The organism is Pseudomonas brenneri, assembly GCF_007858285.1.
Classification (GTDB): domain Bacteria; phylum Pseudomonadota; class Gammaproteobacteria; order Pseudomonadales; family Pseudomonadaceae; genus Aquipseudomonas; species Aquipseudomonas brenneri.
In genome coordinates, this window is the sequence record NZ_VFIL01000009.1 from 1 (window position 1) to 57,671 (window position 57,671).

Annotated in this window: 39 protein-coding genes, 2 tRNA genes and 4 rRNA genes (1 of these 45 running past the window's edge); 35 read left to right on the plus strand and 10 right to left on the minus strand. The window is 59.3% G+C overall.

Features of this window, described 5'->3' with window-relative positions; genetic code table 11:
• Positions 1-245: 245 nt before the first annotated feature.
• The 7 genes from FJD34_RS19550 (at position 246) to FJD34_RS19580 (ending at position 7,828) form a co-directional block, all read left to right on the plus strand.
• Positions 246-1,782: ribosomal RNA gene (locus FJD34_RS19550) — 16S ribosomal RNA — on the plus strand.
• Positions 1,783-1,863: 81 nt separating this feature from the next.
• Positions 1,864-1,940, plus strand: a tRNA-Ile gene (locus tag FJD34_RS19555).
• A gap of 30 nt (positions 1,941-1,970) precedes the next feature.
• Positions 1,971-2,046 (plus strand) — tRNA-Ala (locus tag FJD34_RS19560).
• Between the two features lie 249 nt (positions 2,047-2,295).
• Positions 2,296-5,189 (plus strand): 23S ribosomal RNA (locus tag FJD34_RS19565).
• 157 nt (positions 5,190-5,346) lie between these two features.
• Positions 5,347-5,462: ribosomal RNA gene (rrf, locus tag FJD34_RS19570) — 5S ribosomal RNA — on the plus strand.
• A 107-nt stretch (positions 5,463-5,569) separates the two neighbouring features.
• Positions 5,570-5,685 (plus strand): 5S ribosomal RNA (gene rrf, locus FJD34_RS19575).
• Together the 16S, 23S and 5S rRNA genes with 2 tRNA genes alongside form the textbook arrangement of a ribosomal RNA operon.
• A 262-nt stretch (positions 5,686-5,947) precedes the next feature.
• Positions 5,948-7,828 carry a methyl-accepting chemotaxis protein gene (locus FJD34_RS19580; RefSeq protein ID WP_090292616.1) on the plus strand — a complete coding sequence of 627 codons (1,881 nt, stop codon included), beginning with the start codon at positions 5,948-5,950 and terminating at the stop codon, positions 7,826-7,828.
• Positions 7,829-7,879: 51 nt separating this feature from the next.
• Here the strand turns inward: FJD34_RS19580 and FJD34_RS19585 are convergent, their stop codons facing one another.
• The 5 genes from FJD34_RS19585 to FJD34_RS19605 form a co-directional block, all read right to left on the minus strand.
• A complete protein-coding gene (locus tag FJD34_RS19585; protein ID WP_090292617.1) occupies positions 7,880-8,341 on the minus strand; it encodes an SRPBCC family protein in 462 nt (153 codons plus the stop codon).
• 22 nt (positions 8,342-8,363) lie between these two features.
• Positions 8,364-11,756, minus strand: coding sequence for an amino acid adenylation domain-containing protein (locus FJD34_RS19590; protein ID WP_090292619.1), 3,393 nt, complete (start codon positions 11,754-11,756; stop codon positions 8,364-8,366).
• Positions 11,753-12,700, minus strand: coding sequence for a diiron oxygenase (locus tag FJD34_RS19595; RefSeq protein ID WP_090292621.1), 948 nt, complete (start codon positions 12,698-12,700; stop codon positions 11,753-11,755). The genes FJD34_RS19590 and FJD34_RS19595 overlap by 4 nt, the downstream gene beginning before the upstream one ends.
• Entirely contained in the window at positions 12,697-13,452 is a 756-nt protein-coding gene (locus tag FJD34_RS19600; RefSeq protein ID WP_090292622.1) for a DUF3050 domain-containing protein, read from the minus strand. The genes FJD34_RS19595 and FJD34_RS19600 overlap by 4 nt, the downstream gene beginning before the upstream one ends.
• Positions 13,453-13,996: 544 nt before the next feature.
• The gene (locus FJD34_RS19605) at positions 13,997-14,707 is read right to left on the minus strand and encodes a GntR family transcriptional regulator (protein ID WP_032862691.1); all 711 of its coding nucleotides are present in this window, start codon (positions 14,705-14,707) and stop codon (positions 13,997-13,999) included.
• A gap of 276 nt (positions 14,708-14,983) precedes the next feature.
• On the opposite strand from FJD34_RS19605, the gene lapG reads away from it, so the two are divergent.
• Both lapG and lapD read left to right on the plus strand, forming a co-directional pair.
• Positions 14,984-15,682, plus strand: a complete 699-nt coding sequence (lapG, locus tag FJD34_RS19610) for a cysteine protease LapG (protein WP_032862692.1) — start codon at positions 14,984-14,986, stop codon at positions 15,680-15,682.
• Positions 15,683-15,690: 8 nt separating this feature from the next.
• On the plus strand, positions 15,691-17,637 hold the full coding sequence (gene lapD / locus FJD34_RS19615; RefSeq protein WP_032862693.1) for a cyclic di-GMP receptor LapD: 1,947 nt from the start codon (positions 15,691-15,693) through the stop codon (positions 17,635-17,637).
• A gap of 15 nt (positions 17,638-17,652) precedes the next feature.
• On the opposite strand, the gene FJD34_RS19620 is transcribed toward lapD, so the two are convergent.
• On the minus strand, positions 17,653-17,991 hold the full coding sequence (locus tag FJD34_RS19620) for a hypothetical protein (protein ID WP_032862694.1): 339 nt from the start codon (positions 17,989-17,991) through the stop codon (positions 17,653-17,655).
• A 159-nt stretch (positions 17,992-18,150) separates the two neighbouring features.
• A complete protein-coding gene (locus tag FJD34_RS19625) occupies positions 18,151-28,332 on the minus strand; it encodes a retention module-containing protein (RefSeq protein ID WP_146552256.1) in 10,182 nt (3,393 codons plus the stop codon).
• A 340-nt stretch (positions 28,333-28,672) separates the two neighbouring features.
• On the opposite strand from FJD34_RS19625, the gene FJD34_RS19630 reads away from it, so the two are divergent.
• The 17 genes from FJD34_RS19630 to FJD34_RS19715 all read left to right on the plus strand — a co-directional run bounded on the left by FJD34_RS19630 (position 28,673) and on the right by FJD34_RS19715 (position 48,126).
• Positions 28,673-30,019 (plus strand): TolC family outer membrane protein, encoded by a 1,347-nt coding sequence (locus FJD34_RS19630; RefSeq protein ID WP_032856471.1) that lies wholly within the window; start codon positions 28,673-28,675, stop codon positions 30,017-30,019.
• Between the two features lie 41 nt (positions 30,020-30,060).
• Positions 30,061-32,217, plus strand: coding sequence for a type I secretion system permease/ATPase (locus FJD34_RS19635; protein WP_032856472.1), 2,157 nt, complete (start codon positions 30,061-30,063; stop codon positions 32,215-32,217).
• Positions 32,207-33,568, plus strand: coding sequence for an HlyD family type I secretion periplasmic adaptor subunit (locus FJD34_RS19640; protein WP_065943930.1), 1,362 nt, complete (start codon positions 32,207-32,209; stop codon positions 33,566-33,568). The genes FJD34_RS19635 and FJD34_RS19640 overlap by 11 nt, the downstream gene beginning before the upstream one ends.
• 233 nt (positions 33,569-33,801) lie before the next feature.
• Positions 33,802-34,686: a TauD/TfdA dioxygenase family protein gene (locus FJD34_RS19650; RefSeq protein WP_090292626.1), complete on the plus strand. Its 885-nt coding sequence runs from the start codon at positions 33,802-33,804 to the stop codon at positions 34,684-34,686.
• Between the two features lie 14 nt (positions 34,687-34,700).
• Positions 34,701-35,726, plus strand: a complete 1,026-nt coding sequence (locus tag FJD34_RS19655) for an ABC transporter substrate-binding protein (RefSeq protein WP_065943932.1) — start codon at positions 34,701-34,703, stop codon at positions 35,724-35,726.
• Between the two features lies 1 nt (position 35,727).
• Positions 35,728-36,579: an ABC transporter ATP-binding protein gene (locus FJD34_RS19660; protein ID WP_065943933.1), complete on the plus strand. Its 852-nt coding sequence runs from the start codon at positions 35,728-35,730 to the stop codon at positions 36,577-36,579.
• Between the two features lie 12 nt (positions 36,580-36,591).
• Positions 36,592-37,440, plus strand: coding sequence for an ABC transporter permease (locus FJD34_RS19665; RefSeq protein ID WP_090292627.1), 849 nt, complete (start codon positions 36,592-36,594; stop codon positions 37,438-37,440).
• A gap of 99 nt (positions 37,441-37,539) precedes the next feature.
• On the plus strand, positions 37,540-38,166 hold the full coding sequence (locus FJD34_RS19670; RefSeq protein ID WP_032856478.1) for an energy transducer TonB: 627 nt from the start codon (positions 37,540-37,542) through the stop codon (positions 38,164-38,166).
• A 52-nt stretch (positions 38,167-38,218) separates the two neighbouring features.
• A complete protein-coding gene (locus FJD34_RS19675; RefSeq protein WP_032856479.1) occupies positions 38,219-39,139 on the plus strand; it encodes a LysR family transcriptional regulator in 921 nt (306 codons plus the stop codon).
• 169 nt (positions 39,140-39,308) lie between these two features.
• On the plus strand, positions 39,309-40,844 hold the full coding sequence (locus FJD34_RS19680; RefSeq protein ID WP_090292629.1) for an MFS transporter: 1,536 nt from the start codon (positions 39,309-39,311) through the stop codon (positions 40,842-40,844).
• A gap of 25 nt (positions 40,845-40,869) precedes the next feature.
• Entirely contained in the window at positions 40,870-41,928 is a 1,059-nt protein-coding gene (locus FJD34_RS19685; RefSeq protein ID WP_090292631.1) for an HlyD family secretion protein, read from the plus strand.
• The gene (locus tag FJD34_RS19690) at positions 41,925-43,370 is read left to right on the plus strand and encodes an efflux transporter outer membrane subunit (protein WP_090292633.1); all 1,446 of its coding nucleotides are present in this window, start codon (positions 41,925-41,927) and stop codon (positions 43,368-43,370) included. The genes FJD34_RS19685 and FJD34_RS19690 overlap by 4 nt, the downstream gene beginning before the upstream one ends.
• A gap of 73 nt (positions 43,371-43,443) precedes the next feature.
• Positions 43,444-43,953 (plus strand): sigma-70 family RNA polymerase sigma factor, encoded by a 510-nt coding sequence (locus FJD34_RS19695; RefSeq protein ID WP_032856483.1) that lies wholly within the window; start codon positions 43,444-43,446, stop codon positions 43,951-43,953.
• Positions 43,950-44,906, plus strand: a complete 957-nt coding sequence (locus FJD34_RS19700; protein WP_090292635.1) for a FecR domain-containing protein — start codon at positions 43,950-43,952, stop codon at positions 44,904-44,906. Before FJD34_RS19695 ends, FJD34_RS19700 begins: the two co-directional genes overlap by 4 nt.
• Before the next feature lie 130 nt (positions 44,907-45,036).
• On the plus strand, positions 45,037-47,490 hold the full coding sequence (locus tag FJD34_RS19705; RefSeq protein ID WP_090292638.1) for a TonB-dependent siderophore receptor: 2,454 nt from the start codon (positions 45,037-45,039) through the stop codon (positions 47,488-47,490).
• A 182-nt stretch (positions 47,491-47,672) separates the two neighbouring features.
• The gene (gene relB, locus FJD34_RS28455) at positions 47,673-47,873 is read left to right on the plus strand and encodes a type II toxin-antitoxin system RelB family antitoxin (protein ID WP_090292639.1); all 201 of its coding nucleotides are present in this window, start codon (positions 47,673-47,675) and stop codon (positions 47,871-47,873) included.
• Complete coding sequence (locus FJD34_RS19715) at positions 47,851-48,126, plus strand: type II toxin-antitoxin system RelE/ParE family toxin (RefSeq protein WP_082445496.1); 276 nt, start codon at positions 47,851-47,853, stop codon at positions 48,124-48,126. Before relB ends, FJD34_RS19715 begins: the two co-directional genes overlap by 23 nt.
• Before the next feature lie 33 nt (positions 48,127-48,159).
• Here FJD34_RS19715 and FJD34_RS19720 read toward each other — a convergent pair whose 3' ends face one another.
• The gene (locus FJD34_RS19720; RefSeq protein ID WP_032856487.1) at positions 48,160-48,864 is read right to left on the minus strand and encodes a DUF3142 domain-containing protein; all 705 of its coding nucleotides are present in this window, start codon (positions 48,862-48,864) and stop codon (positions 48,160-48,162) included.
• A complete protein-coding gene (locus FJD34_RS19725; protein ID WP_090292640.1) occupies positions 48,861-51,020 on the minus strand; it encodes an outer membrane assembly lipoprotein YfiO in 2,160 nt (719 codons plus the stop codon). Before FJD34_RS19725 ends, FJD34_RS19720 begins: the two co-directional genes overlap by 4 nt.
• 149 nt (positions 51,021-51,169) lie before the next feature.
• Here FJD34_RS19725 and FJD34_RS19730 point away from each other — a divergent pair, with 149 nt between their 5' ends.
• From FJD34_RS19730 to FJD34_RS19750, 5 genes are all read left to right on the plus strand, one after another.
• Positions 51,170-51,424, plus strand: a complete 255-nt coding sequence (locus FJD34_RS19730) for a DUF2789 domain-containing protein (protein ID WP_065943940.1) — start codon at positions 51,170-51,172, stop codon at positions 51,422-51,424.
• Positions 51,425-51,562: 138 nt separating this feature from the next.
• Positions 51,563-52,081 (plus strand): PAAR domain-containing protein, encoded by a 519-nt coding sequence (locus tag FJD34_RS19735; RefSeq protein WP_065943941.1) that lies wholly within the window; start codon positions 51,563-51,565, stop codon positions 52,079-52,081.
• Positions 52,078-52,779: a VRR-NUC domain-containing protein gene (locus FJD34_RS19740; protein WP_090292642.1), complete on the plus strand. Its 702-nt coding sequence runs from the start codon at positions 52,078-52,080 to the stop codon at positions 52,777-52,779. Before FJD34_RS19735 ends, FJD34_RS19740 begins: the two co-directional genes overlap by 4 nt.
• Before the next feature lie 15 nt (positions 52,780-52,794).
• Positions 52,795-53,883 carry a DUF3396 domain-containing protein gene (locus FJD34_RS19745; RefSeq protein ID WP_090292644.1) on the plus strand — a complete coding sequence of 363 codons (1,089 nt, stop codon included), beginning with the start codon at positions 52,795-52,797 and terminating at the stop codon, positions 53,881-53,883.
• A 41-nt stretch (positions 53,884-53,924) separates the two neighbouring features.
• Positions 53,925-54,341 (plus strand): hypothetical protein, encoded by a 417-nt coding sequence (locus tag FJD34_RS19750; RefSeq protein ID WP_065943944.1) that lies wholly within the window; start codon positions 53,925-53,927, stop codon positions 54,339-54,341.
• 40 nt (positions 54,342-54,381) lie between these two features.
• On the opposite strand, the gene FJD34_RS28100 is transcribed toward FJD34_RS19750, so the two are convergent.
• On the minus strand, positions 54,382-54,543 hold the full coding sequence (locus FJD34_RS28100) for a hypothetical protein (RefSeq protein WP_157695994.1): 162 nt from the start codon (positions 54,541-54,543) through the stop codon (positions 54,382-54,384).
• Positions 54,544-54,685: 142 nt separating this feature from the next.
• Here FJD34_RS28100 and FJD34_RS19755 point away from each other — a divergent pair, with 142 nt between their 5' ends.
• The 4 genes in view from FJD34_RS19755 to FJD34_RS19770 are tightly spaced (each overlapping or abutting the next) and all read left to right on the plus strand, a layout consistent with a single transcriptional unit that may run on beyond the window.
• Complete coding sequence (locus tag FJD34_RS19755) at positions 54,686-55,096, plus strand: MarR family winged helix-turn-helix transcriptional regulator (protein WP_090292646.1); 411 nt, start codon at positions 54,686-54,688, stop codon at positions 55,094-55,096.
• Positions 55,093-57,171, plus strand: a complete 2,079-nt coding sequence (locus tag FJD34_RS19760; protein WP_065943946.1) for an FUSC family protein — start codon at positions 55,093-55,095, stop codon at positions 57,169-57,171. Before FJD34_RS19755 ends, FJD34_RS19760 begins: the two co-directional genes overlap by 4 nt.
• A complete protein-coding gene (locus tag FJD34_RS19765) occupies positions 57,168-57,377 on the plus strand; it encodes a DUF1656 domain-containing protein (RefSeq protein ID WP_032856492.1) in 210 nt (69 codons plus the stop codon). Before FJD34_RS19760 ends, FJD34_RS19765 begins: the two co-directional genes overlap by 4 nt.
• Positions 57,374-57,671, plus strand: the 5' end (the start) of a protein-coding gene (locus FJD34_RS19770) for an efflux RND transporter periplasmic adaptor subunit (protein ID WP_090292647.1). Its footprint extends 593 nt past the window's final position; 298 of the gene's 891 nt are visible here — the first part of the coding sequence; it begins with the start codon at positions 57,374-57,376; its stop codon lies beyond the right edge, outside the window. Before FJD34_RS19765 ends, FJD34_RS19770 begins: the two co-directional genes overlap by 4 nt.

Below are 57,671 nucleotides of genomic sequence, written 5' to 3' on the forward strand. Positions count from 1 at the left end.
AAACTTCTGAAAATAATCACTTGACAGCAAATGAGGCTGCTGTAGAATGCGCGCCTCGGTTGAGACGAAAGATCTTAACCAACCGCTCTTTAACAACTGAATCAAGCAATTCGTGTGGGTGCTTGTGGAGTCAGACTGATAGTCAACAAGATTATCAGCATCACAAGTTACTCCGCGAGAAATCAAAGATGTAACCAACGATTGCTGAGCCAAGTTTAGGGTTTCTTAAAAACCCAAAGATGTTTGAACTGAAGAGTTTGATCATGGCTCAGATTGAACGCTGGCGGCAGGCCTAACACATGCAAGTCGAGCGGTAGAGAGAAGCTTGCTTCTCTTGAGAGCGGCGGACGGGTGAGTAATGCCTAGGAATCTGCCTGGTAGTGGGGGATAACGTTCGGAAACGGACGCTAATACCGCATACGTCCTACGGGAGAAAGCAGGGGACCTTCGGGCCTTGCGCTATCAGATGAGCCTAGGTCGGATTAGCTAGTTGGTGGGGTAATGGCTCACCAAGGCGACGATCCGTAACTGGTCTGAGAGGATGATCAGTCACACTGGAACTGAGACACGGTCCAGACTCCTACGGGAGGCAGCAGTGGGGAATATTGGACAATGGGCGAAAGCCTGATCCAGCCATGCCGCGTGTGTGAAGAAGGTCTTCGGATTGTAAAGCACTTTAAGTTGGGAGGAAGGGCAGTAAATTAATACTTTGCTGTTTTGACGTTACCGACAGAATAAGCACCGGCTAACTCTGTGCCAGCAGCCGCGGTAATACAGAGGGTGCAAGCGTTAATCGGAATTACTGGGCGTAAAGCGCGCGTAGGTGGTTAGTTAAGTTGGATGTGAAATCCCCGGGCTCAACCTGGGAACTGCATTCAAAACTGACTGACTAGAGTATGGTAGAGGGTGGTGGAATTTCCTGTGTAGCGGTGAAATGCGTAGATATAGGAAGGAACACCAGTGGCGAAGGCGACCACCTGGACTGATACTGACACTGAGGTGCGAAAGCGTGGGGAGCAAACAGGATTAGATACCCTGGTAGTCCACGCCGTAAACGATGTCAACTAGCCGTTGGGAGCCTTGAGCTCTTAGTGGCGCAGCTAACGCATTAAGTTGACCGCCTGGGGAGTACGGCCGCAAGGTTAAAACTCAAATGAATTGACGGGGGCCCGCACAAGCGGTGGAGCATGTGGTTTAATTCGAAGCAACGCGAAGAACCTTACCAGGCCTTGACATCCAATGAACTTTCTAGAGATAGATTGGTGCCTTCGGGAACATTGAGACAGGTGCTGCATGGCTGTCGTCAGCTCGTGTCGTGAGATGTTGGGTTAAGTCCCGTAACGAGCGCAACCCTTGTCCTTAGTTACCAGCACGTAATGGTGGGCACTCTAAGGAGACTGCCGGTGACAAACCGGAGGAAGGTGGGGATGACGTCAAGTCATCATGGCCCTTACGGCCTGGGCTACACACGTGCTACAATGGTCGGTACAGAGGGTTGCCAAGCCGCGAGGTGGAGCTAATCCCATAAAACCGATCGTAGTCCGGATCGCAGTCTGCAACTCGACTGCGTGAAGTCGGAATCGCTAGTAATCGCGAATCAGAATGTCGCGGTGAATACGTTCCCGGGCCTTGTACACACCGCCCGTCACACCATGGGAGTGGGTTGCACCAGAAGTAGCTAGTCTAACCTTCGGGAGGACGGTTACCACGGTGTGATTCATGACTGGGGTGAAGTCGTAACAAGGTAGCCGTAGGGGAACCTGCGGCTGGATCACCTCCTTAATCGACGACATCAGCTGCTCCATAAGTTCCCACACGAATTGCTTGATTCATTGAAGAAGACGAAAGAAGCAGCCCGAAATTGGGTCTGTAGCTCAGTTGGTTAGAGCGCACCCCTGATAAGGGTGAGGTCGGCAGTTCGAATCTGCCCAGACCCACCAATTTTGTGTGGGAAACGCCTGTAGAAATACGGGGCCATAGCTCAGCTGGGAGAGCGCCTGCCTTGCACGCAGGAGGTCAACGGTTCGATCCCGTTTGGCTCCACCACTACTGCTTCTGTTTGTATAAAGCTTAGAAATGAGCATTCCATCGTTGTGATGGTGAATGTTGATTTCTAGTCTTTGACTAGTTCGTTCTTTAAAAATTTGGGTATGTGATAGAAAGATAGACTGAACGTTACTTTCACTGGTAACGGATCAGGCTAAGGTAAAATTTGTGAGTTACTCAGTTTTGAGTATTATCGAATTTTCGGCGAATGTCGTCTTCACAGTATAACCAGATTGCTTGGGGTTATATGGTCAAGTGAAGAAGCGCATACGGTGGATGCCTTGGCAGTCAGAGGCGATGAAAGACGTGGTAGCCTGCGAAAAGCTTCGGGGAGTCGGCAAACAGACTTTGATCCGGAGATGTCTGAATGGGGGAACCCAGCCATCATAAGATGGTTATCTTACGCTGAATACATAGGCGTAAGAGGCGAACCAGGGGAACTGAAACATCTAAGTACCCTGAGGAAAAGAAATCAACCGAGATTCCCTTAGTAGTGGCGAGCGAACGGGGACTAGCCCTTAAGTGGCTTTGAGATTAGCGGAACGCTCTGGAAAGTGCGGCCATAGTGGGTGATAGCCCTGTACGCGAAAATCTCTTAGTCATGAAATCGAGTAGGACGGAGCACGAGAAACTTTGTCTGAATATGGGGGGACCATCCTCCAAGGCTAAATACTACTGACTGACCGATAGTGAACTAGTACCGTGAGGGAAAGGCGAAAAGAACCCCGGAGAGGGGAGTGAAATAGATCCTGAAACCGTATGCGTACAAGCAGTGGGAGCCCACTTTGTTGGGTGACTGCGTACCTTTTGTATAATGGGTCAGCGACTTATTTTCAGTGGCGAGCTTAACCGAATAGGGGAGGCGTAGCGAAAGCGAGTCTTAATAGGGCGTCTAGTCGCTGGGAATAGACCCGAAACCGGGCGATCTATCCATGGGCAGGTTGAAGGTTGGGTAACACTAACTGGAGGACCGAACCGACTACCGTTGAAAAGTTAGCGGATGACCTGTGGATCGGAGTGAAAGGCTAATCAAGCTCGGAGATAGCTGGTTCTCCTCGAAAGCTATTTAGGTAGCGCCTCATGTATCACTGTAGGGGGTAGAGCACTGTTTCGGCTAGGGGGTCATCCCGACTTACCAAACCGATGCAAACTCCGAATACCTACAAGTGCCGAGCATGGGAGACACACGGCGGGTGCTAACGTCCGTCGTGAAAAGGGAAACAACCCAGACCGTCAGCTAAGGTCCCAAAGTTATGGTTAAGTGGGAAACGATGTGGGAAGGCTTAGACAGCTAGGAGGTTGGCTTAGAAGCAGCCACCCTTTAAAGAAAGCGTAATAGCTCACTAGTCGAGTCGGCCTGCGCGGAAGATGTAACGGGGCTCAAACCATACACCGAAGCTACGGGTATCACCCTCGGGTGATGCGGTAGAGGAGCGTTCTGTAAGCCTGTGAAGGTGAGTTGAGAAGCTTGCTGGAGGTATCAGAAGTGCGAATGCTGACATGAGTAACGACAATGGGTGTGAAAAACACCCACGCCGAAAGACCAAGGTTTCCTGCGCAACGTTAATCGACGCAGGGTTAGTCGGTCCCTAAGGCGAGGCTGAAAAGCGTAGTCGATGGAAAACAGGTTAATATTCCTGTACTTCTGGTTATTGCGATGGAGGGACGGAGAAGGCTAGGCCAGCTTGGCGTTGGTTGTCCAAGTTTAAGGTGGTAGGCTGGAATCTTAGGTAAATCCGGGATTCTAAGGCCGAGAGCTGATGACGAGTTACTCTTTGAGTGACGAAGTGGTTGATGCCATGCTTCCAAGAAAAGCTTCTAAGCTTCAGGTAACCAGGAACCGTACCCCAAACCGACACAGGTGGTTGGGTAGAGAATACCAAGGCGCTTGAGAGAACTCGGGTGAAGGAACTAGGCAAAATGGCACCGTAACTTCGGGAGAAGGTGCGCCGGTGAGGGTGAAGGACTTGCTCCGTAAGCTCATGCCGGTCGAAGATACCAGGCCGCTGCGACTGTTTATTAAAAACACAGCACTCTGCAAACACGAAAGTGGACGTATAGGGTGTGACGCCTGCCCGGTGCCGGAAGGTTAATTGATGGGGTTAGCTAACGCGAAGCTCTTGATCGAAGCCCCGGTAAACGGCGGCCGTAACTATAACGGTCCTAAGGTAGCGAAATTCCTTGTCGGGTAAGTTCCGACCTGCACGAATGGCGTAACGATGGCGGCGCTGTCTCCACCCGAGACTCAGTGAAATTGAAATCGCTGTGAAGATGCAGTGTATCCGCGGCTAGACGGAAAGACCCCGTGAACCTTTACTATAGCTTTGCACTGGACTTTGAATTTGCTTGTGTAGGATAGGTGGGAGGCTTTGAAGCGTGGACGCCAGTTCGCGTGGAGCCAACCTTGAAATACCACCCTGGCAACTTTGAGGTTCTAACTCAGGTCCGTTATCCGGATCGAGGACAGTGTATGGTGGGTAGTTTGACTGGGGCGGTCTCCTCCTAAAGAGTAACGGAGGAGTACGAAGGTGCGCTCAGACCGGTCGGAAATCGGTCGTAGAGTATAAAGGCAAAAGCGCGCTTGACTGCGAGACAGACACGTCGAGCAGGTACGAAAGTAGGTCTTAGTGATCCGGTGGTTCTGTATGGAAGGGCCATCGCTCAACGGATAAAAGGTACTCCGGGGATAACAGGCTGATACCGCCCAAGAGTTCATATCGACGGCGGTGTTTGGCACCTCGATGTCGGCTCATCACATCCTGGGGCTGAAGCCGGTCCCAAGGGTATGGCTGTTCGCCATTTAAAGTGGTACGCGAGCTGGGTTTAGAACGTCGTGAGACAGTTCGGTCCCTATCTGCCGTGGACGTTTGAGATTTGAGAGGGGCTGCTCCTAGTACGAGAGGACCGGAGTGGACGAACCTCTGGTGTTCCGGTTGTCACGCCAGTGGCATTGCCGGGTAGCTATGTTCGGAATAGATAACCGCTGAAAGCATCTAAGCGGGAAACTAGCCTCAAGATGAGATCTCACTGGAACCTTGAGTTCCCTGAAGGGCCGTCGAAGACTACGACGTTGATAGGTTGGGTGTGTAAGCGCTGTGAGGCGTTGAGCTAACCAATACTAATTGCCCGTGAGGCTTGACCATATAACACCCAAGCAATTTGACTACTCGAAAGAGCATCAGATTGCGGTGTGTGAAGACGAAATGAACCGAAAGTTCGATTCTCACAAAACACCGAATTCTATTACATACCCAATTTGCTGAAGCGAGGCCAGCTGGCCACGACTCAGTACCCGAATTTCTTGACGACCATAGAGCATTGGAACCACCTGATCCCATCCCGAACTCAGTAGTGAAACGATGCATCGCCGATGGTAGTGTGGGGTTTCCCCATGTGAGAGTAGGTCATCGTCAAGATTAAATTCCGAAACCCCAATTGCGAAAGCAGTTGGGGTTTTGTTTATGTAGAAGTCCATGAATTTCACCGGGCCGTTGCTAGCGCAACGCTCTGGTACACAGAATTTCTTGACGACCATAGAGCATTGGAACCACCTGATCCCATCCCGAACTCAGCAGTGAAACGATGCATCGCCGATGGTAGTGTGGGGTTTCCCCATGTGAGAGTAGGTCATCGTCAAGATCAAATTCCGAAACCCCCGTCTGCTAACGCAGGCGGGGGTTTTGTCGTTTTGGGGCCTAAGTGTTCTAGCCTGACCGCCTGTCGATTTCATACATAAAAAGAAGATGTATCCCACAAATTTCTAAGATTTATCCAGTCTCGGCCGAAAGCCTGATGAGCCATGCGTGCACCGAAATAGAGCGGTCGTAGAGTCCGCCTATACCGTACATGGAAAGTTGCATTCGGCACGCTCACCCCCTTTTGGCAAAAAGAAGTCGATGAAATGAATCTCAAGTTCAGTCATAAAATTCTGTTGGCCGCGTCAGGCGTCGTGGTTTTGGCCTTCGCGCTCTTCACGTTGTACAACGACTACCTGCAGCGCAATACCATCAAGCAAAACCTGGAGTCATCCATCCAGCAGTCAGGTGACCTGACCGCCAGCAGCGTGCAGAACTGGCTCAGTGGTCGGGTGCTGGTCCTGGAAAACCTTGCGCAGAACGTTGCTCACCAAGGCAGCAATACCGACCTTCCCGGTCTGGTTGATCAGCCGGCATTCACCTCGAACTTTCAGTTCACCTATGTCGGTTCAACCAACGGCGTCTTCACTCAGCGCCCTGACGCGAAAATGCCTGACGGCTACGATCCACGTCAGCGCCCCTGGTACAAGCAGGCTGTGGCTGCCGACAAACCCATGCTGACGCCGCCTTATAAGGCCGCCGTCGGCGGTTTGATCGTCACCATCGCGATGCCGGTCAAGAAAAATGGTGAACTGCTCGGTGTGGTCGGTGGCGACTTGAGCCTACAAACCCTGGTGAAGATCATCAACTCGGTAGACTTCGGTGGCATTGGCCATGCATTCCTGGTCAGTGGCGACGGGCAGGTGATCGTCAGTCCCGACCAGGACCACGTGATGAAAAACCTCAAGGACATCTATCCAGGCAGCAACGTCCGTATTGAGAAGGTTAATCAGGACGTCGTCCTCAATGGCCAGGACCGTATTCTGTCCTTTACCCCGATCAGCGACTTGCCGGGCGCTGACTGGTACATAGGCCTGTCGATCGACAAAGACAAAGCCTACGCACCCCTGAGTAAATTCCGCACCTCCGCTTTGATCGCGATGTTCATTGCCGTCACAGCGATTGCCGTGTTGCTGAGCTTGTTGATTCAGGTGCTGATGCGTCCCCTGACAACTATGGGCCGTGCGATGCAGGACATTGCCCAGGGTGAGGGCGACCTGACCCGCCGCCTGGCTGTGGAAAGCAAAGATGAGTTTGGCGAGTTGGGTGGCGCGTTCAACCAGTTTGTCGAACGCATTCATGCCTCCATCAGTGAAGTGTCTTCAGCGACGAGGCATGTGCACGATCTTTCCCAGCGAGTGATGGCATCGTCCAACGCCTCGATTATCGGCTCTGACGAGCAGAGCGCCCGTACCAACAGCGTTGCTGCGGCCATTAACGAACTGGGTGCCGCCACCCAGGAAATCGCCCGTAACGCCGCTGACGCCTCGCAACACGCCAGTGGCGCCAGTGAGCAAGCCGATGACGGTCGTCAAGTGGTGGAGAAAACCATCCTGGCGATGTCCGAGCTGTCGCAGAAGATCAGCCTGTCCTGCACGCAGATCGAAACGCTGAATGCCAGTACCGATAACATCGGCCACATTCTTGATGTTATCAAGGGCATCTCCCAGCAAACCAACCTGCTGGCCCTCAACGCCGCGATTGAGGCTGCCCGTGCCGGTGAAGCCGGCCGTGGTTTTGCCGTAGTGGCCGACGAAGTCCGCAACCTGGCGCACCGTACCCAGGAGTCGGCGGAGGAGATTCACAAGATGATCACCTCGCTGCAGATCGGTTCACGCGAAGCGGTCACCACGATGAACGCCAGCCAGGTGTCCAGCGAAGAAAGTGTTGAGGTCGCCAACCAGGCGGGTGAACGCTTGATCAGCGTGACTCAGCGAATCGTCGAGATTGATGGCATGAACCAGTCGGTGGCGGCAGCCACTGAGGAACAGACTGCCGTGGTGGAGACGCTCAATGTTGATATCAACCAGATCAACCTGTTGAACCAGCAAGGTGTGGCCAATCTCAACGAGACCTTGAAAGACTGTGATGCGCTGTCACAACAAGCCAATCGCTTGAAGCAACTGGTCGACAGTTTCAAGATCTGATCAGCCTGCGGTAAACATGGCGTAGTGCAGCAATGCACTGCGCCATTTTTTTCAGCCAAGCAACCGACGCACGTTATCCAGTGCACTGTCGGCGAACCCCTGGATGAAATGTTCAAATCCCTCTTTATCGCCGGCATCAAGAGGCTCGGCGATGATGGTCCAGGTCGCACGCGCCAGGTTCTCCCCGAGCGACTCGACGCTCATCGCCGCCCACAGTCGGGCCACGCCCAAGGTGTTATAGATCGTGGTCCAGGTCATGTGCATCGCCAGCGCATCGTAACTGTTGAGCTGTTCCACGACGATATTGCCATCGTGGAAGCGTTTTTTACGTAGCGATCCCACACCGCTGCCCGTCATTGTGATGCGTGCCAGGGCAGGAATGAACGCGTCAAACCCCTCGAATCGACCTACGACCCGCCACAGGTTGGCGGCGCTGCAGGCAGTCACCACTGATGACACCAGCGGCTTGCCTTGGGGGTTTTTGATCAACGTATCGGGTTGTAGCTGTCTCATAAGTTTTTCCTGATGGAGGGGCTCACAGAAAGCCGATGGCGTTGAGGTACTGGCATCCTCTGCGTAACAACGCGGGTTCTTTTTCGGGATACTGCGCACCCATCTGCTCGACGCCATGGCGTGCGTTCTCATGGCGAATCATTGAAATGTCGCCAATATCCTCTCCCTGCCCATTGAGGTAGAACCCGAGCACTCCGAAAAGGGCATTCTCGCGACCCACTTCGCGCAGATGGTGTTGCCAATCCGCTACGCTCACCAACTCGAACGCATGACCTGCCTGGCGAAACGACTCCACGTAGGTTTCCCACCTCAAAGGCTGCGGATTGTGCAGGTTGAAGACGCTGCGTTCGGCAACGCAGTTGCCACTGTGGAAGGCAATGAAACGCGCCAGGAAATCCACCGGCATCAGATCGAAGTTCAATCCCAGGCGTGGCACCCGGCCCAACTGCAGCGAGCCCTTGAGCATCAGCATCAAGCGGTTTTTGTGCGGTTGGCAGACGCCGTTGCGGCTATTGAAACTGATGTTCCCGGGTCGATAGATATTGATCCAGGCGCCTTGCCCGGCGGCACGCCCCAAGAGTCGCTCAGCCACCCATTTGGACAGGTTGTAGCCGTTCTTGATGTAGAGCGGCGGCGTGCTTGCCGCAGGTGCTTCAAGCACTTGCCCGTCAGGCCCGACGCTGCTTGACGCGGATAATGTGGACACGAAATTGAGCACTTTCTTGCAATGGGTTTCACACAGGCGCAGGCATTCAAGCACCGGCTCCACGTTGTCCTGGGCCAGCGATGCATAGTCCATGACGTGATTGACGTGGGCCGCGCTATGTACCAGCACCCCATACTGGCGGGCGAGGTGCTCATAGACCTGTGCTTGCAGCCCCATGCGAGGTTGGCGCAGGTCGGCCGTGTACACACGCACGCGGCTCAGGTCCAGGTGTTCCAGGCGGTATTCGCGCAAGGCTTCGGTGAACCGTGCAATGGCCGATTGCCTAGGATTTTCGCGCACCAGGCAAGCCACTTCTGTCGCCCCGGCCACCAGCAGGGCTTCGACGATATGGATGCCCAGGAAGCTGTTGGCGCCCGTCACGATAGCCTTGTGGCGATCACCGGCATGCTCCCCCGACAACAGCGCAATATCCAGCGTACGTAGTGCATCGCTTAGCGCCCGATCGGTGGGCGCGGTACCTGGCGCGCTATCGCCCATCAACGCCGCAAGCGTCTGCACCGTTGGCGCTTCGATAAATCGATTGAGGGGCAGGCTGCGCCCGTACAGCTCACGAATCCGCAGGAGCATGGTTGACAGCAGGATAGAGTGGCCGCCGAGATGGAAAAAACTGTCATCAGTCGAGATCTCGTTGACTGGCAACCCCAGCAGCTCACTCCACAGGCCCAGCAATTGCACTTCCACTGGCGTATTGGGCCGCCGTTGAGGGCTGTCCGAGACGGCGGCTTGAACCGCCAGCGCCAGCAAGGCCTGGCGGTCAACCTTGCCATTGCTGCCATAGGGCAGGCTCGCCAGCTCCTTGCACACGGTCGGCTGCATATAGTCCGGCAGCATCTTCCTGGCATGTTGCTTGAGCGCTGCCACGGCGGTGCCTGAATAGTTTGGATCAGCGCTGGCCACGAACGCGAGGACTCTGCGATCGCAGTCAATCACCACCGCCACCTGGCGAAATAGCTGGCTGGCGCGCAGACACTGCTCGATTTCCCGGGGCTCGACCCGAAAGCCACGGATCTTCACCTGCTGGTCCTGGCGCCCGACCAGCTCGATGCCCTCTACAGTCCATTTCGCCAGGTCTCCCGTACGATAGGCGCGCAAGGCCTGGCCGTCAGGCAGCACAAGGTGCACAAAATACTTGGCCGTCTGTTGTGGCTGGTTCACATAACCAAGGCTTACCCCGGGGCCGACAATGTACAGCTCGCCGACCACCTGATCCTCGACCGGTCGGTGCTGCTCGTCGAGGATCAGCACCTGGCTGTTGGCGATTGGCTTACCGAGGTTGAGATTGCTGTCGTCAGCCCGCATCCGGCGGCTGCTGACCAGCACTGTGGCCTCCGTCGGGCCATACAGGTTGTGCAAGGCGCATTGCCCGGCCATCTGCTGGATAACATGGGGTTCACAGAGGTCGCCACCGGTCACCAAGTGCTTCAAGCCCAGCGGTCGATCCATCGGGAGCAGGCTTAACAGTACCGGCGGTAGGAATGCGTGAGAGACACGCTGTTGCCGGATCAACTCAACCAACTGATGAGGGTCGCGACGCTGTTCTTCACTGGGAACAATCAGAGTCGCGCCCTGGCTCAGGGCCGGAAAGAGATCGATCAGTGAAGAATCAAAACTCAACGATGAAAATTGCAGTACGCGGCTGCATTCACGCAGTTCCACATACTGGCTGTACCACGCAGAGAAATGAGCCAGGTTATGCTGGCTGAGCAACACTCCCTTTGGCTGGCCGGTGGTGCCCGAGGTGTACAACACCATGCTGGCGCTGTCAGCCGAGGGCGAAGTGAGCGTCAGGGGGGCGTTGTCGTCGATGTGCTGGCTGTCTATGTGGCTGACATCCACAGCCATGAAGTGCGCGCGCAAGGGATGTTGACCATCATCGAGCAACACCAGGGCGCCGGCATTCTCCAGCATGGCTCGCTGGCGCGGCAGTGGGTGGCCCGGTTCCAGCGGCAGATACACCGCGCCGCAGCCCAGGGTCGCCAGAATGCTGGCGTACAACCCGACAGACTTGCCCAGGCAGATACCGACCACAGGCGCCTGCCCAGCCCCGAGCAACGGCCGCAGCACCTGCGCAATGGCCAGGCTGTGCCGCAACAAGTGGCGATAGCTCAGGGTGTGGCCATCGATCTCCAGGGCCGGCCTGTCGGCAAAGACCCGCAAGCTTTGCTCCAGTTGCTTGATCAGCGGCGTGCGAGCTTTTTGCATCAGCAGCGGTTCATCAGTTCGGTTCAGGCGATGCAGGTATGCCAGTCCCTCCAGGCCTAGCAGGCTCTGCTCTGGATGTGTGGAAGCACTCGCGTGCTGTGTGAAATGGCCAGGGTTGCGCGAGAAACCACTGACTTGCAGCGCTACCCATTCGGCCAGGCGTGCCACGGCCTGGCGCCGAAGCTGTTGACCGTTGCCGCAGGAGGGCGGTGTCACGTCCAGCACGGCCAGCAGTTGCTGTGCACGGTCATAGCAGCGTATTTGCAGGACCGGCAGCCCCCTGTCACTCAAGGGCCCGATGGACAGGCGCAGGCTCATCACGGCCATGCCGGCCAGGTCCTGTGTGACGGGCTGGCTGCCGTCTTCAATCAACAGGTCGATTGCCGGTGCCTGCGCGGCGAGATCATGGCCAAAGGGCGCCAGTGCCAGCCCCAGTTCATGCAAGGCCGGGCTGGTTCCGACCAGCGTAATGCCGAGGCGTCTCATGACGGGCTCCCGGATGCAGGCAGATAGGCGTTTAACGCTTGGGCGACACACGGTGTTTGCAGCAGCCCACTGCGGCGCAGCAACCCCATGATGTTACTGATCAGCGGGTGCTGATGGGTGATGGGGAAGGCCAAGGCGTTGACCTCGACCCGCAGTGCTGCGCGGGCATGGGGACTGATATCCAGATGCTCGATCAATCGCAGGTCGAAGTCCCTTTGCAGGTCATTGGTCAAATAGTGTTGCAGGAAGATCGGCAGGACCCGGGCGATACAGCGGCGGTCTTCTTCGCTTGCCGTTTGCCAGTAGAGTCGCACCAGGCAGGTCCAAAAGTTGGCGTGGCGCCCCTCGTCAGCCAGATGGTCGGCCATCAACCCCCTTACCGATTGTTTGACGCTGTCATCCTTGGCAAACGCCGCCACGTCATGGGTGACCGTGTTCTCGGCAATCGCCACGCAAATCAGCTCTACGGCATCCTGTAGATGCGCCGGCGCTTGTGCCTGCGCGATGGGTATGGCGCGGCTCAATTCGATAGTCGCCGGCAGTTCCAGCGGTGCGATACCGGTCTGCTCCAGCGTTTGCTGCATGAAGTCCAGGGCGACGAGGGCGTGGTAGTCCTCATCGACCACCACGGTCATGGCGTCGTAGCGGCAGGCGGCAGGGAAGGGGATTGAACAGCGATTCTTGGCGATGCCCCGTGCGGTTTTATCAACGATCTCGGTTTCAAAGATCACCACGTCATGGATGAACTTGTAGAACGTCTGCACCAGGACAAAATCGCGCCACTGTGGGCAATGTTCGAGAAAACTCGCACTGAGTACCAACGGTTGGCGACACAGGGGATAGATCAGCTTGTCGTCATTTTCCAGCAGGCGTCGCGGACGCGTGCGGATGGTCGCTCGATGCTCCCAGTCGGTCGCGAACGGGCGGTAGTCGGCAGCGTTCACAGGCTCACCTCCTGGCGCAGGCCGTCCCACAAGGCAATGCGGCTCTCTACGGCGCTCAGGGCCGCGCTCCAGGCCTGTTCTTCGCGCAGGGGGTCCGACTGGGTCAACCGCCTAAGCAGGCGCTCTGCGGCCGGCTCGTGGCCCTGGGCGTCCAACTCGATGTGTCGCTGTAGGTAGTAGCACAAGCTGGGGGCTTGCCGGTGGGCAACGTTGCTGCCTTCCAGGATGCGTTTGAACATCGTCGGGATGACACTTTCGCGGCCATGCAGGAAGGTTGCGGCGACACAATGGGTCGGTGCGTTCAAGGCAACGTCCAGGGTGTGCCGGACAAAGCGCTCTACCGCAGGATCAATCGTGACCTGTGCCAAGGCGCTATCGACGCTTGCCCCCTCTCGCTGCAACGCAATGAAACGTTCGATGGGGAGGGTGCTGGCTCCCACCTCGCGCATGGCGTCCAGATACAGTTCGAAGTGGCTGCTGTGCCCAGTGTCCAGGCGCTGGTCTGATTCTTCGTCCAGGACAATTTCGTTGATTAATCGCGCGGCCTGCGGGTCTGTCGGCGGCAGCCAGGGCAGGCGCATGCAGGTCAGGTCCTGTTGTAGGCGTTTGGTCAGCGTCATGAAGTCCCAAACGGCGAAAACATGGTTTTGCATAAAGTGTTGTAACTGAGGGAAAGAATTGATCTCTAGAAAAATAGGATGTTCATGTAGTTGCAATTTTTTATGTCTAATTAGTTCTTGTAGTTGAAACATGGTTAATGCCCATAAGTCGTTGTGTCGACTCAAATGAAACGGTTGTTTAGAACCAAGTGCATGTTGCTGGCGAGGGCTTTGTTGCCCGATCGTGAGGCTCTTGCGTCTGGCTTGGTTACCTGGCAAGCAACAAATAGTGACAAAGCACGCTAGTCTTGTTGGCGCGCGCGTTGTCCACAGTTATGCCCAGGCCTGTGTCCACGCTTTCGACTGAAGTGCCAAGCCCCATTAAAGAGTAATCACTTGGTTAAGTGTTCAGATATTTTCTGAGTTATATAAGGTTTTTCTACGGGGAGGGAAATGCTGTAGTTGAACTTTCTGTTCGAAGTAGGAACTTTCCTTGTTGTTTGCGAGTTTAAATAAGTGGACTTAACGGGCAGGGTTTGATTCGCTGTTGTTTTGCAACGCTGGCGGTTTCCTGTCGGTCAATCTCGGGTCTGTTGGCGCAACCGTCCAGGAGGGGACGGCGGGTACGGAGCGGCTTTGGACATATGCGGCGCCTGGTGATCCAGGCCGCGCACGGGGCAGCCAAAGTCGGGAGAAGTCACCGCGGCCCTTTATCGTTGTCCTGTTCAATGCTGTTGAGGTAATGCGTGATCACTTCCATCCCGCGCATCAGGTGATTGCGCAGCGTCAGTACACTCTGCTCGACCTTTTTTTGTGCGACCAGGCTCAGCAGTTCGCGGTGGTCTTCCTGGGAGGTTTCGCCCAGCCCCATGGCTTCAAGGTTGAACCGCAGGAAACGTTCCTCCTCGTTCAGCCCATGTTCCACCAGGTTTAACAGCCGCTGGTTGGGTGCCTTGCCATACAGCGTCATATGAAACAGGCGGTTGAGCCGGCCGATTTCGGTGTAGTCGGTTTCGCGCTCAAGGGTGTCGATCAAGGCGCCCGCCTGTTCGATATCGTTCTCGCTGAGCAACGGGATCGCTAAACGCAGTGCCTCTGACTCCAGGAGAATGCGCAGGGCGTAGGTCTCCGCGGAGTTATCTTCAATCAGCGGGGCAACCACGGCACCCTTATGGGTTACAACATGCAGCAGCGACTGTGCCTCCAGTTGGCGCAGCGCCTCGCGCACCGGCATCCGGCTGACCCCGAACAGGCTGGCCAGCTCTTGCTGGCGCATGGCGGTGCCGCAAGGCAGACGGCCATCCAGTATGGCGTTGCGCAATGTTTCTTCGATAACGGAGCGAGCGAGGTGAGCGGGAATGGGCCCACTGATCTTGATGCTGCTCAAAGGGTTCGGCTTGTGCGTCACGACTACGCTATCCTCCTTTCTTGTTGGAATGGGTTATGGCTAATTGGATCCAAAGAACACTAGAGATTGCATGCAGGCTTGTCAAACAGGCAAGGTTTCCCTTTGTAAGCGACTCAACAGCGCGGTATTTCATCGCACATTATGGCTTGCGGGCGTCTTACAAGGCGCAATGGTTTAGCTGAGTGGGCGCTGAGTGATTGCACTGTGCCATTGTCTTTTGCCGATCGACCCTTCACCATCGATTGATTCTCCGTCTCTTTCTACGGACTGAAGCCATTGGCGGTACGTTTTACTCCCTCGCGGATCCTGTGCTGGCTGTTTTCAGCGCTGCTGCTGGCTGGCTTATTGCCCGGCGGGCTGCATGCCGATTGGGATTTTTCCCAGATCAGCCGGCGCGCCACGGGGCTCTATGGGCCGCTGGGTGCAGGACAGCAACGTATCGACGACTGGCAGCAGTTGCTGGCGACACAGAAACAAGGCAGTGAGCTGGAGCAGCTCAAGGTGGTCAACCTGTTCTTCAACAAGCGGGTGCGCTATGTCGAGGATATCGACTTGTGGAACCAGGTCGATTACTGGGAAACGCCCATCGAAGCCCTGTGGAAAGGCGCCGGCGATTGTGAAGACTATGCCATCGCCAAGTATTTCAGCCTACGCCGCCTGGGCGTCTCCAGCGACAAATTGCGCATTACCTACGTCAAGGCGTTGCGGCAGAATCGTGCCCACATGGTCTTGACTTATTATTCGACGCCAGAGGCCATGCCGCTGGTGCTCGACAGCCTGATCGACGAAATCCAGCCCGCCAGCCAACGGACCGACTTGCTGCCGGTCTACTCCTTCAACGCCGAAGGCTTGTACCTGCCGGGCGCCAAGGGCAACAAGAAGGTCGGCGACACCAAACGCCTGTCGCGCTGGCAGGATGTGCTGAAGAAAATGCGTGCGGAAGGCTTCCCCGCCGAGCCGGCCAACGAGGAGTAACTGTTCAGATGTCACTGTTCAAACAGCTGTTGATTGCTATCTGTCTGTTCCTGGTGGTCGCCTTCAGCGGCAGCTTCATGGTCAGCCTGGAAAGCTCGCGTACCCAGTACGTGAACCAGCTGCGCTCCCATGCGCAGGATGCGGCGACGGCCCTGGCGTTGTCCCTGACACCCAATATCGACGACCCGGCGATGGTCGAGTTGCTGGTCAGCTCGATCTTCGACAGCGGCTATTACGCGAGCATCCGCGTGGTCGACGTGACCAATGACCAGGTCATCGTCGAGCGCAGCGGTGTCCCCGACAACAACGGCGTGCCCAACTGGTTCGTCAAGTTGATCGGCCTTGAGCCGGCCGGTGGCGACGCTCTGGTCAGCCGTGGCTGGGAACAGGCGGCGCGGGTCGAGGTGGTCAGCCATCCGATGTTTGCCCTGGCCAAGCTGTGGCAGAGCGCCCTGGGCAGCCTCGGCTGGCTGCTGTTGTGTGGCGCGGTAAGTGCCGTGCTGGGCGCGCTGTTGCTGCGCCGGCAACTGAAGCCATTGGACTACATGGTCAAGCAGTCTCACGCCATTGCCCGCCGCGAGTTCCTGAGCCTGCCGGATCTGCCGCGCACCCCGGAACTGCGCCGGGTGGTGCAGGCGATGAACCAGATGGTGGAAAAGCTCAAGGCCCTGTTCCAGGAACAGGCCGAGCGCAGTGAAAAGCTGCGGGTGGAGTCCTATCAGGACAACCTCACGGGCCTGGCCAATCGACGCTATTTCGAGATGCAGCTCAACGCGCGGGTCAGCAACCCTGAGGAAACCAACTCGGGTTACTTGCTGGTGCTGCGGGTCAAGGACCTGGCCGGTCTCAACCAACGGCTGGGCGGCCAGCGCACCGACCAGTTGCTGCAGGCAGTCGGCGAACAACTGCTGCGCCAGTGCGAGCCGTATCCGGAAACCCACAACCTGGTCACGCGCATCCGCGGCGGCGAATTTGCGGTGCTGGCGCCGGGGTTGATGCGTGAAGAGGCGTTGCAGCTGGCGCAGAACCTGGAAAGCACCTTGCAAAGCCTGCAAGCCACTGGGGCCAGTGATGTGTCGCCGGTTGCCTGTATAGGCCTGGCCCCATTCAATCATGGTGATTCTCCCCAGGCACTGCTGACTCTGGCCGACCAGGCGCTGGCCCAGGCCGAAACCCAGGGCGATGTCAGTTGGGTGTGCCTGGACCACAGCGCAGCCGCCAGTGTTGGCGACGATCATCACGCCTGGCACTCACTGCTCGACCAGGCGCTGAGCCAGCAGCGCTTTGAACTGTATTTCCAGCCGGTAGTGGCCAGCCAGGATCCGCAACTGATCCTGCATTACAAAGTGCTCTCGCGCCTGGTGGACGGCCAGGGCCACACCATCCCGGCCGGGCGTTTCCTGCCTTGGCTTGAACGGTTTGGCTGGTCGGCGCGCCTGGACCGGTTGATGCTGGAGCTGGTGCTCAAGCAGATGGCCAGCCACGAGCATTCGCTGGCCCTGAACCTGTCGGCGGCCACGCTGGCAGACCCGCAGGCCCTGAATCGCGTGTTCGACCTGCTGCGCCAGCACGCCAACCTGGGCCCGCGCCTGACCCTGGAGATCGGTGAAGAGCAACTACCTGAGCAAGCCGTGCTGGAGCAGTTGACCCAGCGCCTGCGCGAGCTGAACTTCTCCCTCAGCCTGCAACGCTTTGGCGGGCGCTTCAGCATGATCGGCAACCTGGCGCGCCTGGGCCTGGCCTACCTGAAGATCGATGGCAGCTACATCCGCGACATCGATCAGGAAAGCGACAAGCGCCTGTTCATCGAAGCCATCCAGCGCGCAGCCCACAGCATCGACTTGCCGCTGATTGCCGAGCGGGTCGAAACCGAGGGTGAATTGAAGGTGATTCGCGAGATGGGGATTTTCGGCGTGCAGGGCCAATTGTTTGGTGAACCGGCGCCCTGGCGCTGAGGCCGTGGGCCGGCCTCAGATCAGGCCGGTCTCATCATCATTGATCAGGTGGCTCAGGCCACCCAGTGCTTCCCGCGCGTGGCTGCGGTCTTTCAACTTGGCTTGTGCGGCGACCGGCAGGTCAGTCAGGTTGATCACACCTTTGTGGATCAGTACCTGAATCAAGTCTTCCAGCACCCGGATCATCTCCGAGTCACTGTGCTTGAGCTGCTTGAGGCTCACCTCCGCTTCTTCATTGGCGAACCAGGCCTGGATCTCATGATGGTCCGCTGGCAGGGTCCCGGTCGACTCGGCGAAGGCAACCGCCTCGGCGCGAATCAGCTCACCCTGTGCATCACGTTGCACGTAGAACATTGAACATCCCTCATGAGAAGAACTGACGACAGCCTGTCAGAGCATAGGCCAACGGCGCGCGATTGGGCGTGAGTATGCCGTGCAATCGCGACCCCATGCCAGTGAACGGTGGCCGCAAATGAATCGGCCGCCTCAAGAGGCGGCCGATTCAGGGTTGCTTTAGGTGTGATCGACCTTGATGGTCGGGTCGGCACCGGTGATCAGCGAGTTGATCGACTGACCGGACCAGTTGTTACCTTCCAGCTTGATCGTCACATCCGCGTTGGCCAGGCCACCGGCGGCGTTGAGCTTGCCTTCGGAACTGATCTGCAGCGTGGTCACGTTATCCACCGTGGTCAACTTCAGGAAGTTGTCGATGGTGCCGTCGGTTTCGCCCTTGAGCAGGTCGCGCAGGTCGATACGGTCGCCTTCCGATGCCTTGAAGTCCTTGATCACATCGTTGCCAGTGTCGCCCGCTCTCCAGACAAAGGTATCGGCACCCGTGCCGCCGATCAGGATGTCATTGCCCTGGCCGCCGATGAGCGTGTCGTTACCGGTACCGCCCAACAGAATGTCGTTGCCCTTGCCGCCGTCCAGGTAGTCGTTGCCGCCCTGGCCGAACAGGATGTCATCACCCGAGCCACCCAGCAGGGTGTCATTGCCGTCCTTGGCACCCGAGGTGTTGAATTCGTTGTAGTGCTCGGTGATGTACTTGTGCACATCCTGGCCGGTGACTGCAGATACCGCTACGCCGCTTTTCCCAGCCACGTAGGTCTGGATGGCGTTGTAGCCTTCGCCGGTAACACCCGTGAAGCTCACCAGGTCGCCAAACAGGATATCGTTGCCGTCACCGCCATCGACACGGTCGGCACCCGGCAGGGTGGCCTCGCTGCTACCGAGGATAGCGTTGGCCAGGTCCTTCGGATCGATGTTGGCTTGTGGCTTGTTATCGCTGTCGTACGGTTTCAACTGATCCAGGCTGACGCCACTGTTGAGGCCGATGGCTTCGACACCGCCGGTGGACAGGCCCTTGAGCAGTGCGAATGCGCTATTGGAGTTAGTGGTGGTGGTGGTGTCGGTATAGTTGCCATAACCGTCACGCACCGACAGCTCAAAAGTGCCATCCCCTTGGGCGTGGATGACTCCCGGGTTGTACTGCGACCAGCCCCCGTTGTTGATCCAGAGCGTCATTTTCCCGACAGCATCAATATCAATCAGGTGAGTCGAGTCGATAGTGATCCGGGTGGCGGTGCCTAAGGTGTAGTTGTTCATGTTGACGACATCATCCAGCTTGACGTTGCCGTACAAGGTCGGGTTGCCCTGCTCGCTGCGTTGGTAATACGTCGGCTGGCCATCGGTGATGAAGTACGTTGTGTTGATTGCGCCAGTGTTGCTGGTCGCCTTGGCACTGTTGAAGAAGTTGGATGCGGCCTTGAACACGTCTTCGTAGTTGGTCCCGCCTTCAGACACCATCGAGTCCAGGACTTTCTGCAGGGCAGCCAGGGCACCTGGGTCTTTCAGGTTGACCGTAGCGGTCTGGTTGACTTGGGTATCGAAGTCCGCCAGGAAAATATTCACGATGCCAGAGGTACTGGAGCCGATGCTGTCTTTCAGCGAGTTGAACACGGTGGTCAGCGAGGCTTTCGCCGCCGCCACCGAGTCCGCACCCATACTGCCCGACGTATCGATCATGAACGCGATGTTGTAGTTCTTGCCCTGCACCACGTTCAGGCCCGAAACGTCCGCCACGATGATGTCGTTGCCACTGGTGCCCATGACGTTGTCATCGCCCGAAGTCGCCGTGCTCCCGCTATAGGTTGCCGGGTACACCTTGACCGGCAGGTTGGCAACGGTTGTGGCCGAGCCGCCGAGGCTTTCGGTGGAGGTCGAGGTCACGGTCAGGTTGTACTGGCCGCTGGTGTAAGGCAGTGGCTTGAGGCTCAAATTATTGAGGTCCCAGCCGGTGACATTGACTTCGGTCAGGCCATTGGTCGCCGTGAAGGTATGCCCGGCACCGTCGCTGAGCACTGCGCCCACCGGGATGCTGCCAATCTTCACGCTCAGGGTTTCCGAACCGTCGGTATCGGTCAGGCCGGTGGTGACCTTGGTCAGCTTGACCGTGCCGTTTTCCAGCCCTTCGTTGAGCTTGTACGCATCGTAGTAGCCCTGGCCGTTGGTGCCGTGCAGGTCAGACACCTGGGCACCCGCGTTGATCAGGTCATTGACCCCGGTGTAGATCGGGATGTTGGTATTGCTCAGGTTGGTGACCGGACCACCGTTGACCGACAGGTTGACGTCATAGCTGCCGGCGCCCGCCTGGTTGGCATGGTAGATATCAATGCTGTAGTAGCCATTGCTGGTCGGCGTGAACGTACCGCTGAACTGGCCGGAGTTCGAGCCCCAGGTGCCGCTGGCCACGTCTTTGCCGCCGATGTTGACCAGGATGCTGTCATCGCCATAACCGCTGAAGGTATAAGTCTTGCCGGCTTCCAGGTAGATCAGGCCGGAGGTCTTCGACCCGGCGCCGCCCGGTACGTCTGCAGTTGACGTGACGTCGGTGGCAATCGTCGTGCTGTTTGGCGTGCCTGCTTTGTCGATCGCATTTTTCAGCACGGTCGCCGAGGCGCCGTTGCCGTTGGTACCCAGGTTCGCAATGCTGTTCCAGCTCTGCTTGGTCAGGCCGATCGAGGCGATGTTGTTGTCGGCAACGCTCAAGGTTGGCGCATCCGCAACCGGCGTGATGTCGACTTTCACAGTAGTGCTGGTGCCCAGGTCCTTGCCATCGGTTGGCTGGAACTTGAACTGTGCATAATCAGCCTGCTTGTTGCCCACACCGGTGCCGCCGTAGCCGTCGGCCCCGGATTCGTTGGCGTTTGGCGTGAAGCGCAACTGGCCACCGTCGATCTGCGCCTTGGTGAAGGTCTGGCCGGCGCTCACGTTGGTCCAGGTGGTGCCATCCGCTGCGAGGAACTGCAGCTTGCCGGCAACTGGCAGCTCGGTGATTTTCACCCCGAGGCTGGTCTGAGGGGAATCCACATCGGTGACCCCAAAGTTAGCCCAGGTCAGCTTCAGCGGCGTGTCTTCGGTACCGGTAACGGCACTGCCAGTGGCAACCGGTGCGTCGTTGACTGCCGTTACGTTGACTGTGGTGGTCGCCACGTTCGAGTAGTTGCCACCGTCGGTCACGGTCACGGTGATGGTCCGTGGCGTGGTGCTCGGGTCGTCGCTGCTGTTGCTGAACGTGATGTTCTTGATCTGCTGCATGTAGTCAGCCAGCGACGCCGTGCCAGTCAAGGTCAGGGTGATCTTGCCGGTGACAGGGTCTGTGACCGAAGTCACGGTGATACCGGTGACGTTGCTGTAGCCCAACGAATCGTTCGGCTGAGTATTAGTCAGCACCACCGTGGCGCCAGTCAGCTGGGTGCTGTCCGGGTCGGTGATCTTGATGTCGGTGTCAGCAATCGACACGCTATTGCCGCCTTCGGTGAACGTGGTCTTGAAGTCGTTCCCGGTGGCGCCGCTGGAGTTGTTGGCATCCAGATCGATAACCGGTGGTGCATCGTTATCGATGATCGAGGTTTCGACTTTACCGTTGGTGGGGCTGACCACCAGGTTCTCGAAGTTGCCGCCGGAAGTGCCAGAGATGCTGATCTCGAACTTCTCCGTAGGCTCGGTCAGCTTGTCGTCGATAGTCTTGATATCGAACGTCGCGGTGCTTTGGCCGGCCGGAATCTTCACGGTGTATACGCCGGTGAAGTCTGAACCGTCCTGGGCCACGCCTTTGTACGAGAGGGTCACCGTGACTTCGGTTTCCGCCGGTTGGGTCAGGTTCAACGTGTAGTGAGCGGTCTGGCCTTCGGTAACCGAGGCGTCGCCCGCGATACTGATCACGGTGTTGCTCGTCACGTCCGTTACCTTGGTGACCACTGGCGTGCCGACCGGGATCAGGTTTTCATATTTGTCGCCACCGCTGACCACGTTGGTGATCTTGGCGGAAATATCCTTGGCACCGACGTAGAAGTCATTCGGCGCGGTGAAGTTGGCAGTACCGTTGGTCTTGCCATTGCCGATGGTAATGCTCAAGTTGTTATCCAACTTGATCACCAGGTCGGAGCCCACGTTGGTCACGGCCACGCCGTTCTTGTCCACGAGGCTGGCGGTGTAGACGATCTGGCCACCTTCGGCGACGCTGGTAGTGGCGGTCAGTACGACCTTCACATCGTCGATGGTGTCGTTGATCTGCGTCGTCGCGCCATCGCCCGTCACCACGAGCTTCTCGAAGTTGCCACCAGCGGTGCCGGTGATCTGGACCGTCTGGGTGCTCTTGTCGATGAACACGTCATCGCCTGGAGCATCAACCGTCACGGTACCGACGGTTTCACCGGCCTTGATGGTGATGGTTTGTTTGTTGTCCAGAGTCAGGGTGACGTCGGTGTCAGCCTTGTTGCTCAAGGTGGCGGTGTAGATAATTTTGCCACCTTCGTTGACGGCGCTAGGCGCAGTCAGAGTGACGGTGGTGGTGTTATCGGTGCCCGGTGTGTCGGTCACGATGGTGGTGACTGTGTCGGTACCTGGGACCAGATTTTCAAAGTGCTCGCCGCCGGTTACTTCCTTGATGCCGGTCGTAACAGTCTGGTCGCCTTTGTACACGTCGTCCGGAGCCACAGCCGAAACAGTACCGCTCGACTGATTCACGCCGATAGTAATGGTCTGGTTGTTATCCAGAGTCACCGTCAGTGGGCCAGTGGTGTTGGTGACCGGCTTGCCATCCTTGTCGACCAGGGTCGCGGTGTAGACGATCTCGCCGCCTTCACCCACGGTTTTGGTGGCCGTCAGGACCACATCGACTTTGTCGATGGTGTCGTTGATCTGCGTCGTTGCGCCGTCGCCGGCGACCACGAGCTTCTCGAAGTTGCCACCAGCGGTGCCGGTGATCTGGACCGTCTGGGTGCTCTTATCGATGAACACGTCATCGCCTGGAGCATCAACCGTCACGGTACCGACCGTTTCACCGGCCTTGATGGTGATGGTTTGTTTGTTGTCCAGGGTCAGAGTGACGTCGGTGCCAGCCTTGTTGCTCAAGGTGGCGGTGTAGATGATTTTTCCACCTTCGTTGACGGCGCTAGGCGCAGTCAGAGTGACGGTGGTGGTGTTATCGGTGCCCGGTGTGTCAGTCACGATAGTGGTGACTGTGTCGGTACCTGGGACCAGATTTTCAAAGTGCTCGCCGCCGGTTACTTCCTTGATGCCGGTCGTAACAGTCTGGTCGCCTTTGTACACGTCGTCCGGAGCCACAGCCGAAACAGTACCGCTCGACTGATTCACGCCGATAGTAATGGTCTGGTTGTTATCCAGAGTCACCGTCAGTGGGCCAGTGGTGTTGGTGACCGGCTTGCCATCCTTGTCGACCAGGGTCGCGGTGTAGACGATCTCGCCGCCTTCACCCACGGTTTTGGTGGCCGTCAGGACCACATCGACTTTGTCGATGGTGTCGTTGATCTGCGTCGTTGCGCCGTCGCCGGCGACCACGAGCTTCTCGAAGTTGCCACCAGCGGTGCCGGTGATCTGGACCGTCTGGGTGCTCTTATCGATGAACACGTCATCGCCTGGAGCATCAACCGTCACGGTACCGACCGTTTCACCGGCCTTGATGGTGATGGTTTGTTTGTTGTCCAGGGTCAGAGTGACGTCGGTGCCAGCCTTGTTGCTCAAGGTGGCGGTGTAGATGATTTTTCCACCTTCGTTGACGGCGCTAGGCGCAGTCAGAGTGACGGTGGTGGTGTTATCGGTGCCCGGTGTGTCAGTCACGATAGTGGTGACTGTGTCGGTACCTGGGACCAGATTTTCAAAGTGCTCGCCGCCGGTTACTTCCTTGATGCCGGTCGTAACAGTCTGGTCGCCTTTGTACACATCGTCCGGAGCCACAGCCGAAACAGTACCGCTCGACTGATTCACGCCGATGGTGATGGTCTGGTTGTTATCCAGAGTCACCGTCAGTGGGCCAGTGGTGTTGGTGACCGGCTTGCCATCTTTGTCGACCAGAGTCGCGGTGTAGACGATTTCGCCGCCTTCGCCCACGGTTTTGGTGGCCGTCAGGACCACATCGACTTTGTCGATGGTGTCGTTGATCTGCGTCGTTGCGCCGTTACCGGCCACTTCCAATTTCTCGAAGTTGCCGCCATCGGTCCCGGTGATCTGGACGGTCTGGGTGCTCTTGTCGATGAACACGTCATCGCCTGGCGCATCAACCGTCACGGTGCCAACGGTTTCACCGGCCTTGATGGTGATGGTTTGTTTGTTGTCCAGAGTCAGGGTGACGTCGGTGCCAGCCTTGTTGCTCAGGGTGGCGGTGTAGATAATTTTGCCGCCTTCACTCACTTCAGACGGAGCCGTCAGGGTCACAGTCGTGGTGTTATCGGTGCCCGGTGTGTCGGTCACGATGGTAGTGACGGTATCGGTACCAGGAACCAAGTTCTCGAAGTGCTCGCCGCCAGTCACTTCCTTGATGCCGGTCGTAACGGTCTGGTCGCCTTTGTACACATCGTCCGGTGCCACAGCCGAAACAGTACCGCTCGACTGATTCACGCCGATGGTGATGGTCTGGTTGTTATCCAGGGTCACCGTCAGTGGGCCAGTGGTGTTGGTGACCGGCTTGCCATCCTTGTCGACCAGAGTCGCGGTGTAGACGATCTCGCCGCCTTCGCCCACGGTTTTGGTCGCGCTCAGGACTACATCAACCTTGTCGATGGTGTCGTTGATCTGCGTCGTTGCGCCGTTACCGGCCACTTCCAATTTCTCGAAGTTGCCGCCATCGGTCCCGGTGATCTGGACCGTCTGGGTGCTCTTGTCGATGAACACGTCATCGCCCGGAGCATCAACCGTCACGGTGCCGACGGTTTCACCGGCCTTGATGGTGATGGTTTGTTTGTTATCCAGAGTCAGGGTGACGTCTGTATCCGCTTTATTAGAAAGCGTGGCGGTGTAGGTGATCTTGCCGCCTTCACTCACTTCCGACGGAGCCGTCAACGTCACGGTAGTGGTGTTATCGGTATCGGTACCTGGGGTATCAGTGACAATCGTGGTGACTTTGTCAGTACCTGGAACCAGGTTCTCGAAGTGCTCGCCGCCGGTGACTTCCTTGATGCCGGTAGTAACAGTCTGGTCGCCTTTGTACACATCATCCGGAGCCACAGCCGAAACAGTACCGCTCGACTGATTCACGCCGATGGTGATGGTCTGGTTGTTATCCAGCGTCACTGTCAGCGGGCCAGTGGTGTTGGTGACCGGCTTGCCATCCTTGTCGACCAGGGTCGCGGTGTAGACGATTTCGCCGCCTTCACCCACGGTTTTGGTGGCCGTCAGGACCACATCGACCTTGTCGATGGTGTCGTTGATGGTGGTCGTTGCGCCGTTACCGGCCACTTCCAATTTCTCGAAGTTGCCGCCATCGGTGCCGGTGATCTGGACCGTCTGGGTGCTCTTGTCGATGAACACGTCATCGCCCGGAGCATCCACCGTCACGGTGCCAACGGTTTCGCCGGCCTTGATGGTGATGGTTTGTTTGTTATCCAGAGTCAGGGTGACGTCTGTATCCGCTTTATTAGAAAGCGTGGCGGTGTAGGTGATCTTGCCGCCTTCACTCACTTCCGACGGAGCCGTCAACGTCACGGTAGTGGTGTTATCGGTATCGGTACCTGGGGTATCAGTGACAATCGTGGTGACTTTGTCAGTACCTGGAACCAGGTTCTCGAAGTGCTCGCCGCCGGTGACTTCCTTGATGCCGGTAGTAACGGTTTGGTCGCCTTTGTACACATCGTCCGGAGCCACAGCCGAAACGGTGCCGCTCGACTGGTTCACGCCGATGGTGATGGTCTGGTTGTTATCCAGGGTCACAGTCAGTGGGCCAGTGGTGTTGGTGACCGGCTTGCCATCTTTGTCGACCAGAGTCGCGGTGTAGACGATTTCGCCGCCCTCACCCACGGTTTTGGTGGCCGTCAGGACCACATCGACCTTGTCGATGGTGTCGTTGATCTGCGTCGTTGCCCCACCCGGTGCGATATCAAGCTTCTCGAAGCCGCCACCGACGATGTCCGGATTGATCGTGACGTTGATCGGTCCGGCATCTTTGAATACGTCGTCGCTCGGTGCCTTGGACGTCACCTGGCCAGTCGTCTCGCCCTTGGCGATGGTGATGACGTCACCGTTGCTCAGGGTCAGGGTCAGGTCGCTGCCGGCCTTGTTGCTCAAGGTCGCGGTGTAGGTGATGTTGCCACCTTCGTCGGCTTCGCCTGGTGCGGTCAGCGTGACGGTGGTGGTGTCGGTAGTGCCGGGTGTGTCGGTTACGGTGGTGTTGACCGGCGTGGTGCCTGGCACCAGGTTCTCGAAATGCGCGCCGCCGGTCACATTGGTGATGGCGGTGGTGATGGTCGGGTTGCCTTCATACACATCGTTCGGCGCAACAGTGGTGACAGTGCCGGCAGATTGGCCGACGCCGATGGTGATGGTCTGGCCATTGTCCAGGGTCACGGTCAACGGGTTGGTGATGTTGGTGACCGGGTTGCCTGCCTTGTCCACAAGCGATGCGGTGTAGACGATGTTACCGCCTTCGCCCACGGTGGTCGTGGCGGTCAGGACTACATCGACCTTGTCGATAGTGTCGTTGACGGTCGTGGTAGCGCCGTCACCGGCCACTTCCAGTTTCTCGAAGTTGCCGCCGGTAGTCTCGGTGATCTTGACGGTTTGCGTGCTCTTGTCGACAAACACGTCATCGCCCGGGGCATCAACCGTCACGGAGCCAACGGTTTCACCGGCCTTGATGATGATGGTCGAACCGTTATCCAGTTTCAGCGTGACGTCAGTCTCTGCTTTATTGGAGAGCGTGGCGGTGTAGGTGATCTGGTCGCCTTCGTTGATATCGCCCGGCGCAGTCAGCGTTACGGTGGTGGTATCGACCGAGTCGGTGATGGTGGTGACGGCTGGCGTGGTGTTGGGCACCAGGTTTTCGAAATTGCCACCGGTGGTTCCGGTGATGGTCGTGGTGACCGTGCTGCCGTTGACGTAGACGTCGTTCGCCGGGGTGTCGACCACCACGGTGCCAACGGACTCGCCGGCCTTGATGGTAATCACCGAACCGTTGGACAAGGTCACGGTCAGCGGCGTTTGCGCCGGGTTCGTCAGTGTTGCGGTATAGGTGATCTGGCCGCCTTCGGTGACCGTGTTGGTGGCGGTCAGGGTCAGGCCGGTGTCGTCGACCGAGTCGGTAATGGTGGTGACGGCAGGCGTGGTGTCTGGCACCAGGTTTTCGAAGTTGCCACCGGTAGCCCCGGTAATCGTGGTGCTGACCGTGCTGCCGTTGTTATAGACGTCGTTGGCAGGTGTATCGACCACCACGGTGCCGGTGGACTTGCCAGGCTCAATGGTGATGACCGAACCATTGCTCAACGTAATGGTGACCGGTGTTTGCGCCGGGTTGGTCAAGGTCGCGGTGTAGGTGATCGGACCGCCTTCGGTCACCGTTTCGCCTGCCGTCAGGGTCACGGTGGTGGTGTCGATGGTGTCGGTGATCTGGGTCACGGCCGGCGTCGGGTCGACGGTGAGCACCAGGTTATTGCCACCGGTCGTGCCGGTCACGGTCACGCTGATCTGACCGGGATCGATGTACGGGCTGTCGTTCGGTGCCAGGGGCACGTTGACGGAGCCAGTCACCTGGCCGGCCGGGATGGTGATCACCGCGCCGTTGGACAGGGTAACAGTCAAGTTACTGGTAGACGGCTGGGTCACCGTGGCGGTGTAGGTCAGCACGCCGCCAGCTTCAGTGATGGTCGGCGTGGCGCCCAGGGTCAGGGTCGACGGCAAAGGTGCCGCCGTGAGCGGGTCGTTTGGTTGCCCGCCGAGCTCGTTGGTCAGCGCATTGGTCGCGAAACCCAGGCCTGCCGTCGGGAAGCCAATGGTCGGATCGACCGAGCCCGCCGTCTCATCAAGCATTACAAAGCTGTGGCCGCCCCCGGCAGCACCGGTACCTGCTGCTGACGCGCCTGCGGCGGTGGCTTCCAGGTCGGTGGTCGGGTCAGCGCCGGCAGCAATGGCCTGTTGCAGTTCGGCAACCGAAGGCGCGGCCTGTGCGGTGGCTTGGGCCAGGTCGGTGCTGGAGTCAGGCGCGGTGGCGCTCCACTGGGTGTCACGCCCCAGGTCCAGGGTGCGGCCATCGGCCAGCTCCAGGCTGACGGCGCCCGACATCCCGGTGTCAATCTGGTCGCCAGCGAACAGGCGATCACCTTCAACCAGCACCCGACGGGCACCTTCCGGAGAAATGACGAAAACTTGGCCAACAATGCCCTTGACGATTGCAACAACACTGCTCATTGAAGATTTCTCCGGCGATCCATTCTGTGGGTGTCCCAATGACTGAGAACCTATGGGATTCATCAGTCTGGGAGGTGCGTAGTTTGTAAAACGTGTGACGTCAAATAATTGGCTATATTTTTTGGCAATTTACTTTATGCCAAACTATTGACCTTCTTGGCGCCATCCTAAACAATCGCCTCGCTAATGTCACATTGATATTCATGCGGCGAACCGTCCTACATGTGTGAACCAGTTCCGCTTTTGAACTTTCCGACGTACGGTCATTACGGTAGCCATTTTCTAACGCAGCACACCAAGTTGCTGTGACTTGAGACAAGAAGTCCTGGGGATTTTTAAAATGCGTTTGCACCTGCTTAAGGCAATACCGTTCGTTCTCGCCGCCAGTTTTGTACAAGCCCAAACCCTGCCCCAGGCCATGCAGCAAGCGCTGGATGTGCATCCTGAGATTCAGGCAGGTGTCAACGCTCGTATCGCGGCTGACTATCAGTTGCGTGCGGCCAAGGGTGGCTACCTGCCCCGTGTCGACTTGAACGCGGGTTATGGCCGTGAAGGTACCGACAGTTCATCCACCCGTGCCCGTGGTGGCCACTGGGACACACTCAATCGCGGTGAGTCGAGCCTGCGCTTGCAGCAAATGGTTTTTGACGGTTTTGCCACTTCCAGTGAAGTAGGGCGTCAACAAGCCACCGTTAACTCCCGCGCGTTTTCGCTGCTGGGTACTTCCGAGCGCACTGCATTGACGGTAGCCCAGGTTTACCTGGATGTCCTGACCCGTCGTGAGTTCGTGCGCCTGGCTGAAGACAACCTGCGCAATCACGAGCGTATCTACGACCAGATCAAGTTGCGCACCCAGCGTGGCGTCGGCAGCGGGGCTGACCTGGACCAGGCCGAAGCCCGTCTGGCCCAGGCCCGCAACAACGTGATCACTGAGCAGACCAACCTGGCCGATGCCCAGACCAACTACCTGAGCGCCGTCGGCCAAGACGCCGATCAGTTGGAGCGTCCACCCAGCTTCATGGCACTGCTGCCCGCCAACCTGAACGAAGCGCGTCGCCAGATGCTGGATAACAGCCCGATCCTGCGTTCGGCCGAATCCGACATCGCCGCCGCCGAAAAACAATACGAAGCCGCCAAGTCTTCCTTCTACCCACGCTTCGACGCCGAGTTGGGCCGCAACGCCGACAACAACATCGACGGCGACGCCAGCCACAACAACGGTTGGGAAGCCATGCTGCGCATGCGTTTCAACCTGTACGCCGGTGGCAGCAACAAAGCCGAGCTGGAGTCCAAGTCCTACCAGTCCAACCAGGCCCTGGATATCCGCAACAACGCCTTGCGCCAGTTGAACGAAGAGCTGGGCCTGGCCTGGAACGCCATGAACAACGCCAATGCCCAGGTGCCGATTGCCCAGCAATACGTCGACCACAGCAGCAAGGTGCGCGGCGCCTACCAGAAGCAATTCAGCCTGGGCGAACGAACTCTGCTTGACTTGCTCGACAGTGAAAACGAGCTGTTCACGGCTTCGCGTCGTTTGGAAGAGATAAAAAACGTTCAGTTATTTACTCAGTACCGAATCAAGGCGACCATGGGCGAGTTGCTCAAGAGCCAGGGAGTGGTCGCACCGATGGCCTCCGTCGTACAGAACGATGTGAAGCCGAAAGTCCAACTGCCTGGGATGAATTGAGCTATTCCTTATAGTCCCATCTGTTAGTTGAGAGAGCCCGCGTGGAATCAGAAGTCAGTCGAGTCCATCTCAGTCATGATCCCCGCACATTGCACGACGACCCGTTACTCGACGGGTTGTTGGCTCTCTGCGCCCTGCACCAGAAGCCCGCCAGTGCGGCAATGCTGACCACCGGCCTGCCATTGCCGGCCCAGCAACTGACCGCTGACTTGCTGGCCCGGGCCGCGGCCCGCGCCGGTTTGCAAGGGCGGTTGCTGCAACGCAAGCTCGATTCGATCCCCGCGATTGCCATGCCGGCGCTGCTGTTGCTCAAGGACGGCCGCAGTGCCGTGCTGCTCGGTTGGCAGGGTGAAGACGAGGCCCAGGTGCTGCTCAGCGAAAGCGATGGCGGTGAAACCATCGTCAAGCGTGAAGCGCTGGCCGATGACTACATCGGCAAAGTGTTCTTTGCCCAGCCCCAGCACAAATTCGATGTCAGCCACGGCACCCTGATCCCGCGGGCCCGCTCCTGGTTTCGCGACACCCTCAAGCGTTCGCGCTGGCTCTACGCCGATGCTATCGCCGCCAGTTTCCTGATCAACCTGATTGCCATGGCCGCGCCGCTGTTCGTGATGAACGTCTACGACCGCGTGGTGCCGAACCAGGCCACTGCCACCTTGTGGGTGCTGGCCACCGGTATTTTCATTGCCTACGTGTTCGACCTGGTCCTCAAGAGCCTGCGTAGCCTGTGCCTGGACCTGGCCGGCAAGAAAACCGACCTGATCATCTCGGCTACGCTGTTCGAGCGGATCGTCGGGATGTCGATGAAGTACCGCCCGGCGCGGGTCGGCAGTTTTGCCCAGAACATCCACGAGTTTCAGAGCCTGCGCGACTTCCTCGCGTCCTTGACGCTCACCAGCCTGATCGACCTGCCGTTTACCCTGCTGATATTCATGGTGATCGCGATCCTCGGCGGGCACTTGGTGTGGATCCCCATGCTGGCCTTCCCGATTGCCCTGGGCATCGGCTACCTGCTGCAAAAGCCGCTGGTTGCCACCATGGAGCGCACCATGGCCCTGGCTTCCGAGCGCCAGTCGAGCCTGATTGAAACCCTGGCCGGGCTGGATGCGGTCAAGGTCAACAACGCCGAGAGCGAGCGCCAGTACCAGTGGGAACAGACCATTGGCACCCTCAGCCGCCTTGAGTTGCGGGTGAAAATGCTCTCTGGGCTGTCGATGAACATCACCTTGCTGATCCAGCAACTGGCCGGTGTGATCATGATTGTCTTCGGCGTCTACCAGATCATCGACGGCAACCTCAGCATGGGCGGCCTGATTGCCTGCTACATGCTCAGTGGCCGCGCCCTCAGCCCCCTGGCATCGCTGTCGGGCCTGATGACCCGCTACCAGCAAGCCAAAGTCACCATGGTCTCCACCGACCAGATGATGGAGCTGCCCCAGGAGCGCAACTTCGAAGAGCGCCCCTTGAGCCGCCGCACCCTGCAAGGCGCCATCGAGTGCCGGGGCCTGAATTTCACGTACCCCAACCAGCAGAACATGGCGCTCAAGAACATCAACCTGGTGATCAAGCCCGGCGAGAAGATCGGCATCATCGGGCGCAGCGGCTCAGGCAAAAGCTCCCTGGCCAAACTGATCGTGGGCCTCTACCAGCCCGACTCCGGCGCCTTGCTGGTGGACGGCGTGGACATTCGCCAGATCGACGTCAGCGAACTGCGCCACAACGTCGGTTATGTGCCCCAGGATATCCAGCTGCTGGCCGGTACCCTGCGCGACAACCTGGTCTCCGGCGCCCGTTACGTTGAAGACGAAGTGGTGCTGCAAGCCGCTGAATTGGCCGGTGTCCACGAATTTGCCCGCCTGCACCCACAAGGCTACGAGCTGCAAGTGGGCGAGCGGGGCCAGAACCTTTCTGGCGGCCAGCGACAAAACGTCGCCTTGGCCCGCGCCCTGCTGCTCAACCCGCCTATCCTGCTGCTGGATGAACCGACCAGCGCCATGGACAACACCGGTGAGGAGCGCCTCAAACAGCGCCTGCAAGCCGTGGTGGAAAGCAAAACCGTGGTGCTGGTGACGCACCGTGCGTCGCTGCTGTCCCTGGTGGACCGTTTGTTGGTCATCGACCGTGGGCAAATCCTTGCCGATGGCCCGAAAGCCGTAGTGATGGAAGCGTTGAAGAAGGGGCAGATCAGTGTTGCGTAAATTCAAGGACGCGGTCCGTCGCTATTTCATTGGTTCCGATTCGCTGGACGGCCAGCCACTGCCAGAGGTCAAGAAGGCCCTGATCGAAGATGCCCCGCGCGTAGTGCGGCTGACCATCTGGGGGATCATCGGGTTTTTCCTGTGCATGCTGCTGTGGGCTGGTTTTGCCAAGGTCGACGAAGTGACACGCGGTGATGGCAAGGCCATTCCCTCCTCCAAATTGCAGAAGATCCAGAACCTTGAGGGCGGTATCGTCGCTGAGTTGTATGTCAAGGAAGGGCAGATCGTTGAGGCCGGTGCGCCGCTGATCCGCCTGGACGACACGCGCTTTGTTTCCAACGCCGGGGAAACCGAGGCCCAGCGCCTGTCCCTGCTGCTGCGCATCGAGCGTTTGAACGCCCAGATCGAAGACCGGCCGTTGAATGTGCCTGAAGATGTGCGGGCTGCTGCGCCAACCCAGGCGATCAACGAGCAGTCGCTGTACGAAAGCCGGCGCCAGCAGTTCAAGGACGAAATCGGCGGCTTGCAGGAGCAATTGACGCAGCGCCAGCAAGAAATGCGCGAATACACCTCCAAGCAGGGCCAGTATCGTAGCCAGCTGTCGTTGCAGCGCCAGGAAATCAACATGTCCGAACCCCTGGTCGCCCAGGGTGCGGTGTCGCCGGTGGAAGTGCTGCGTCTCAAGCGCGCAGAAATGGAAACCCGTGGGCAACTGGACGCCACCACCCTGGCCATCCCGCGCGCTGATTCGGCGATCAAGGAAGTACAACGCAAGATCGACGAGACTCGCGGTAAATACCGTAGCGAAGCCCTGACCGAGCTCAACGAGGCGCGCACTGACCTGAACAAGGCCCAGGCCACCGGCAAAGCCCTCGAAGATCGTGTGAGCCGGACCATGGTCACCTCGCCGGTGCGCGGGATCGTCAAGCAACTGCTGGTCAACACCATTGGTGGGGTGATCCAGCCGGGCAGCGACATGGTCGAAATCGTACCGCTGGACGACACCTTGCTGGTAGAAGCCAAGATCCGCCCGCAAGACATCGCCTTCCTGCACCCGGGGCAAGAAGCCGTGGTCAAGTTCACCGCCTACGACTACACCATCTACGGCGGCCTCAAGGCCAAGCTGGAGCGCATCGGTGCCGACACCATTACCGATGAAGACAAGAAAACCACCTACTACATGATCACCTTGCGCACCGACCGCAGCCACCTGGGCACCGATGAGAAGCCGCTGATCATCATCCCTGGCATGGTCGCTTCGGTCGACATCATCACTGGCAAGAAGACCATCCTCAGCTACCTGCTCAAGCCCATCATCAAGGCCCGGGCCGAGTCGCTGCAGGAGCGTTGATTTTCGGTGTCTGGGCGGGCCCTTTCGCGAGCAAGCCCGCTCCCACATTCGACTGCATTCCCATGTTGGAAATCGGTCGAATGTGGGAGCGGGCTTGCTCGCGAAGGGCTCTCAACCTCCCCACACCTTCCGGCCTCTATCCTCAAAAGGCCATATCGTTATTCTCTAACGGTATTTAAATTCCAGTTCTTATATCTATAAAGTCACTCTCCTGACTGCCAGGGAGTGATCACATGTCCACCGCCACAGCCGCCTTGCCCACCGCGCAAACCTTCGACATCCGCCCATTCCCCGGCAGCGTAGGCGCCGAGATCATTGGCCTGGACCTGTCGCGCCCGGTCAACGACCAGGACTTTGCCCGCATCCATCGCGCGCACCTGGACCACCATGTAGTGGTGTTCCGCGACCAGCGCATCACCCCCGAGCAACAGATCGCCTTCAGCCGCCGTTTCGGCGTGTTGCAGATTCATGTGCTCAAACAGTTCCTGCTGGTCAACCACCCAGAAATCCTTATCGTCTCCAACATCATCGAGAACGGCCAATCCATCGGCCTGGGCGACGCGGGCAAGTTCTGGCATTCGGACCTGTCATACAAAGAACTGCCGAGCCTGGGCTCGATGCTCCACGCCCAGGAACTACCATCCGAAGGCGGCGACACGCTGTTTGCCGACATGCACAAAGCCTGGGACCAGTTGCCCGAGCATCTGCGCAAAGCCGTGGAAGGTCGCAGCGCTGCGCATTCCTACACCGCGCGCTACAGCGAAACCAAATTCGAAGGCAACTGGCGCCCGACCCTGACCCCCGAACAACTGGCGCAGGTCGCCGAAGTGGTGCACCCGGTGGTGCGCACCCACCCGGAAAACGGGCGCCAGGCGCTGTTCGTCAGCGAAGGCTTCACTACCCGCATTGTCGGCCTGCCCGAAGACGAAAGCCGCGACCTGCTGGCCCAACTCTTTGCCCACAGCATCCACCCGCAAAACATCTACCGCCACCGCTGGCAGCCCCACGACCTGGTGTTCTGGGACAACCGCTCGCTGATCCACCTGGCCGCCGGTTGCCCCAGCCACCTGCGCCGCAAACTGTTTCGCACCACCATCCAGGGCGACGCGCCTTTCTGATTCGGAGCATGACCATGTCCAGGAAAACCCCCTTTGCACGATTGGCCGCGACCGTGGGCCTTGGCGTCAGCCTGTTGGCCGGCAGTCTGGTTGCTCCCGCCGTCGCCCAGGCCGAAGGCGAGATTCGCATTGCCGAGCAGTTCGGCATCGTTTACTTGCTGCTCAACGTGGTGCGCGACCAGAACCTGATCGAGAAATATGGCAAGCAGGAAGGTATCGACATCAAGGTCGACTGGACCCAACTGTCCGGCGGCGCGGCGGTCAATGACGCGCTGCTGTCTGGCTCCATCGACATTGCCGGCGCCGGGGTCGGCCCGCTGCTGACCATCTGGGACCGCACCCACGGCAAGCAGAACGTCAAGGCCGTGGCTTCCCTGGGCAACTTCCCGTACTACCTGGTCAGCAACAACCCCAAGGTCAAGACCATCGCCGACTTCACCGAGAAAGACCGCATCGCCGTGCCGGCCGTGGGGGTTTCCGTGCAGTCGCGGTTCCTGCAATACGCGGCGGCCAAGCAATGGGGCGACAAGGAGTTCAATCGCCTGGATAAATACACCATCGCCGTCCCGCACCCGGACGCCACGGCTGCGTTGATCGCCGGGGGTACCGAGCTGACCGGGCATTTCTCCAACCCACCGTTCCAGGACCAGGCGCTGGCCAACCCCAATGTCCACGTGGTGCTCAATACCTATGACCTGCTGGGGCCAAACTCGCCGACCGTACTGTTTGCCACCGAGAAGTTTCGCAACGACAACCCGAAGACCTACAAGGCCTTTATCGATGCGCTGACCGAGGCCGCGCAGTTTGCGCAGAACGATAAGGGCGCCGCTGCCGACACTTACATTCGTGTGACCAAGGCCAAGATCGACCGTGCCGCGCTGCTGAAAATCATCGACAACCCGCAATTCGAATTCAGCGTCACGCCAAAAAACACCTACCCGCTGGCCGAGTTCCTCTACCGGGTTGGCGCGATCAAGAACAAGCCTGAATCGTGGAAGGATTACTTCTTCCAGGATGCCAAGCCGCTGCAAGGGAGTTGAGATGAACGCGCCCTTGCAAGGCCACACGGCCAGCAACCTGAAGACCACTGAGGCGCTGCTCTCGGTGGATCACGTCAGCCTTGAATACCGCACGCCCGAACGGGTCGTGCGGGCCACCCACCAGGTTAGTTTCGAGATCGATCCGGCCGACCGTTTTGTGCTGCTGGGGCCTTCGGGCTGCGGCAAGTCCACGCTGCTCAAGGCGGTAGCCGGTTTTATCAAACCCTGTGAAGGCGAAATTCGCCTGGTAGGGCAAAAGGTCGAGCAACCGGGCCCGGATCGCATCGTGGTGTTCCAGGAATTCGACCAACTGCCGCCGTGGAAAACCGTCAAGCAGAATGTGATGTTCCCGTTGTTGGCCTCCAAGACCCTCAAGCGTCGCGAGGCCGAAGAACGGGCGCTGTACTACCTGGACAAGGTCGGTTTGAGCGCCTTCGCCGACGCCTATCCGCACACGCTGTCCGGTGGCATGAAGGCCCGCGTGGCGATTGCCCGGGCGTTGGCCATGCAGCCGAAAATCCTGCTGATGGACGAACCGTTCGCCGCCCTCGACGCCCTGACCCGGCGCAAGATGCAGGAGGAGTTGCTGCTGCTGTGGGAGGAGGTGCGCTTTACCTTGCTGTTTGTCACCCACTCCATCGAAGAAGCGCTGGTGGTGGGCAACCGCATCCTGTTGCTGTCGCCGCATCCGGGGCGCGTGCGCGCAGAAATCCACAGCCATCAATACGACCTGCACAGCCTTGGCGGTGTGGAGTTCCAGGCGTCGGCGCGGCGTATTCATCGCCTGTTGTTCGATGAAACGCCCGAGGCGGAAACCGAATTGGATTTCGCCGATATCCGCATTGCTTATTGAAGGACTGTGCCCATGCGCCAGGAATATGAAATCACCCTGCAACCGCTGCCCGGCGTGCCCGTGGAGCGTGCCTTGCCCCTGCGCCAACGCCTGTGGCAACAAGGCTGGTTGCGCAAAGGCTTGATCCTGATCGTGCTGGCACTCCTCTGGGAAGCAGCGGCGCGCTATCAGAACAACGACCTGCTGCTGCCCAGTTTCTTGCAGACCTTCCACGCCTTCTACGACGGTATTGCCAGTGGCGAGCTGTTGGGTAAGGTCAGTATCTCGCTGGTGGTGCTGCTCAAGGGCTACCTGATCGGCATTGTCCTGGCATTCGCCCTGACCACTTTGGCGGTCTCGACCCAGATGGGCCGCGACCTGCTGAGCACCCTGACCTCAATGTTCAACCCGCTGCCGGCGATTGCCCTGCTGCCATTGGCGTTGCTGTGGTTTGGCCTGGGGCAGAACAGTCTGATTTTTGTGTTGGTGCACTCGGTGCTGTGGGCCTTGGCACTCAACACTTACTCGGGGTTTATGGGGGGGTCGGAAACCCTGCGTATGGCCGGGCGCAACTACGGCCTCAAGGGCATGCGCTTTGTGCTGTTTATCCTGATCCCGGCGGCGCTGCCATCGATCCTCGCCGGCCTGAAGATTGGCTGGGCCTTTGCCTGGCGCACATTGATCGCTGCCGAACTGGTGTTCGGTGCGACCAGCGGCAAGGGTGGCCTGGGCTGGTACATCTTCCAGAACCGCAACGAGCTGTACACCGACAAGGTCTTCGCCGGGCTGGCGGTGGTAATCCTGATCGGCCTGCTTGTGGAAAACCTGGTGTTCGACACTTTGGAGCGCGTCACTGTGAAGCGCTGGGGGATGCAGCGCTAAACAAGAATGATTGCTCTTTGCCTGTTGCGAGTCCGATAATGCCGCCCGAACCTGATGCCGTCCTGGCGTCAGGCCTGGCCGGTAAAAGGATTTACGAACATGCGGTTTTTGGTCTTGGCGGCGGTGCTGCTGTTATCGACATCGGCTTATGCCGAGTTCAAACCCGAAGTGGTTTTCAGCGCCAAGCCGGTCTACCCCAAGACCCTGAGCACCACCCAAGGTCATGCGCAGATCAGCCTCAAGATTCATAACGACGGCTCGGTCAGCGATGTGAAAGTCCTCAGTGCCACCAAGCCAGCCTTTGGTGAGTCCGCCGTCGGTGCGGCCAAGCAGTGGCGCTTCAAGCCCTGGACCGTGAATGCCGAGCGCCCGGCGGTGATCGAGGCGCGCAATGACATATTGTTTGCACCCGAGCCCATCAGTCGTGAAGCGGTCCAGCTGAACTTTACCGAGGTCAAGTTTCAATCCTGCCGCGACCTGAACGAAGAGGTCAGCCAGTTCCGTCGCGAGTATCCCTCCCGGCCGTTGAGTGCCATGAAGAGCTTTGCCATCACCCGTGTGGCGGTGATGCTGCCGGCGTTCAGTGGCAAAAGTACCTATGCGGATGGCCTGGCCTTGGCTGATCAACTGGAAAACCTCTTGCCGGAAGTCGTCCGCCAGTGTCAGGCCAACCCCACCGCCACCTACGCCGATTACCTGCCGCATAGCCTGAAACAGTACCGGTAAAGCCTGCTACGATTGCGTGCTATGTACTCCAAACCCATCACGAGTGCTTGGCATGCAATTACCGGATATGAACCTACTGGTCGCCCTCGACGCCCTGCTCGACGAGGGCAGCGTGGTGGGCGCCGCGCGGCGGATGAACCTGAGCCCGGCCGCCATGAGCCGTACCCTGACGCGCATCCGCGAGGCGGTGGGCGACCCGATCCTGGTGCGGGCAGGGCGCGGCTTGGTGCCCACGCCCAAGGCCCTGGAGTTGCAAGGCCAGGTGCGCAATGTGGTGGAGCAGGCGGCGTTGCTGTTCCGGTCGGCGGACGAGGTCGACCTGAGCACCTTGCGTAGGCGGTTCAGCGTGCGCGCCAATGACTTTTTTGTCGGTGTGTATGGCGGTCGTCTGTTCGACACCATGGAGCGTGTGGCACCCCATTGCGAGCTGCGTTTCGTCCCCGAAGGCGACAGCGACGACGAAGCCTTGCGTGAAGGGCGGTTGGACTTGCGCGTCGGCAACACCATGCCGATCACCCCGGAAGTGAAGGTGCAGAACCTGTTCTCCACCACCTTCGTCGGCCTGGCCCGCGAAGGCCATCCGTTGTTCGACGAAGAAATCACTGCTGCACGGTTTGCCAGCTACTCCCATATCAGCATCTCCCGACGGGGCATCGCCCGTGGGCCGATCGACACCGCCCTCAATGCCCAGGGCCTGGAACGCCGGGTGGCGATGATCGCGCCGGGGTTTCACGGCGCGATGTTCATGCTGCCCGACTCCGACCTGATCCTGCCGGTGCCCAAGGAAGCGCTCTACAGCGCCAATCGCCTGAAACTGCCACTGCGCGCATTCACCCTGCCGATCTCCCTGCCGACCCTGGTGTTGACCCAGGCCTGGCACCCGCGTTTCGACAAAGACCCGGCGCACAAATGGCTGCGCGAAACCATGCGCGAAAGCTGCGCGGCTACCTGGCGTGAAGCCCAGCCCACCTGAAAACCCCCATCCCAATGTGGAATGGGCTTGTGTGGGAGCGTTTACAGTGAGTGCCGTGGTGGGTCTGATAGCTGCGTCTGGCGCAGTTATAACCTTCCCATAAGTCAGTTTTCGTCATGTCTAAGCCTTATTAAACTGCTCGGGTATTCTATTTCCGAGTTGTACCTTCATGACTTCCCTCGCTGCCCCCGCTCCCTTGGCTGCAGCCAAACCCGCCGCCGTCAGCCCCCCTGTGTTTGGCCCGCGGATCATCATCGGCCTGGTCGGCGTGCTGCTGGCGGTGTTGGTCTCGGGCCTGAACGAAATGGTGACCAAGGTCGCCCTCGCCGATATCCGTGGTGCGCTGTACATCGGTTTTGACGAAGGCACCTGGCTGGTAGCCGCTTACACCGCTACCTCCGTCTCGGCCATGGCCTTTGCGCCGTGGTGTTCGGTGACGTTTTCGCTGCGCCGTTTCACCCTGTGGGCCATCGGCCTGTTTACCCTGCTGGGGGTGCTGTGCCCCCTGGCGCCGAACTATGAAAGCCTGCTGCTGCTGCGTACCGTACAAGGCTTGGCCGGTGGCGCTCTACCGCCGATGCTGATGACCGTGGCCCTGCGTTTCTTGCCGGCCAACGTCAAACTCTACGGCCTGGCCGGCTACGCCCTGACCGCCACCTTCGGCCCCAGCCTCGGTACACCGCTGGCGGCGCTCTGGACCGAATATGTCGGCTGGCAATGGGCGTTCTGGCAGATTGTCGCGCCGTGCCTGCTGGCCATGGTTGCCGTGGCTTACGGCCTGCCCCAGGACCCGCTGCGCCTGGAGCGCCTCAAGCAGTTCAACTGGCGCGGCCTGCTGCTGGGGTTTCCGGCGATCTGCATGCTGGTGATTGGCATCTTGCAGGGCAATCGCCTGGACTGGTTCGAGTCGCCGCTGATCACCACGCTGTTGGTGGGCGGGGTGCTGTTGCTGGTGCTGTTCATGCTCAATGAATGGTCACACCCGATGCCGTTCTTCAAGTTGCAGATGCTCGGGCTGCGCAACCTGTCGTTTGCCCTGATCGTGCTGGCCGGGGTGCTGGTGGTGTTGCAGGCGGTGATCATCCTGCCATCCAGCTACCTGGCGCAGGTGCAGGGCTATCGGCCGCTGCAAACCGCGCCGGTGATGCTGATCATGGCCCTGCCGCAGTTGATCGCCCTGCCGCTGGTAGCGGCCCTGTGCAACTTGCGCTGGGTGGACTGCCGCTGGGTGCTGGGGATTGGCCTGGGCATGCTGACCTTGTCCTGTGTCGGCGGTGCGCAACTGACCTCGGCGTGGATCCGGGATGAGTTCTACGTGCTGCAACTGTTGCAGATCTTCGGCCAGCCGATGGCGGTATTGCCGTTGTTGATGCTGTCCACCGGCAGCATCGTGCCCACCGATGGGCCGTTTGCCTCGGCCTGGTTCAACACGGTCAAGGGCCTGGCCGCGGTGGTTGCCACCGGGGTGATCGAGGTGCTGACCACCCACCGCCTGCATTTCCACTCGACCATGCTGGTGGACGCCCTGGGCAACTCACCGTTGGCCAATAGTGACGCCCCGGGCCTGGCCCATCGGCTGCACCAGCAGGCGGTGGTGCTGACTTCTTCGGATCTCTATTACGTCATGGCCGGTGTCGCGGTGGCGTTGATCCTGCTGATTTTCTGGATGCCGACGCGGATTTTCCCGCCGCGCGCACCCACCTGATTGTTGACGCAGACAAAGGATTTTTATGAAACGTAAAGACCAGATTGCCGTGACTGTTATCGCCGTGTGCGCCGTGGGTGTGCTGGTGTACCTGCTGGCGCCGGGTGTATTTGGCAACAAGCGCCAGACCACCAACGACGCCTTTGTGGCCGCTGACTACACCCTGGTGGCGCCACGGGTTGCCGGGTTTATCAAAGAGGTGTTGGTGGAAGACAACCAACAGGTCAAGGCCGGGCAGTTGCTGGCGTTGATCGATGACCGCGACTTGCGTGCCGCCGCCCAGGCCGCCGATGCCGAGACCCTGATGGCCCAGGCTCAACTGAAAAACGCGGTGGCCAACCTTGAGCGGCAAAGCTCGGTGATCGCCCAGGCCCAGGCCACCGTGGCCGCCGATCGCGCCGAAGTGGCCTTCGCCGAGCACGAGTTGAACCGCTACAACCACCTCGCCGGTGTCGGTGCCGGCACTGTGCAGAATGCCCAGCAAGCCAAGACCCGTATCGACCAGGCCACCGCGCGCCTGGCCAATGCCACGGCGGTATTGGCCGCCGAACGCAAGCAGGTGGAAATCCTCAGCGCCCAGCGCGATGCGGCTGAAGGCGGCTTGAAGCGGGCCCAGGCCGCGCTGGAAATGGCCAGTTATCAGCTGTCGTACACACGCATTGTCGCGCCGGTGGACGGCATGGTCGGCGAGCGTGCGGTACGGGTCGGGGCCTTTGTCACACCCGGCAGCAAGATCCTTGCCGTGGTGCCGCTGGCCGACGCGTATGTGGTGGCCAATTTCCAGGAAAACCAACTGTCCCACATGCATGCCGGCCAAGCGGTTGAAGTGCGGGTCGACAGCCTCGACGGTGAAGTGCTCCAGGGTCACCTGGAAAGCCTGGCGCCGGCCACGGGCGTGACCTTCGCCTCGGTCAAGCCGGACAACGCCACCGGCAACTTCACCAAGGTGGTGCAGCGCATTCCGGTGAAAATCCTCCTGGAGCCAGGGCAGGCGCATATCCATCGCCTGCGGGTCGGGATGTCGGTGGAGGCCAGCGTCAACACCCATCCCAGTGCGCAGCAACGTGAGGTGGCGCAGCAATGAGAAAACTCGCACTGCTTACCCTCAGCCTGGTCAGTCTGGGTGCGTGTACCGTAGGCCCTGATTTCCAGCGGCCCGATGTCCGGTCGACGGCGCACTGGGCCGAGCCCCAGGGACGCCAGGCCGCCAGCCGTGCGGTCAGCGATCCGTTGGAAGAGCAGTGGTGGGACGTGTTCCACGACCCGCAACTGTCGGCCCTGGTGCGCCGGGCACTGAGCGACAACCTCGACTTGAAACTGGCCAGCAGCCGCCTGCAACAGAGCCGCGCAGTGCGCCAGGTGACGAGCGCCGGACGCTATCCAGAGGTCAGCGCCGATGGCAACTACGGGCGCAAACGCAATAGCGCCAATGGCCTGAGCGACCCTTCGGGCAACAACGGCCGTTCGGCCTTCAACCTGTGGGATGCAGGCTTTGCGGCCTCCTGGGAACTGGACTTCTGGGGCCGGGTAAGACGCGAAACCGAAGCTGCCAACGCCACCCTGCAAGTGGCCGAAAACGACCGCCGCGCGGTGCTGCTGTCGGTGCTGGCCGAGACTGCCCAGGACTACATTCAACTGCGCGGCGTGCAAAGCACCCGTGCGGTCACCGAGCAAAACCTCGACGTGGCGCGCCGTAGCCTGAAACTCTCGCAGCTGCGTTTGGCCGACGGTGTGGCTACCCACCTGGATGTCGCTGAAGCCGCTGCGCAAGTCGCCGCCATCGAAGCGCGCCTGCCGGATTTGCAGCAGCGCCAGGACCAGTTGATCAACGCCCTGAGCCTGTTGATGGGCCAGGCTCCGCAAGCCTTGCATGCGCAACTGTCACCGGACGGCGCAGTGCCCCAGACCCAGCGCCAGGTGGCGATTGGCCTGCCGTCGCAACTGGCAGAGCGCCGCCCCGACATCCGCCAGGCCGAGGCGCGCCTGCATGCGGCGACCGCCAGCATTGGTGTGGCCAAGGGCGACTTCTACCCACGGATCACCCTGTCGGGCAGCCTCGGTTCCCAGGCCATGCAGTTATCGGATCTGGGCTCCTGGGGTTCGCGCACGTTCGCTTTCGGCCCGTCGTTGAGCCTGCCGCTGTTCAACGGTGGCCGCTTGCAGGGCATGCTCGACCTGCGCGAAGCCCAGCAGCAGGAAGCGGCCCTGGCCTACCAGCAGACCGTGCTGCGTGCCTGGCATGAAATCGACGACCAGTTGACCCGCTACAACGCCAGCCAACTGCGCCGCGGCAGCCTCGCCGAAGCGGTGCGCCAGAACCAGATCGCCCTGGACACCGCCCAGCACCAGTACGTCGAAGGGGTGGTGGATTTCGTCAACGTGCTCACGGTGCAGAGCGCCTTGCTGGCGACCCAGGAGCAATGGGTGGAAAGCTCCACCGGCGTGTCCCTGGCCATGGTCGGCCTGTACAAGGCGCTGGGCGGAGGTTGGGAGTCGGTGTACCCGTTGCAGACCGCCGGGCGGTAACTGATAAAGTTTTTTGCCAGTCGCGATACAAGCTGTAATGATAATTGCTCTCAATAGTGTATCCGGGCGATTCATGGACACCGCGACTGACGGCCAGCAACAGCTTCATCTCCTGTACCGCGACCATCATGGTTGGCTGCAAGGCTGGCTACGCAAGCGTTTGGGCGACCGCGAGCACGCCGCCGATGTGGCGCAGGACACGTTCCTGCGCCTGTTGGTGTCTGGGCGTTTTCCCGGGGCCAGGGAAAGTCGCAGCTACCTGACGCAGATTGCGCGCAACCTGGTGATCGACCAATGGCGCCGCCTGCGCATCGAGCGCGCCTATCTGGAAAGCATCGCCCACTTGCCGGAGCCAGAGTCGCCGTCACTGGAGACCCGCGCACTGATCCTCGAAACCCTGATGCAGATCGACGCCATGCTCGACCGCATGCCCGAGAACGTGCGCCGCGCGTTCCTGTTGTCGCAGTTCGAAGGCCTGACCTACGCGCAGATCGCCGAACGCCTGGGGGTGACGATCAGCTCGGTGCAGAAGTACATGACCCGCGCGATCATTGCCTGCTACCAGGTGGCTTACGAAGAATGAGAGCCCGCCATGACGCGCCGATTGCCCAGGCGGTGGTCGAGCAGGCCAGTGAGTGGTTGATGCTGCAATGGGGCGGCGAATTCGATGGGGCCCAGCGCCAGGCCTTTGCCCATTGGCAGGCCGCCGACCCGGAGCATCGTCGCGCCTGGCAGCGTTTGCAGCAGTTGCAGCAGACCTTGGGCGGTGTGCCCGCCGACAGCGCCCGTGCGGTGTTGCGCGACGCGCCAGACCCCCAGCGCCGGGCCGCGCTGAAACTGCTTGGGTTGCTGCTGGTGGCCGGTGGCAGTGGCTACCTGGTGCAGGGCAGCCAGCCCTGGCAGGCGGCCTTTGCCGAGCATCGCACCGCCACTGGCGAGATTCGCCACCTGACCTTGAGCGACGGCACCCACCTGGACCTCAACAGCGACAGCGCCATCGACCTGCGCTTCAGTGCCACTGAGCGGCGCATCCGCCTGATTCGTGGCGAGCTCCTGCTGACCAGCGGCCACGACCCGTCCCGCCCGCTGATCGTCGAAACCGCCGCCGGCGATATCCAGGCCCTGGGCACCCGGTTTGCCGTGCGCGAGTTGGACGATGGTAGCCGCGTCGATCTGTATGAAGGGCGTGTGCAGGTGCGCCCGGTGCAGGGTGTGCCGGTGCTGATGAGTGCGGGGGACAGCCTGTGGTTCAGCGCAACGCAGACCTCGGCGGTGACCGCGCTGGATGCCAACGCCAGCAGTTGGACCCACAATCGCCTGATCGCCGAGCGCCAGCCGTTGGGGCAGTTTGTCGCGGAACTGAGCCGCTATCGGCCAGGGGTTTTGCGTTGCGATGAGTCGGTAGCGGGCCTGTTGCTGACCGGCGTATTTCCCCTGAATGACACTGACGCGATCCTTGCGGCGCTGGAGCGCTCGCTACCGGTGCAGGTACAGGCGGTGACCCGTTACTGGGTCACCCTCAAACCCAGGGCCTGACTCCCACAGGGTTTTGTGTCTGGGTTGAGGGCCAAGGATAAATTTTTGATTTTCTTTTGTCGGTTTTCCATCCCCGTCCGGGATACCTCTTGAAAGCCAATCAAGAAGCGTTCTCACGGGGAGTCCTGCAATGCCGCACCACCCAATCCAACCTCTGGCCCGCGCCTTGCGCCGTGGCCTGTTTATCAGTGTGCTGGCGACTGTGCCAGTCGTCCCGAGCATGGTTCAGGCCCAGGAGAGCGCCGGTGAAGCCTTGCGCCAATACAACATTCCTGCCGGCAGCCTGGACCAGGCGTTGAACCGTTTCGCCAGCGCATCGGGGATTTTGCTTTCGGTGGATGCGGCGCTGACTTCAGGCAAACGCAGCCCTGGCTTGCAGGGTCGCTATGCCACTGGACCTGGGTTGGAGCAGTTGTTGGCGGGCAGCGGCCTGGTGGCGATGCAGTCCGGTGGTGGCTGGTCGGTGCAGGCCATTTCGGGGGACGGCTCGGTGCAATTGGGCGCGACTCGGATCAGCGCCCAGCAGGCCCAGGAAAGCGCCTGGGGCCCGGTCGACGGCATCGTCGCCACGCGGAGCGCCACGGGCAGCAAGACCGATGCGGCACTGGTGGAAATCCCCCAGACCATCAACGTCATCACCGCCGCCGAAATCAAGGCGCGGGGTGCGCAAAGCGTGACCCAGGCGTTGCTCTACACCCCAGGCATGAGCGCCGGTGGTTTTTCCGACCGAGTGAAGCTGTTCGATGAGCCGACCTCCCGTGGTTTCTCGCCGACGCCCCTGTACCTTGACGGCCTGCACTTGCCGTACGGCGGTGGCAGTACCGGCGGCGCGTTGCAGATCGAGCCCTATTCCCTGGAGCGCATCGAAGTGCTCAAGGGCCCGGCATCGGTGCTGTATGGGCACAACCAGCCGGGCGGCATCGTCAATATGGTCAGCAAGCGCCCCAGCGAGACCCCGGTGCGCCAGGTGGTGCTTGAAGCCGGCACCTACGAGCACAAGAGCGCGGCCATCGACCTCAGTGGCCCGCTGGATGACCAAGGCCAATTCTTCTATCGCCTCACTGGACGACTCAAGGACGAACAGGGCGAGATCGACTACTTCGAAAACAAGCGGCAATTCATCGCGCCCAGCCTGACCTGGCGACCCAATGACGACACCAGCCTGACTCTGTTCGCCCAATATCAGAAAGACAAGGGCGTGCCCGAAGCCCAGGGGCTGCCGGCCTCCGGGACGATCTGGAAAAATCCGAACGGCAAGATCGACCGTGATCTGTTTATCGGTGAACCGGGCGTCAACAAATACAACCGCGAACAGGTCGCCTTCGGCTACGAGTTGTCCCATCGTTTGAACGACACCTGGACCCTCAAGCAAAACGCGCGCTATGCCGAAGTGGACGACCGCTACGTGGCGCCGTTGCACGGCTATCGGTTTGTCGCCAACCCGGCCACCGGCGCCATGGATCAACGCTACCTGCAGCGCTTCGGTGTGGATTGGAAGCAGAACAACAAAGTCATCGGCGTGGATAACATCGCCCAGGCCGAGTTCAACACCGGCGAGTTTTCCCACACGCTGATCGTGGGCCTGGATTACTACCACTCCAACTCCAGGTTCCTCGGCCTCTATGACCGCAACCCACCGATCATCGACCTGTTCACGCCGGTCTACGGCCAGCCGCTGAATTTTGGCCAGCCGTACCGCTGGGACAACACCATCACCCAGACCGGCCTGTATGTGCAGGACCAGATCAAGTGGGACAAGTGGGCGCTGGTGCTGGGCGGGCGTTATGACTGGGCCAACGTGGTCAACAAGGTGCCGCTGAGTGGCGACCGCACCAGCAGCAAGGACCAGGCATTCACCGGTCGCGCAGGCCTGGTATACCTGTTCGATAACGGGCTGGCGCCGTTTATCAGCTACTCGGAATCCTTCCTGCCGCTGTCCGGCACCGATGCCAACCAGAAGCCCTTTGACCCGTCCACCGGCAACCAGTACGAAGTCGGCGTGAAGTACCAGCCGCCGGGCCAGGAAAGTTTTGTGCAGGTCTCGGTCTACCAACTGGACCAGGAAAATATCCTGACGGCCATTCCGCTGACCAACTTCAGCAGCCAGAGCGGGGCCATGCGTTCGCGCGGCGTCGAGTTCGAAGCCAAGGCGGTGTTGAACGATGCCTGGGATGTGGTCGCTTCGGCGGCGCGCAACGACATCAAGTACACCAAGGACAACGAGGGGCGCGAAGGCCGCCACCCGGCGGGCATCTCGCCGCTGACAGCGGCGTTGTGGGTCAACTACACCGTCGTTGGCGACAGCCCGCTGGCCGGTCTCGGCGCAGGTATCGGCGCGCGTTACTCGCGCAAAAGTCTTGGCGACTACTACGCCGGCGCGTTCAGTGTGCCGTCCTACACCGTCTACGATGCCAGCCTGAGCTACGACCTGGGCGCCTCGCCCCTGAAGCTCAAAGGCGTCAAGTTGGCGATGAATGTGCAGAACCTCGACAACAAAACCTACGTCTCACAGTGCACCAGCGACCTGGATTGCTACTACGGCGAAGGGCGCACGGTGGTGTCGAGCCTGACGTACGACTGGTAAGGCTCTCAAGGAGAGTCTGCTGTGGCGGCCGGGCAAGCTCGGCCTCTACATCGCAGGCGTACTGCAGGCGGCCACTGCACCTCTAGTCGGATTACGCGCCATTCGCTGTCCTGCCGGTTGACGGTGTTGGCGAGTTTCTCCCAAGATAACTCATTGCAAACTTAATCTGGTGAGACCGCCCCATGAGCGCTCAACTTTCCCCCATTGTGTCCGAGTTCGAAACTGAAGATCAGGCGGCCAGTTACGACCGCTGGTTTCGTGAGAAAGTCTTGGAGGCAATGAACAGCGACAAGCCCCGCTTGCCTCATGACGAAGCAATGGCCACGGTTCAGTCTGCTCTAGACGAGCGTAGGAAGTCCCGTGCAAGTAGTGCGCTGGACTGAAGAAGCTACCACCGACCTGGTGGAAATCATCGACTACATAGATCAGCGCAATCCTCTTGCAGCCGAGGTGTTGTATAGCACCATTTTGAGGGCAGTCGAAGGCCTGCCATCGGCCCCTTATTTGTTCAGGCCAGGTAGGGTTCCTGGATCTCGTGAGTGTGTGGTGCATCCCAATTACCTGGTGGTTTACCAGATAGTGACCGATAGCATCGACGTACTTCGCGTGCTTCACGCCCGCCGTGAGTATCCCTGATCCACCGATCGTCTTTAATGACCGCGCTTAGGTTCATGGATTCTGCAAAAACACCACATACCCGCCAAACCACTCACTCTCCTTCAAATACTCCGGCTCCTGCCAATCCCCGCCCTGGATCAAGCCGATCTTGAACGGTAGCCCCAGCCGGTTCATCCGTGGCAGGTACGCCGCGTAATCCGGGATGCTGTGGCGCCCCTGGTAGGTCTGCACCACCACTTCATCCACCACCCCTTTGAGCTGGGCGATGGCGGCCGGGTCGGCGTTGCTGCTCCAGTCCATCAGGCCGGTGATGCTCAGGCGCAAATCCTTTGGCAGGCGCTGGCGCAAATCCTTGAGGAAGTCGGCGTATTCGTGCAGGTATTGGGTGCGGGCGTCGAAGTCGATCTGGATACCCACCACCGGGTTGCCCGCGGTTTTCCAGCGCTGCACCTGCCCCAGCAATTTTGTGTAGACCGGCTCTGGCCAACGCAGGGTGTGGGCGCGGTAGACCACCCACACCTGGCCCTGGCGGATGCGCGGCACGCTCATGCCCTGGGCGATGAACTGCACGCCACGTTCGGGGTGGCGGCGGGTCGAGTTGATCTGGCCCTGGAGGATGTACAGGGTCCTGGCCTGCTTGAGCACCGGCTGTGGTACGACGCCGCTCCACAGCCAGAAAGCGTCATAGTCGTAGGCGTCGACGGTGGCGAAGGCCGGGCTCGCCAACAGCAGCAAGCCTAGCCACAGGTGTTTCACCAGTAGTACTGCAGCGACTTGCCCCACTGCGTGTCGGCAAACCCGCTTTTCAACTGACGGAACCAGCCCTTGCGCACCGCCTTGTCCACGTCCTCACCACCGCAGCTGTTATAGCCCGAAGGCGCGTAACAGTTGATCGCCCGGAACAGCGCATAGGCCTTGTCGTCACGGGGCGCCTTGGGGTTGGCGATCACCTGTTGATAACCATCGAGCCGCGAGAAGGTTTCACCGGTGAAGCCCGATGGGGTGCTGCCCAGACTGCCGGCCGAGCGCGCCTCTTCCAGGGGCATGCCGTCCAGGCCGTTACGCAGGATGAACTCACCCAGGCAATTGAGGCCGCGTGGGTTTTTCGCGTCGTTTTGCAAGGTGCTGGCGGTTTGCGCGATGGTCGGGCAGGTGTAGCCGGACGGCGCCTTGTCGCCGCTCCAGCGGAACAAGGTCAGCGCCTGGCCGCCGTCGTACACGTAGCCCAGGCTGGTGCCGATCTTGTCTGCGGCAGGGGAGGCCGGCAGTTGCTGCAAATCCTCGGCAAAAGTCGCGAACTGGCCGCGCAGCAGGTCTTTGTAGAGCAACACAAATTGCGCGGTGCTGCGCTCCAGCGGGTCGCTGGCCTGGCTGATCTGCTGGCGCAACAACTCTGGGCCGGCCACGCTGCGCAGCAGGATATAGCGCACTTGCGGGGTCTGGATCGGCGAGTCGGCGGTGAACACTTTGGCCAATTGGCCGCTGCGCTCGTAGTTCATTGCCAGGGCCAGTTCCAGTTGCTCGCGCTGCAAGGGCAGCTTGGCGTGCGACAGCAGTTGTAGCCACAGTGCCTCGGCGCCTTTCCAGTCCTGCCTGGCTTCCAGGGCCAAGCCGCGAAGGGTCTGCTGGCTGAAGGCGAAGTAATCCAGGCTTGATGGCACGTCTTGTGGCAGATGCTTCAACGCCTTGTCGGGCTGGTGCTCGACATACAGGGCGAACGCGGCCTGCAAGTAGTCGTACAGCGCAGGCTCGTTGGCAAACGCGGCCTTTTGCGCATCAAGGGTGGCGCGGGTCATATTGAGCAGGTTGTTGGCGCGCATCCACATCAGGTCGTTGATCGCCAGCAGCAGTGGGTTGCGGATGGTTTCGGCATAGCTGGTCAGCAGCTTGTTGTCGGTTTCTTCAACCAGTTCATCGATAGACCCATTGCGCTCGGCATCGCTGGCCTCGGTCAGTTGCCAGGCGTAGTCGTCTGCCAGCTTGGCCGCATCGCCCGCCAGCCAGTGAACCCGGCGTAGCAGGCCGCGAGCGGAGGCCGCATAGTCGCCCTGTGGATAAGTTTTCAGGTAGCTGAGGAAGCTATGCTCGGCTTCGCCCAGGGCGGACTTATCCACAGCCTTGCGCTGGGGCATGCCGTATTCGTCGAAGGCGTTTTCCTGGGCATGGTTGAGCGACGCGCGGGCGATCATGTACACCGCCGTTTCTTTCAGCCAGGGCAGCGTTGTGACGGTGACCGCGGCAAACCCGCGCTCGGCATATACAAAGCGCCCGCTGTAAAAGTCGGATGCGGCGAGCAAATAGGTCGTCAGTTCCCGACCCTGGGTCGATGTCATCAGCTGCGGCTCCAGCAGCACTTCGCCCTGCCAGTCACAGGTGCCAAGCAATTTCAGGCGTGCATTGGCCAGCAGCACCCGTTCATTTGCCGGCACATCGGCCTTGATCACTTGGCGTACAAAGTCGGTGGCACTCTGCACATTGTTGCTGCGGCAGCGGCTGCCTTCGCCCCACAGGAACTGGTCACCCGCTGGCGCCGTCGTGGTATCGCGCTGGATACCCAGCGAGGCCAGCAATTGTGTCAACTCGGCGCTTTGTTCCTCGGCCGATTCTGCGGCAGATGGGGCAGGGACTAGGCGATACACCGGGAACGGCACCGGGCCGAATCCCTGGGCCAGGTCATCTGCGCCCAGCGCATTGGGCGTCAGCGGCGCATTCTTTTTGGCCGCGAGCAATAGACGCAAGTTGGTCCGACTGTCATTGCCGGGGCTCAGAAAGGGCACGTTGCTGCACGCGGTCAGCGAGTCCTGGGATACGCGCCAGTCGGGGTAGCACGAGTCGTCGCCACTGGCCTGGGCCTGTAGGGATACACCGGCACACAGTGCCAGGGTCAGGGATGACAGAAGACCGATGCGCATGAATTGTCCTTATTCCGGGAGGCCGTGAATGCCGCTGGGCGAAAGGTGCAGATGATAGCGTGAACATTGCAAAATGTTGCACAGAAGGCCGTCAATCTGTGGGTTTTATCGGTCTAGACTGTAGTCAATCACCTAGTCTCGGAGTTGCCATGGAATCGCCTGTCCACACCCTGCCGTCGTTGTTCAAACAGCTCGGGCTGCCCGATGACGCCACCAGCATTGAGCGTTTTGTTGCGGTGCATTCACCGCTCAAGCCAGAGTTGAAACTCGAAGATGCGTTTTTCTGGACGGATAGCCAGAAGGCATTTTTGCGCGAAGAGATTCTGGAGGATGCGGATTGGGCGCAAGTGATGGATGAGTTGAATCTGCTGCTGAGGGCTGGGAGGGATAGACCGGCTGGTTAGTTCATCAATACATCTTCCATAGGATAGCTCGGTCTTGAGTTGGGAAATTTCCGACTTCTCAAACTGAGTTAGATGATAGAGGGAAGTGAAAAAAATGGTTATCAACAGGCGCACATTGTCTCCTGTTGGAAAAGCCATATGAGTGGAAAGCCCGCCGCCCGCGTTACGGACCCTACGGCATGCCCAATGTCGGGGCATGGCAGCAACCCTATAATCGAAGGTTCTCCTGACGTCTTCTTCGATGGCTTGCCCGCAGCACGCCAAGGTGATGTATCTACTTGTGCAAGCCGGATTAGCACTGGTGTGTCTTCGACGGTTTTCATCAACGGAAAACCTGCCGCAACGCTCGGCAGCGTCGGTGAACATGGCAACGTGATCATCGGCGGGTCGGGAACCGTGTTCATCGGTGACAGATTCACACCGTCCCCGCTCACTCCCCTTGCGCCGTTGAGCAGTTCCATAGCCCCTTACTCCGGACGCTTTCAACTCATAGATCAGGAAACCGGCCAACCTATTGGTGGTCGCAAGGTAAAGGTATGGTCGAGTGCCGGCTGGAGCACGTTCGACACCACCAATGGCGAAGGCATGACATCGTGGGTTAACCACGATACGTCGCAGGCTATCTATATTGGCCTAGTGCCGGGCGACGAAGCATGAATGATCAACCCGGCCTGTCTCAGGGTGGCATGAGCCCCGAAGGCACGACCAACCCCGTGGGCATCCTGAAGCCGAAGCTCGGTCTCCAGGACAGGAAAGTACTGTGCTCGGCAATTTGCTATTGCAGCGGCACACCTAACATCAGCCAAGATGGCAGGAATCTTAAACAGGGCTGTGTGGCACAGCGCCTTGGGGAGCTTGACGAGATTCTCCAGGGGCGCAGTCCGTATAGGGCCGAGGTCAGTTACGACATGACCAAGCGTCCACCACAGCCAATCCTCGACAGTCAAACAGGGACCAGCCCTCATGGCTGGATACCGGGCTGGATCAACAAGTACTGGAATGAAGACCCAGAACATCCACCGTTCAAGGCCGGTACAGGGATGATTCGCCGGCCCGATGTGGTGATCGTTAAGGATTCGACCAAGCCACCAACTCAGGACAACATCAAGCAAGTAGTGGAGATGAAATTTCCGCCTGATCCACCGAATACTCGACAGGCGCAGGGCTATGCAAAAATTGCTGGCAACAAAAACAAGGTCGTTGAGATGACATCCACCGAATGTGACTGTAGCCAGGAAAATCAGCAGTCCAACGTGCCAGTGGCGCAGCTTGGCTGGGCCGCAGCCATCGCTGGTGGCGTGATGTTTATCCTGACGCGTGGCCGCTCCCCTCGGCCAATGATCCCCGCTTACTGATTCGGAGGAAGCTCGATGGAGCCGGAATTCAATGTAGCCGAAGAGCTTGCCAAGCAACCACACCTGCTGGAAATACCCGGCCACCTGTTGATGAAGGGCGGGGCCCAGAACTATATCGGCGCAGTACTTTGCCTGCGGGCAACGCTGTATTTCAAGGAGGCCCATACACCATTGGTGCGCGAAGCGTTATGCAAGTGCTTCGACGACTTCAAGTGGCTGGCCGAGCCCCATCTCACTTGGCTCTGGCGTGAGGAGCCTAGACAGGGTCAACCACTGTCAGCGTATGGTCAGGCAAAGTCACTGCGTGAAATGCTGAGCGCAATGGATGAAGACGACTACCTCAGCTTCTACTACCTCAACGGCAAGCAATCCAACGACGCTAGCGCTTGGCTCTTCGATATTTTTGGCATGCAGGGATGGTCGGCAAAGATGGGGGATGAGCTCAGCGTCCTGCAGTTCTCAGTACCGCTTTTGTACCAAGAGCAGAGCCCACTCAGTTTCCTGCGCTTGTTCCTAGGCTCCGCGCGCCGATTAGTCCCCGAGCAGGGCTACGCGGGGCATGCCTTCAATCTTTCCGTCACCAACCGGGATAGCAATGAGCCTACTGAAGCCTTTATGGCGGCGCGCATGCCTGGATTGGATGTAGGCACAGCCGCTCTGTTGGCCAATATCCCCGAATTCAAACCCACAAAAATCAAGACGGTCAGTTGGCTGACCTTGCTCGACCAAGCACGCCTGGATCTTGTTGGCGGCCTGGATGGCCTGCGTGCGCAGCTACCGTCCAGCCATTTTGCCTTCTATGACTACGGTAACGGCGTAGTGATCCAGGCCGGTGCATACCCGTATCTTGGCGGGGATGCCGATGATCCGAAACCGGCGGCCTACGTGTTGTTGAACCATGTGCTCAAGGACATCCGCTACGAGACTGTAGGTTCACTGCACGGTGGCTCTCATGATGGCGAGTTGCGGCTGGTGGACTGGTCGGCTGATCAGTGGCTCAAGCGCTTGGATGTGGACGCAGACGATATACCTGCCTGGCGTGCCAAGTTACTTCGCGATGAACCCTGCTTGGATGCTACAAACACCCTGCCGGGGCGGTTGTAGAATCGATGGGCTGACCACCTACGAATACAAGGATGGCGAAAATGAATAGGAAAAAGGTGTGGTGGTTGTGGGGCGGGTTGGATGCTATTTATCTCACTTGGTATTTTCTAAACAGCTTACTTGGCGGTCGAGTTCCTTTTTTTAGCGATATCGCCAGCGCTGTGAATATTTTTCCGGATCACGGTTCAGTGCAGATTTATATATTTGCTTTTAACTTGGTTCTTCAAGTTTCGGTTGTTTTTTCTTGTGCGTTATTTTTATTGCAAAAAACACAGGTTAAATGGCTTGTATATTTACAAACTCCTTTGCGTCTTATTTTTATAGTGCCCTCTGTTTCGATTTTGTTGATTGGCGCTCGCGTATTTCCAGATTACAACGTTATTTTTATGGCTGTCTTAGTGGTGATTTCCGAGGCTGCAAAAGTCTGGAGTGTTCGGCGGTATGGTCAGAAAAGTTGATCGGGCGCGCTGAAAACCTTCACCTTTGATGGAAACTGTCCTATTCGCCGCTCAAGCCGGAGTTGAAACGCGAAGCGCGGCTTTCTGGACGGATAGCCAGAAGGCTTTTTTGCGTGTAGGAGCGAGCTTGCTCGCGAAGGTCGTCAACGATGACGTGGGTACCCTGGATCAGCGCGGTGTCTTGGCGTTTTTTCGCGAGCAAGCTCGCTCCTACAGAGGGGGCTGCCGCCTATCCGCGAATTTGTATCAAAACTTGACGAGATTCCATCCATCCACCATATTGATAGTTAGCAAACTAACTGTATGCGAACTATCCCGTGTCCCAATCCCTCGAACACCTTCACATGAGCCTCAGCAGCAGCATGGTGGCTGGCGCCCGTCACTGGCGCAAAATCTGCCAGAGCACCCTGGTGAGCTACGGTATTTCCGAAGCCTGTGCGGTGCCTTTACTGATGATCGGCCGTCTCGGCGACGGTGTGCATCAAGTCAAGGTGGCCCAGGCCTCGGGGATGGAAAGCCCGTCCCTGGTGCGCCTGCTCGACCAACTGTGCAGCAGTGGTTATGTGTGCCGCACCGAAGATATCCACGACCGCCGCGCCAAGGCCTTGAGCCTCACCGAGCGCGGTCGTGAGCTGGTGCAAGCGGTGGAAGCACAACTGGTGCGCCTGCGCCGTGAAGTGCTGGCCGATATTGCGCCTACCGATATGGAAGCCGCGCTGCGTGTGCTGCGCGCCTTTGAGGCGGCGACACTTTGAACGGATTTTTCAGTGGCTTCCCGCCCGCCCGCGACTGGTTCTACGGTGTGCGTACCTTCGCCGCCTCGATGATCGCGTTGTACATCGCCATGCTCATGCAAATGCCGCGTCCGTATTGGGCGATGGCCACGGTGTATATCGTCTCCAGCCCGTTTGTCGGCCCCACCAGTTCCAAGGCGTTGTACCGCGCCATCGGCACCTTGATGGGCGCGGCGGCGGCGGTGTTTTTTGTGCCGATGTTTGTGCAGTCGCCCTACATTCTGGTGGTGGTGATCGCGTTGTGGACGGGCACTTTGCTGTTCCTCTCCATGCACCTGCGCACGGCCAATAACTACGCCTTGATGCTGGCCGGCTACACCCTGCCGCTGATCGCCCTGCCGGTGGTGGATAACCCCCTGGCGGTGTGGGATGTGGCCGAGGCGCGGACCGAAGAAATCTTCCTCGGTATCGCGGTGGCCGCCGTGGTGGGCGCGATGTTCTGGCCGCGCCGCCTTATGCCGGTGTTCGATGGTTCGGTGGCCCAGTGGTTTGCCGATGCCCAGGTCTACAGCCAGCGCTTTCTGATGCGCAATGTGCAGCCTGAAGAAGTCAGCAACCTGCGCGGCGCTATGGTCGCCACCTTCAACACCCTCGAATTGATGATCGGCCAGTTGCCCCATGAAGGCGCACGGCCGCAGACAGTGCGTAACACCAAAGAACTGCGTGGGCGCATGATCCACCTGCTGCCGGTGGTGGATGCACTGGATGATGCGTTGTACGCCATCGAACACCGTGCCCCGCAGTTTCTCGATCGTCTCACACCGATACTCCAAGCCACCCAGCAATGGCTGGAAGACACCCGACAAGGCGCACCGCTGGAAAGCTGGCGCGCCTTGCGCGACCAGTTAGACGCCCTGCAACCCCAAGGCGAAGCGCTGGACGATCGCCACACCCTGCTGTTTTCCAACGCGCTGTACCGCCTTGGTGAGTGGATCGACTTGTGGCAAGACTGCCGCAGCCTGCAAGCCGCCATTGAGTGCGAAAGCCAGGACACCTGGCGCGCCGTCTACCGTCACTGGCGCCTAGGCCGACTCACGCCATTCCTCGACCGTGGCCTGATGTTTTACTCGGCGTTCTCCACCGTCACCGCGATCATCGTCGCCTCGGTGCTGTGGATTCTGCTGGGCTGGACCGACGGCGGCAGTGCGGTGATTCTGGCGGCGGTGGCGTGCAGCTTCTTCGCCTCGATGGACGACCCGGCGCCGCAGATTTATCGGTTCTTTTTCTGGACGGCGATGTCGGTGCTGTTCGCCAGTCTCTACCTGTTTCTGGTGCTGCCCAACCTGCACGATTTCCCGATGCTGGTGCTGGCGTTCGCCGTACCGTTTATCTGCATCGGCACCCTCACCGTGCAGCCGCGCTTTTACCTGGGCATGTTGCTGACGCTGGTGAACACCTCGTCATTCATCAGTATCCAGGGGGCCTATGACGCGGACTTCCTCAACTTCGCCAACGTCAACCTGGCCGGTCCCGTGGGCCTGCTGTTTGCCTTTGTGTGGACGCTGATCGCCCGGCCCTTTGGCGCCGAACTGGCGGCCAAGCGCCTGACCCGCTTCAGTTGGCGCGATATTGTCGGCCTCACCGAACCTGCGACCCTGGCCGAGCACCGGCACATGGCCGTGCAAATGCTCGACCGCCTGATGCAGCACCTGCCGCGCCTGGCCCTCACCGGCCAGGACACCGGTATTGCCCTGCGTGATTTGCGGGTGGCACTGAACCTGCTCGACCTGCTGGCCTACTCGCCGCGCATCCTTGGCGTGCCACGGGTGTTGCTCAACCAAGTGGTCGAAGGCGTCGGGGCTTACTTCAAGGCCTGTCTTAAAGCCGGTGAGCGCTTGCCCGCGCCCAGCGGCCTGCTGATGACCCTCGATCGCACCCGCCGCGCGCTCAACGGCCAGGGCCTGCAAGGCGAGGACGATACCCGCCTGCACCTGTTGCACGCCTTGGCCGGCCTGCGCCTGGCGCTGTTGCCTGGGGTTGAATTCATTGGCGGCGCCGAGATGCAAGCGCCGCTGCCTGATGGAGCGCCTCTATGATCGGTGACCTGGACATCAGCGGGGTGTTCCTGCCCACGCTGCTGGTGCTGATGGGCATTACGTATGGCTTTTACCTGGTGGTGCACGGGTTGTTGACCCGTGCCCACTTCTATCGCCTGGTCTGGCACCGGGCATTATTCAATGTGGCTCTCTACGCGCTGTTGCTGGGCGCTGTGGACTCACTCAGTCGATACCTGATGACATGAAAAAACCTTTTTTGACGATTGGCCGTGTGGTCCTGACGCTGTTGGTAGTGACCTTTGCCTGCGTCGTGGTCTGGCGCATGGTGATGTACTACATGTTTGCCCCCTGGACCCGCGACGGGCATATCCGTGCCGATATCGTGCAGATCGCCCCGGACGTGTCCGGGCTGATCCAGCAAGTGGACGTGCGCGACAACCAGTTGGTGACCCGTGGCCAAGTGTTGTTTGCCGTCGACCAGGACCGCTTCAAGCTCGCCTTGCGCCAGGCCCAGGCCGCCGTGGCCGACCGCCAGGAAA

Excerpts from the sequence above, each read along its gene's own strand:
- FJD34_RS19580 (WP_090292616.1), top strand. The coding sequence starts at position 5,948 with ATGAATCTCAAGTTCAGTCATAAAATTCTGTTGGCCGCGTCAGGCGTC.
- FJD34_RS19585 (WP_090292617.1), bottom strand. The coding sequence starts at position 8,341 with ATGAGACAGCTACAACCCGATACGTTGATCAAAAACCCCCAAGGCAAG.
- FJD34_RS19590 (WP_090292619.1), bottom strand. The coding sequence starts at position 11,756 with ATGAGACGCCTCGGCATTACGCTGGTCGGAACCAGCCCGGCCTTGCAT.
- FJD34_RS19600 (WP_090292622.1), bottom strand. The coding sequence starts at position 13,452 with ATGTTTCAACTACAAGAACTAATTAGACATAAAAAATTGCAACTACAT.
- lapD (WP_032862693.1), top strand. The coding sequence starts at position 15,691 with ATGTCACTGTTCAAACAGCTGTTGATTGCTATCTGTCTGTTCCTGGTG.
- FJD34_RS19620 (WP_032862694.1), bottom strand. The coding sequence starts at position 17,991 with ATGTTCTACGTGCAACGTGATGCACAGGGTGAGCTGATTCGCGCCGAG.
- FJD34_RS19625 (WP_146552256.1), bottom strand. The coding sequence starts at position 28,332 with ATGAGCAGTGTTGTTGCAATCGTCAAGGGCATTGTTGGCCAAGTTTTC.
- FJD34_RS19630 (WP_032856471.1), top strand. The coding sequence starts at position 28,673 with ATGCGTTTGCACCTGCTTAAGGCAATACCGTTCGTTCTCGCCGCCAGT.
- FJD34_RS19650 (WP_090292626.1), top strand. The coding sequence starts at position 33,802 with ATGTCCACCGCCACAGCCGCCTTGCCCACCGCGCAAACCTTCGACATC.
- FJD34_RS19655 (WP_065943932.1), top strand. The coding sequence starts at position 34,701 with ATGTCCAGGAAAACCCCCTTTGCACGATTGGCCGCGACCGTGGGCCTT.
- FJD34_RS19660 (WP_065943933.1), top strand. The coding sequence starts at position 35,728 with ATGAACGCGCCCTTGCAAGGCCACACGGCCAGCAACCTGAAGACCACT.
- FJD34_RS19665 (WP_090292627.1), top strand. The coding sequence starts at position 36,592 with ATGCGCCAGGAATATGAAATCACCCTGCAACCGCTGCCCGGCGTGCCC.
- FJD34_RS19670 (WP_032856478.1), top strand. The coding sequence starts at position 37,540 with ATGCGGTTTTTGGTCTTGGCGGCGGTGCTGCTGTTATCGACATCGGCT.
- FJD34_RS19675 (WP_032856479.1), top strand. The coding sequence starts at position 38,219 with ATGCAATTACCGGATATGAACCTACTGGTCGCCCTCGACGCCCTGCTC.
- FJD34_RS19680 (WP_090292629.1), top strand. The coding sequence starts at position 39,309 with ATGACTTCCCTCGCTGCCCCCGCTCCCTTGGCTGCAGCCAAACCCGCC.
- FJD34_RS19685 (WP_090292631.1), top strand. The coding sequence starts at position 40,870 with ATGAAACGTAAAGACCAGATTGCCGTGACTGTTATCGCCGTGTGCGCC.
- FJD34_RS19690 (WP_090292633.1), top strand. The coding sequence starts at position 41,925 with ATGAGAAAACTCGCACTGCTTACCCTCAGCCTGGTCAGTCTGGGTGCG.
- FJD34_RS19695 (WP_032856483.1), top strand. The coding sequence starts at position 43,444 with ATGGACACCGCGACTGACGGCCAGCAACAGCTTCATCTCCTGTACCGC.
- FJD34_RS19700 (WP_090292635.1), top strand. The coding sequence starts at position 43,950 with ATGAGAGCCCGCCATGACGCGCCGATTGCCCAGGCGGTGGTCGAGCAG.
- FJD34_RS19705 (WP_090292638.1), top strand. The coding sequence starts at position 45,037 with ATGCCGCACCACCCAATCCAACCTCTGGCCCGCGCCTTGCGCCGTGGC.
- relB (WP_090292639.1), top strand. The coding sequence starts at position 47,673 with ATGAGCGCTCAACTTTCCCCCATTGTGTCCGAGTTCGAAACTGAAGAT.
- FJD34_RS19725 (WP_090292640.1), bottom strand. The coding sequence starts at position 51,020 with ATGCGCATCGGTCTTCTGTCATCCCTGACCCTGGCACTGTGTGCCGGT.
- FJD34_RS19730 (WP_065943940.1), top strand. The coding sequence starts at position 51,170 with ATGGAATCGCCTGTCCACACCCTGCCGTCGTTGTTCAAACAGCTCGGG.
- FJD34_RS19735 (WP_065943941.1), top strand. The coding sequence starts at position 51,563 with ATGAGTGGAAAGCCCGCCGCCCGCGTTACGGACCCTACGGCATGCCCA.
- FJD34_RS19740 (WP_090292642.1), top strand. The coding sequence starts at position 52,078 with ATGAATGATCAACCCGGCCTGTCTCAGGGTGGCATGAGCCCCGAAGGC.
- FJD34_RS19745 (WP_090292644.1), top strand. The coding sequence starts at position 52,795 with ATGGAGCCGGAATTCAATGTAGCCGAAGAGCTTGCCAAGCAACCACAC.
- FJD34_RS19750 (WP_065943944.1), top strand. The coding sequence starts at position 53,925 with ATGAATAGGAAAAAGGTGTGGTGGTTGTGGGGCGGGTTGGATGCTATT.
- FJD34_RS19755 (WP_090292646.1), top strand. The coding sequence starts at position 54,686 with ATGAGCCTCAGCAGCAGCATGGTGGCTGGCGCCCGTCACTGGCGCAAA.
- FJD34_RS19765 (WP_032856492.1), top strand. The coding sequence starts at position 57,168 with ATGATCGGTGACCTGGACATCAGCGGGGTGTTCCTGCCCACGCTGCTG.